This window comes from Burkholderia sp. IMCC1007, from assembly GCF_027257875.1.
GTDB lineage: Bacteria > Pseudomonadota > Gammaproteobacteria > Burkholderiales > Burkholderiaceae > Burkholderia.
Genome location: NZ_JAPVQY010000041.1, coordinates 1 through 57,671, shown reverse-complemented (window position 1 = coordinate 57,671; position 57,671 = coordinate 1). Strand labels below are relative to the sequence as shown.

Genomic DNA, 57,671 nt, shown 5'->3' with positions numbered 1-57,671 from the left:
TAGTGGCCGATCTTCACGTCGGACGCATTGCGTGGATGACATGGGGTATTCAGAGCGGCGAACTCGATGGGGCATTTTTCGTAGGAAAAAAATTGCCCGCTGACACACGGGGTATAGAGTTAAGCAGAATGACATTCTGCGTAGTTGCGCCAGCACTCTGGCGCAACCGAATCGAAGGCGCCAGCTGGAGCGACGCCGCACTCATGCCTTGGATTCGGGCATCCAAACCTAGCGCGAACCATGACATGGTCATGGAGATACTTCAACGGGTTGCCATCAAACCTGTCGAAATCGTTGAGGCGGACCATGAATTCATTATTCGGACACTCGTCAGCGCCGGTGTCGGCATAGGTCTACTACGCGAAGAACTGGCGCTTCAGGCTCAAGAAAAAAGCGAAGTTATAGTGATGAGCGAGAAGGCTGAATCTTCGCTTTGGTTTATTTATCACGGAAATCGGGAGAGTGATCCCGCGATACAGGCGGCGGTCGAGTCATTAAGACAGACTTGGAATCTGTAGGCATCGGGCAACCGGCGACAAGACATAGGACCTGACAGTAGCTCGGATGCACGATTCGCGGCTGCTATGGCACGAAACACTTGCAGCAACATATTTTGAGCGGTATTGTCGAGCCGTTCTGTAGTGCAGCGCGGGAGAGATCGTTAGACGATGTGACGACGCCGACGGAGCAACCGCCCCGGAAACTCTCAGGCAAAAGGACCGCGCCGCTGGAGCATCTGGAGAGCGGCGTGATGTGCGCCCACCGAAGGGGATCCCCTCTGTACGACTGACGTCAGGCTCGTAGACAGACGGGGAGAAACTCTCAGGTACATGGACAGATGGGGCATCCTCGCCGATTTCGATGCGAAGTCGACATCGGTGGTGCCCAACTACTCTGGATCATGTCATGTCACGAATCGCGATCATAGGCGCCGGAATTACCGGCGTCACGACTGCTTACGCCCTTGCACAGCGCGGTCACCAAGTTACCGTCTTTGAGCGTCATCGTTATGCGGCGATGGAGACCTCGTTTGCCAACGGCGGTCAGTTGTCCGCTAGCAATGCAGAAGTCTGGAACAGTGCGGCTACGGTAATGAAGGCGCTGCGCTGGATGCTCACGCGCGACGCACCGCTGCTGCTTAATCCCATACCCACGTGGCACAAGTACTCATGGATGGGCGAGTTCCTACGGCAGATCCCCCGCTATCGGGAGAACACCTTAGAAACCGTACGGCTCGCGATCGCCGCGCGAAACCATCTGTTTTCTATAGCCGACAGAGAGGGCATAGACTTCGACTTGGAACAGCGCGGAATTTTGCACATCTACAAGACGCAGAAGGAATTTGAGTCGGCGTGCAAAGTGAATGAATTGCTGTGCGAAGGAGGCCTCGACCGGGTTCCGGTGGCGGGGGGCGACCTGCGTACGATTGAACCAACATTGCACGGCGATTTTTACGGCGGGTTCTTCACGCGATCAGATTCGACTGGCGACATCCACAAATTCACACGTGGATTAGCTCAGACTTGCGTGCGCCACGGCGTCAAATTTCACTACGATGCCGCAATTACTTCCATCGAGCAGCGGACTGCCGGTACGTTTTCATTGCATGCCAATCTTGCAGATAATCAAGAGCGCTTTTCCGTTGAGCGAATCGTCGTATGCGCAGGAGTCAGTAGCCGCAAGTTCGCAACGATGCTCGGCGATCATTTGAACGTGTACCCCGTCAAGGGCTATTCGATTACTGTGTATCTTGATGACGAAGTAAGTAGACGGAGCGCGCCGTGGGTGAGTTTGCTCGACGATAAGGCGAAGATAGTGACTAGTCGGCTCGGCGCGGCTCGATTTCGCGTAGCGGGTACAGCGGAGATCAACGGATTCAATCGAGACATCCGCTCAGATCGAATTGTGCCGCTGGTAGATTGGACGCGGCGACATTTTCCCGATGTTTCGACGTCAAGGGTCGTTCCGTGGGCCGGATTAAGACCCATGCTGCCTAACATGTTGCCAAAGGTGGGCCGAGGGAAGCGACGCGGTGTTTTCTATAATACGGGGCATGGTCATTTAGGGTGGACCTTGTCCGCAGCCACTGCGCAAACGCTCGTGGAGGCGGTCGAAATGGAGGAGTCGCTCGAGCAGCGACACCGAGCTGGCCGAACCGATCCAACATCTTCCCCGTGATGAGGGGCTAGCTTTCGCGAGCGATCTTGGGGATGCGGACAAAATCTTGGACTACTTTGGAGGTAGTCCATGTATTCATACCAAGAACGCATTCGGGCGGTCGTGTTGTACCTGAAACTCAGGAAGCGCAGCAACGCGACCATTCGTAAGCGGTCCATTGGCCACGCCCTTTCCCTGTGACGGGAATTAGGCTGCCGTGTCGCCGTTACGCTGACCCAGCTTCCATGGCAACAGCGCCTCGTAATCGTCGGCGCTTCGCGCGTAAGGCAGCGCTTTAAGCGATTCGGTCAGATAGCGGTAGGCGTCGACGCCGTTGGCCTTGCACGTCTCGATGCGAGAATAGAGATTGGCGCTCGCTCTCGCCCCGGGCGTCGTATCCGCGAACGGCCACGCGTGGCGCCCCACCAAACGCTCGCGCTCATTCTGCCCATATCGGGCAGGAAGTTGAAGTCCATTATCGCTGACATCTCTTGTATGGTCACCGCCTCAAAGTTCGAGACGTCGAGCAGCGTATCGGCGGCCGCGTCGTGCGTATCGAAGCCGGCCCTGGTGTCGATGGCGGTCTAAAACCGCATAAATCCGGCGACATCAAGTTGCAGCGACATTGACGAACGTGTACTTGCGCGGCTTAAAGCACGATTGAGATCGTTCGCTCGAAGCAATTCGGTATCAGGAATGGGAATTGACGCGGTGCGCGTCGTAGGGAGCGCGCAGGGCGATTGAAGGCGAGCACCGCCGTCTTCGCGTGGTTACGCGAGTGCCGATCCGGGGCTGCAGCCCACGATCGTTCTGCCGTAGTCGAATAGGTGCCGAATTGCGGCGGCGTGAGGGCGGTAACCGCGCTGCTCGTCGACGAGATGCGCGCGCGGCGGTCGAACGCGGTGATTGGCCGTCCGCGCGCTGGCTTGCGGACTGAGCCCGCCGAGGGCGCACATGTCGCGCTTTACGCCGGCGACGAATCGGCCTCGCGCAGCGTGATGCCCGTCCAGGTGCCGCTTGCAGCGAGCTCGCCAATCAGCTCGACGATCGTTTCCCGCACCACAAGCGCCGCGGAATTGATGGGGGACGTGTTGGACCAGCACAGGCTCGCGGGTCGGCGGATCTCCGGCTCGACAATCCGACGCATCTTCGGCCGGTTGGACGGCTCGCGCGACGCCAGCGCAGACGCGGGCAGGATTGTGCACGCAAGGCCCGACTGCGCGAGCAAGATCATTGTCGGCAGCGAGTCAACATCGGCGATGATGTTGAGCGGCACATCTTCGCGTGCGAACGTGCGTTCGAGCAGCAAACGCAGCCCGTTCTGCACACCCGGCGCGACGAGCGGCACGCCGGCGAGCGACGCGAGTGTGCAGGTGCGCGCCCGCGACGGCACCGTGTCGCCCGGCTCGCCAAGCAGATGCAGCACTTCGTCAAACAGCGGCAGCGCGGTGATTCCGGTCGTATTGGATTCGCGGAACAGGATCGCGAGGTCGAGCCGCCCGTTCGCCAGCAATTCGTTGATGAAGCCGCTCATGCTTTCGAGGTACTGCAGTCGGATGCCCGGATAACGGGAGCTGATCCGCTCGAACAGTGGCACGGCGAGGATCGACGTCATCGTGGTGGGAAAACCCACCGCGACCGTACCGGACTCGCTGCCCACACCTTCCCGCACTTCCTGTCGTAGTTGCTCCATCTGCCGGAGCACAAGCCGCGCATGGCGATAGAGCGCCTGCCCTGCGGCGGTCGGCCTCACGCCCTGCGGGCTGCGCACGAGCAGCGTGACGCCGACGTCGCCCTCGAGCTTCGCGATCTGCTGGCTCAGCGACGGCTGCGCGACGAACAGCTTTTCCGCCGCCTTCCCGAGGCTCCCGTATTCCACGATGCTGACGAAGTAACGGAGCTGGCGGATGTCCATGGTGGTTCGGTCGGCGAGAAAGCCATAGGATACCCCTATGGCCGGCACATTCAAACGGTATTTCCGCCGCGCGAGCGCGTCACCTAAAGTCACTCCATACCCATTCAAGACAGCCGGCGTGCCCGGCGATGGAGGTGACAGTGAACGCTCCCCGCTCGCATGCCGGCGACAATGCCACGCAGGTCGCGGCCGACCTGATCAGCGCCGAACGCGCAATCGCCTTCGCGGCCACGCTCGATCATCCGGTCGTGCCCGCCACCGGCGATGCGTTGCTGCCGGCCTGGCACTGGCTGTATTTCTGGTCGATCGCGCAGCAGGCCGAGCTCGGCCCCGACGGCCATCCGCGCAAGGGCGGATTCCTCCCTGATCTCGGGCTGCCGCGGCGCATGTGGGCCGGCGGCCGGCTCGCGTTCGAGGCGCCGCTGACGATTGGCTCGACCGCGACGCGCACGTCGCGCGTGCTGTCGGTCGAACGCAAGGAGGGCCGCACCGGCACGCTCGGTTTCGTCACCGTCGAGCACGTGATCGAATCCGCGGGCGAAGTCGCGATCCGCGAGGAACACGACATCGTCTATCGCGGCGCGGCCGCGCCCGGTGCCGCTGCCCCTCCGCCGAAGGCCGCGCCCGACCATGCGCAATGGCAGCGAGACATCACGCCGGACGAAGTGATGCTGTTCCGCTATTCCGCGCTGACCTTCAACGGCCACCGCATTCACTACGACCGCACCTACGTGCGCGACGTCGAAGGCTATCCGGACCTCGTCGTGCACGGCCCGCTGATCTCGACGCTGCTGCTCGACCTCGTCACGCGCTCGCTCCCCGATGCGACCGTCGCCGGATACGCCTATCGCGCGGTACGGCCGACCTTCCTCGGCAACACGTTCGGTGTGTGTGGCCGCCTCGCCGACGACGGCAAGACCATCGATCTCTGGGCCATGGATCACGACGGCTGGCTGACCATGTCCGCGAGCGCGACCCTCGCCTGACTCATTTCGAGCATTCCCCGATACGAAACATGAATCCTACCGACGCGTACCAAGACATTCGCGAAGCCGTTCGCGACCTGTGCGGCGAATTTTCCGCCGAGTATTTCCGCAAGATCGACGAGGAACGCGGCTATCCCGAAGCGTTCGTCGACGCGCTGACGAAAGCCGGCTGGCTCGCCGCGCTGATTCCGCAGGAATACGGCGGCTCGGGCCTCGGCCTGACCGAGGCGTCGGTGATCATGGAGGAAATCAATCGCGCGGGCGGCAACTCCGGCGCGTGTCACGGCCAGATGTACAACATGGGCACGCTGCTGCGCCACGGTTCGGCCGAGCAGAAGCAGCGCTATCTGCCGAGGATCGCAAGCGGCGAGCTGCGCCTGCAGTCGATGGGCGTGACCGAACCGACCACCGGCACCGACACGACCAAAATCAAGACGACGGCGGTACGCAAGGGCGATCGCTACGTGATCAACGGCCAGAAGGTGTGGATCTCGCGCGTGCAGCACTCCGACCTGATGATCCTGCTCGCGCGCACCACGCCGCTGTCGGATGTGCAGAAGAAGTCCGAAGGGATGTCGATCTTCATCGTCGACCTGCATCACGCGATCGGCAACGGGATGACGGTGCGCCCGATCCCGAACATGGTGAATCACGAGACCAACGAGCTGTTCTTCGACAACCTCGAGATCCCCGCGGAGAACCTGATCGGCGAGGAAGGCCGGGGCTTCAAGTACATCCTCGACGGACTGAACGCCGAGCGCACGCTGATCGCGGCCGAATGCATCGGCGACGGCTACTGGTTCGTCGACAAGGTGTCGCAGTACGTGAAGGATCGCGTCGTGTTCGGCCGCCCGATCGGCCAGAACCAGGGCGTGCAGTTTCCGATCGCCCGCTCGTTCGTCAACGTCGAGGCCGCGAGCCTGATGCGCTTCGAGGCCGCGCGCCGGTTCGACGCGCACGAGCCGTGCGGCGCGCAGGCGAACATGGCGAAGCTGCTCGCGGCCGACGCGTCGTGGGAAGCCGCGAACGCGTGCCTGCAGTTCCACGGCGGCTTCGGCTTCGCGTGCGAATACGACGTCGAGCGCAAGTTCCGCGAAACGCGTCTGTACCAGGTAGCGCCGATCTCGACGAACCTGATCCTGTCGTATGTCGCCGAGCACATCCTCGGCCTGCCACGTTCGTTCTGACGGGAGTGACGAACATGCGCCCACTGGAAGGCATCAAGGTCGTCACGTTCGAGCATGCGATCGCCGCGCCGTTCTGCACGCGCCAGCTCGCTGACCTCGGCGCGCGCGTGATCAAGGTCGAACGGCCGGGCGTCGGCGACTTCGCGCGTGGCTACGACGAACGCGTGTCGGGGCTCGCGTCGCACTTCGTGTGGACCAACCGCTCGAAGGAAAGCATCACGCTCGACGTCAAGCAGCCCGCGGCGCTCGACGTCGCGCACGCGCTGCTCGCCGATGCCGACGTGTTCGTGCAGAACCTCGCGCCCGGCGCGACGCAACGCCTCGGGCTCGACTACGACACGCTGCACGATCGGTATCCGCGGCTGATCGTCTGCGACATTTCCGGCTACGGACTCGACGGGCCGTTTCGCGACAAGAAGGCGTACGACCTGCTGATCCAGAGTGAATCCGGATTCCTCAGCATTACCGGCTCCGACGGCGAGCCGGCCAAGGCCGGCTGCTCGATTGCCGATATCGCGGCAGGCATGTATGCGTATACGAACATCCTCGCCGCGCTGATCGAGCGCGGCCGCACCGGACGCGGCCGGCACATCGACGTGTCGATGCTCGAAAGCATGGTCGAGTGGATGAGCTATCCGCTCTACTACGCGATCGACGGACAGTCACCGCCGCGGCAAGCCGGCGCATCGCACGCGACGATCTTTCCGTACGGCCCGTTCAAGGCCGGCGATGAGAAGACCGTGATGCTGGGCCTGCAGAACGAGCGCGAATGGAAGCGCTTCTGCGAGACCGTGATCCGCCTGCCCGAACTGGCGGCCGACGAGCGCTTCGGTTCGAACAGCCGCCGCGTCGCGAATCGCAACGAGCTCGCGGCCGTCATCGTCGGCGCGTTCTCGACATTGACGGCCGACGACGTGATCGACCGGCTCGAGCAAGCCGGCATCGCGAACGCGCGGATGAACGACATGCACGGCGTCTGGACGCATGAACAGCTTGCCGCCCGGCATCGCTGGACGCGGGTCGACACGCCTGCCGGCGAGATCCCCGCCCTGCTGCCACCCGGCATCACGCCGGGCGACGATCCGCGCATGGATCCGGTGCCGGCGCTCGGTCAGCATACCGATGCCGTGCTGCGCGAGCTCGGCTATACCGGTGAACAGATTCACACGTTGCACGCATCCGGCGCGGTCTGACCGGTTCTTTCCGCGCTGAACGAAGCGCGCCCCTCATCGACATATCGAAGCGTCTCCGCGTCCGTTCACGGACGCGAGAGCGCCACAAGACTGGAGACATAATGGCGAACACCGTCAATGCCGCCGGCCGGCTCGACCGGCTGCCGATTTCAAGGTTCCACTGGAAGATACTCGGCCTGATCGCCGGTGGCGCGTTCCTCGACGCGTTCGATATCTATCTCGCCAAAGGCTCGGTCGCGGCGATGGTCAAGGATGGCTTCACCGACCTGCGGCATGGCGCGATGTTCGTGTCGTCGACGTTCGTCGGGATGATGATCGGGGCGTTCGTCGCGGGTTATGTCGGTGACCGCCTCGGGCGACGGTATTCGTATCAGCTCAACCTGGCGGTGTTCGGGCTCGCATCGGTCGCGGCGTGTTTCGCGCCGAATATCGAGTGGCTGATCGTGCTGCGGTTCACCATGGGGATCGGGCTCGGGGCGGAGCTAGTTGTCGCGGCCGGGACGCTCGCCGAGTTCGTGCCGCCCGAGACGCGCGGGAAGTGGGTGTCGTTGCTTGCGATCATCACCAACAGCGGGCTCTTCGCCGCGCTGGCTGCCGGGTAGTGGATCATTCCTTATCTCGGCTGGCGCTATATGTTCGCGCTGGCTGGCGTTGGCGCGCTCGCCGTGTGGTTCATGCGCAAACGGATGCCAGAATCGCCGCGATGGCTCGAATCGGTCGGGCGGCTCGACGAAGCTGAAGAGACGCTTGCCGCGATCGAGCAAGAAGTGAGCAAGCAGGTCGGCACGCTGCCGCCCGTACGACGCACCGTCGATCTGCACGTCGGGAAGGTGCCGCTGGGCGTGCTGTTTTCGAAGGGAATGCGGGGACGAACCGTGGTCGCGGCGCTGACGGCGATCGGTGTCAACGTCGGGCTCTATGGCTTCATTGCGTGGCTGCCGACGTTTTTCGTCACGCAGGGGTTGTCGGTCGTCAAATCGCTCGGGTTCGTGTTCCTGATGTCGATCGGCTCGCCGGTCGGCGGGTTAATCGGCTATCTGATCGCGGATCGGACGTGCGAAGGGAATTGTGATTGCGTCGATTCTCAGCATCGCGCTCGGCTGGCTGTACGTGTCGTTACGAGACACGACGGCGATCATCCTGGTCGGATTCTGTCTCGTCAGTGCCATCTATACGATCACGACGCTCGGGCTGTTCGGCTACATTCCCGAACTGTTCCCGACCGAAGTGCGGCTGCGCGGCACCGGTGTTGCGGGCATGTGCGGACGAATGTCGTCGATTGGGACGCCTGCGCTGGCATTGGCGCTTTACCAGGCGTTCGGGGTATCGGGCGTGATCGCGATGGTCAGCGCTGTGCTCGGCGTGCTGTGTGTCGCGATTGGGCTACTGCGCGTCGAAACCCGCCGGCAGGCACTGGAAGAAGTCGCACCAGGAACGAGCGATGCGGACGGCGCAGCGGTCAGCTCAGGGGTTACGCAAACCTGATTGCCAACATACGAGCAAATAGAACTACGCGGTCGGGAGCCGGCAATATGCCGATAGGCGACGGGCCAACGAAAGGCGCCGGCCCCGACTCACGCTCGGAGCCGGCTTTTTCCTCGAGGTCGCCGGTCACATGTTCGGGTAATTCGGCCCGCCGCCGCCTTCGGGCGTGACCCACACGATGTTCTGCGTCGGGTCCTTGATGTCACACGTCTTGCAGTGCACGCAGTTCTGCGCGTTGATCACCAGCCGGTCGCTGCCGTCGTCGTTCTTCACGAACTCGTACACCGCCGCCGGGCAGAAGCGTCCCTCCGGCCCCGCGTACGTGCGCAGGTTCACGTTTACCGGCACGTTCGCGTCCTTCAGCGTCAGGTGCGCCGGCTGGTTCTCCTCGTGGTTCGTGTTCGAGATGAACACCGACGACAGCCGGTCGAACGTCAGCTTGCCGTCCGGCTTCGGATACTCGATCGGCGTGCATTGCGACGCCGGCTTCAGCATCTGGTGGTCCGCATGCTTGTGGTGCAGCGTCCACGGCACGTTGCCGCCCATCACCTTCTGCTCGAGCCCGACCATCAGCGTGCCGAGGTACAGCCCCTTGGCCATCCACTGCTTGAAGTTGCGCGCGCGGTACAGCTCCGTATGCAGCCACGATTGCTTGAAGGCGTCCGGATACGCGTTGAGCTCGTCGCTCTGGCGGCCGGCCTGCAGCGCGTCGAACGCGGCGTCGGCCGCCAGCATGCCGGTCTTGATCGCCGCGTGGCTGCCCTTGATCCGCGACGCGTTCAGGAAACCCGCGTCGTCGCCGATCAGCGCCCCGCCCGGGAACACCGTCTTCGGCAGCGACAGCAGGCCGCCGGCCGTGATCGCCCGCGCGCCGTACGACACGCGCTTGCCGCCTTCGAGGAACGCGCGGATCGACGGATGCGTCTTGTAGCGCTGGAATTCCTCGAACGGCGACAGGTACGGGTTCGTGTAGCCGAGGCCCACCACGAAGCCGACCACGACCTGGTTGTTGTCCATGTGATACAGGAACGAGCCGCCGTAGGTATCCGACTTCAGCGGCCAGCCGGCCGTGTGGATCACCAGGCCCGGCTTGTGCTTCGCAGGATCGATTTCCCACAGCTCCTTGATGCCGATCCCGTAGGCTTGCGGATCGGCGTTAGCGTCGAGCTTGAACTTCGAGATCAGCTGGCGGCCGAGGTGGCCGCGGCAGCCTTCGGCGAACAACGTGTACTTCGCGTGCAGCTCCATGCCGAGCTGGAAGTTCTCGGTCGGCTCGCCGTCCTTGCCCACGCCCATGTTGCCGGTGGCGACGCCCTTCACCGAGCCGTCGTCGTTGTAGAGAACCTCGGCTGCGGGGAAGCCCGGGAAGATCTCGACGCCGAGCGCTTCGGCCTGTGCCCCGAGCCAGCGCGTGACGTTGCCCAGCGAAATCACGTAGTTGCCGTGGTTCTTGAAGTTGTCGGGCAGCGCCCAGTTGGGCGTCGTGACCGCGCTCTTCTCGGACAGGAACAGGAAGCGGTCTTCCGTCACCTCGACGTTCAAGGGTGCGCCCTGTTCCTTCCAGTCGGGGAACAGTTCGGTGATCGCGCGCGGGTCCATCACCGCGCCCGACAGGATGTGCGCGCCGATCTCGGAACCTTTCTCGAGCACGCACACGCCGATCTCGGTGCCTTTCTCGGCGGCCAGCTGCTTGAGCCGGATCGCGGCCGACAGCCCGGCAGGGCCGCCGCCGACGATCACGACGTCGTACTCCATCGATTCGCGAGGGCCGTATTGCGCGAGTAAATCGCTCCAATTCATTCGCCAGCTGCCCCATCCGAGGCGGGGATGACCTCAGCCGCCAGGCCCGCGATCCGTGTCGCTCGCAACAGCACGGGCCGATCGACCATCTTCCCGTCGACCGTCACCACACCGCCATTTGAATTGCGCATCGAATCGAGCACCCGGCGCGCCCAGCAAACCTCGTCCGCACTCGGCCAATAGCACTTATGCACGAACCCGATCTGCTTCGGATGAATGCACAGTTTCCCGCCGAATCCCAGTTGCTTCCCGTTGAATGCATCACGCTCGATCCGTTCCCCGTCGTGAATATCCGGCGTCACCCCGTCGACCGGCGACTCGATCCCGGCCACCCGCGAAATCAGTGCGAGCTGAGACCGAAAGTGATTGAGCGGAACACCATCGTCGGACATGCCCACGTCCGCGATGAAATCGAGTGTGCCGAACATCAATCGCTCGACGTACGGCGCCTTTGCGACGTCGAGCGCATTCCACATGCCATTCGCGCTTTCGATCAACGGATAGACCGGCACACGCCGGCGCGCAAGCGCAACGGCCGCGCACACGTCATCGGCACGCTCAGCCTTCGGCAGCACGATACCGGCCACACCCTTCAATGCGCCGAGCGTGGCATCGGCATCGAACCATGGCGTGTTCCGCGCGTTGATCCGCACGAGCACCGGATGCTCGGGCGAAACCCATTGCGCTATCGTCTCACGCGCTGCGACTTTCGCCTCCGGCTCGACGGCATCTTCGAGATCGATGATGACCACATCGGCGCCACTTGCGAGGGCCTTATCGAACCGCTCGGGCTTGCTCCCCGGCACAAACAGATACGACTGGGCCGGCATCGAGCGTCCAACACCTGCGCGCACTGCAGCATCAGACGGCATCGACCACCTCCGGAACCAGTTTGAACAGATCGCCGACGAGGCCATAGTCGGCCACGCTGAAGATCGGTGCTTCGGGATCCTTGTTGATCGCAACGATCACCTTCGAATCCTTCATGCCGGCCAGATGCTGGATCGCGCCCGAGATACCGACCGCGATATACAGCTGCGGCGCGACGATCTTGCCGGTCTGGCCGACCTGGTAGTCGTTCGGCACGTAACCGGCGTCGACCGCCGCGCGCGATGCGCCGAGCGCAGCAGACAGCTTGTCCGCCAGCGGCTCCAGCACCTTCGTGTAGTTCTCGCCGCTACCCAGACCGCGGCCGCCCGACACGATGATGCTCGCGCTGGTCAGCTCCGGACGGTCAAGCTTCGTCACTTCACGGCTGACGAACTGCGACTTGCCTGCGTCGGCCGCCGCTTCGATCTTCTCGACCGACGCGCTGCCGCCTTCCGCCGCAACCGGATCGAAGCCTGTTGCGCGCACCGTGATGACCTTGATCGGATCGCTCGACTGCACCGTCGCGATCGCGTTGCCCGCGTAGATCGGGCGCTCGAACGTATCGGCCGAATCGACCGCCGTGATGTCCGAGATCTGCGCGACGTCCAGCTTCGCGGCGATGCGCGGCGCGACGTTCTTGCCGTAGGCCGTTGCCGGCGCGAGGATGTGCGAGTAGTCCTTCGCGATGTTCAGCGCGGTCGCCTCGACGTTTTCCGCGAGGCCCGCTTCGTGCTGCGGCGCGTCGGCCAGCAGCACCTTCGACACACCGGCGATCTTCGCCGCTGCGTCCGCAGCCGCTTGCGCGTTGTGGCCCGCGACCAGCACGTGAATGTCACCGCCGATCCTCGCCGCCGCTGCCACCGTGTTCAGCGTCGCGGCCTTGATCGACGCGTTGTCGTGTTCTGCAATCACCAGAATCGTCATTTCTTTCCGCTCCCTCTTACAGCACCTTGGCTTCGGTCTTCAGCTTCTCGACCAGCGTCTTCACGTCCGGCACCTTCACGCCGGCCGCACGCTTCGGCGGCTCGGCCACCTTCAGCGTCTTCAGACGCGGCGCGACGTCGACGCCCAGGTCTTCCGGCTTCACCGTTTCCAGCGGCTTCTTCTTCGCCTTCATGATGCTCGGCAGCGTGACGTAACGCGGCTCGTTCAGGCGCAGGTCGGTCGTGACCACCGCCGGCAGCGTCAGCGACAGCGTTTCCGCGCCGCCGTCGACTTCGCGTGCGACCGTTGCCTTGCCGTCGACGATCGTCACCTTCGACGCGAACGTCGCCTGCGGGAAATCGGCCAGCGCGGCCAGCATCTGGCCCGTCTGGTTCGAATCGTCGTCGATTGCCTGCTTGCCGAGGATCACCAGTTGCGGCTGTTCCTTGTCGACCAGCGCCTTCAGGATCTTCGCGACGGCCAGCGGCTCGACGCTGTCGTTCGACTCGACGAGGATCGCGCGATCCGCGCCGATCGCCAGCGCCGTGCGCAGCGTTTCCTGCGCTTGCGTGACGCCCACCGACACCGCGATCACTTCCGTCGCCACGCCCGCTTCCTTCAGGCGCACCGCTTCTTCCACCGCGATTTCGTCGAACGGGTTCATCGACATCTTCACGTTCGCGATGTCGACGCCCGTGTTGTCCGACTTCACGCGAACCTTCACGTTGTAATCGACCACTCTTTTTACTGCTACCACGATCTTCACGCGCTGTTCCTCCATCGGGTCGTTGGCATCATCCGGTTTCGCAGGCCATTACACGCGGAAACCCGTCCGGCGACAACTATCCATTGAATCTGCCGGTCATAGCCCGAACCTATTGCGCCGCGCGTTTTCCGGCGCCGAAAGCGACACGGCCCGGACGGTCCGAGCCTTGTCGTCGATCAGCGGTTCGCTGTCAGCGTGCCGGTAATCGCCAAAAATTGCGCAATATCGTCAGGCACATGGCAGTGGAGCGGCGATATCCGTACCGCGCCGCCGAGCTCGAACGATTTCAGCATCCGCCCCGAATACAGGCTCGAGGGAACGCGCTCCTGGGGCGCTGCTCCGAGCAACGGAAACTGCGCGCATCGCTTCTGCGGCTCCAGATTGCTCCTTGGGGGATTGCTGATGCCTCTCCAGACAGGACGGTCTGGCAGCATTCTCTGTATCTGTTGGATCAGACTTTCCGCCAGTTCTCCGAGCCGCTTCGATCGGGCCGATTGACTTCGAACACCTCGATATCGTCCTCTCGCAATGCGCGGGCCAGTCCCGCTCGATAAGTGCCCGTCCCTTCGACGCCAGCGCGGCACACTGACCCTGCCTCGTTTTCACGTACAGCATGTCATGCAGCAGCGCGTAGGGTTTCGTATTCGACGGGAGTGCAGTAGTCGATCGACGTGTGCATGCGCTGTCGATTGTAATAGCCTTCGATCCAGTCGACGATGTCCAGGCGAGCCTGAGCGCGGGTCTCGTAGCGCGTTTGGTAAATGCGCTCGACCTTCAGGGTTTTAAAGAAGCTCTCCATCGGCGCGTTGTCCCACGCGTTTGCACGCCGGCTCATTGAGACCATCATGCCGAACTCGGCGGCCAGATCGCGATACGCCCAACTGGCATATTGACTGCCCCTATCCGAATGCAGCAGTAATCCGGGCCCGGGTTTGCGTTGCCAGTACGCACTGCGTAATGCTTGGCAGACCAGATCCGCGTTGATTCGCTCCGACATCGACCAGCCGACGATACGCCGGCTTGCCAGATCGAGGATCGCCGCGAGAAACAGCCAGCCTTCGTCAGTGGCGATGAACGTGATGTCACTCACCCACGCTTGGTTCAGCTGCCAGCCATCGAAGCGCCGATCCAACAGATTCGGCGCCACCGGCAGATGATGCGTCGAATCCGTGGTGACTCGATACGGGCGCTTGTAGACCGGGCGCAGCCCCTGACGTTGCAGGCTGCGTCGCACGCGCTCAGCGCTCGCCGGCCGGCCCTGAGCACGCAATTGTCGCACGATGCGAGGACGGCCATAGCTGCCGCGACTGGCCCGGTAGATGGCCGCCACTTCGGCATCCAGCGCCTGGTTGGCCTGCGCCCTGACGCTGGGCGGGCGAGCCCGCCACTGGCAATACCCGCTGCGCGAGACGGCCAACACCCGGCACAGCCGGCTCACGCTGTACTGGTCGCGGTGTGCGTCGATCCAGGCGTACCTCACCGCGCCCCCTTCGCGAAGTACGCCGTTGCCTTTCGGAGGATTTCGATGTCGAGCTTCGCGCTGGCCAACTCCTTGCGCAACCTGCTGACCTCGGCCTCCAGATCGCTGACCGGGCGACGACTGGAGCTCGGCGTGCTGGGTAACGGCCCCGTCGCCGCTTCAGCATTGCCTTTGCGCTGGTCTCGGCACCAGTTGCCCAGTGTCGCCACCGGTACACCCAGCCTGCGAGCGGCCTCATGCTGACCGACGCTCTCCGACAAGCGCACCGCCTCCAGTTTGAATTCCTGCGTGTATTGCCTTCTCGGCACCACGTTCTCTGCCATCCTGTTCTCCATACAGTCAAAAAGTTATCAAACTTCTTGCTGTACGTGGAATCGAGACAGGGTCACACCTCACCGAACGAATTTGCCCAGATGAGCAGGTCGAGATAGCCCGCCACATTGGTAGATACCGAAAGCGTTCCGAGGACCTTTCCTCCCACTGATCACGGCACCGGCATGCGCATCTATTCCAGCCGATCAGGCAGCAACCGCCTTTGAGGAATGCACCGTGAATGTCGGCACGGCGCTCGAAACGAATACGGACGCGGCGGAAGTGACGCAGCCCGGCATGCGTGCGTTCAATGACCCAGCGATATTTGAAGGCCGCTGCCGTGTTCGGTGCGGCGCTTGACGATCACCGGCTCGATACCGCGCCTGCGCAACGCGCTTCGATGGCGCTCGGAGTCGTAACCGCGATCGGCGTAGACCACGCGTGGTCGCTGCAGCGGATAGCAGCGCAAGCCACGAATCGGCGGAATCGCGTCGATCAACGGCAGCAATTGCGTGACGTCGTGGACGTTGGCGCCAGTCAGGATCGCGGCGAGCGACGTGCCGTTGGCTTCGGTGACGATGTGGTGCTTGGAACCGGGTCGCGCGCGATCGGTCGGGTTGGACCCAGTTTTTGGCCCGCCCCAGCGGCGCGGATCGACGATGAATCGACAGCGGCTCACCAGCAGCCGATCTGGTCTGCTGCGCGCAGCTTCGCGAGCAGCAGTTCGTGCAAGCAGTCCCACACGCCGGCGGCCTGCCAGTCGCGTAGCCGTCGCCAACATGTCACGCCCGAGCCGCATCCCATCTCGACAGGCAGGTCGCGCCATCGCAGTCCCGTCTTGAGAACGAACAGGATGCCAGTCTACGCAGCGCGATTCGACACTGGCAGGCGGCCCGGGTTCTTCTCGCGCCGCGGCTTGGGTTGCGGCAGCAGCGGGGCGACCAGTGTCCACAATTCATCGTCGACGATCGGCTTGGCCAACTCCTCGGCCTCGGTTGTTTCGATGCGTCAGGTTAACTGCTCGCCGCGAAAGCTAACAGCCCCATGGGACAGCCCCCATGGGGCCATTTAGAAACCGTCTCGTAGCTTCAAGGAATCGTCGTGCGAACCTGCTTGCCGCGAACCTCGCCACGCAGACCTTGCAGTTTCATCAGCCGCGCGACCGTACAGCGTGCCACTGAAATACCTTCCCGATTCATCCGCTTCCAGACCTTCGGTACGTCGTAGACCTGCATTTTGAACTGCCAGACGCATTCGATCTGCGGTTGCAGAATCTCATCGCGTTTGGCGCAGGTGCAGCGTTTGGAAGAATCGCGAAGCTGCGCAGCATGGCGTCGGTAGCCCGACCGGGCAATCCGCAAAACCTTGCAGATCGGCTCGACCCAGAAGGGGGGCGCGACGCTGATGCTGATCGACGAAGGCTTTCAGGACTTGAAGCGGCGAGCCAACCTTACCATCGCAGTTCGTACAAACATGAGGCGTTTCTCTCTCAGACTGCCGCGTGTCCGAAAAGCCACGGCTCTTCGGAGCAGCGCCTTGCTTCATAATCAAGTATGGCGTCACGCGACTTAAGGGTAACCGCTATATCGTCAAGGCCCTCAAGCAACCTCCTCTTACGATCCGCATCAACTTCGAATCGATAGAGCGAACCCGACGAAGTCGTGAGCTGTTGCGAAGGTAGGCTTACGTGGAAAGAGTAGTCATCGGCATTGGCAATTTCTTCGAACAGCTTCGCGACGTCCTCGCTCGCGAGCTGAACAGGTAGTATCCCGTTCTTGAAACAGTTTACGTAGAATATGTCGGCAAAGCTTGGAGCGACAATCACGCGAATGCCGAAGTCGTAAAGAGCCCACACTGCGTGCTCTCGGCTCGATCCGCATCCAAAGTTCTCTCGCGTCAGGAGCGCCGTAGCATCATGAAAGCGGACCTGATTGAGCACAAACTGAGGATTGGGATTTCGCTGGGAAATGTCCATTCCCGGCTCGCCCGGATCAAGATACCGCCACTCGTCGAAGAGGTTCACGCCAAATCCGGACCGGCTTATTGATTTCATGAACTGCTTCGGAATGATGGCGTCCGTATCGACGTTCGCACGGTCCAAAGGAGCGACGCGTCCATTGAACTCGATAAACTTTTCCATTAGAGTCCCCGCCTGCTAATGTCGATGAAACGACCCGCAACTGCCGCAGCAGCGGCCATTGCCGGTGATACAAGATGACTACGCCCGCCTCTTCCCTGACGACCCTCGAAGTTGCGATTCGAGGTTGAGGCGCACCGTTCGCCAGGCTGCAGTCTGTCGTCGTTCATGCCTAAACACATGGAGCAACCGGGCTCGCGCCACTCAAATCCGGCCGCCCGAAAGACTTCGTCCAGTCCTTCGGCTTCAGCTTGTGCCTTCACCAACCCGGAGCCTGGAACAGCCAGCGCTTGCAGTACTCCAGGCGCGACTTTTTTACCTCGAAGAACCTCCGCTGCTGCCCGGAAATCTTCGATGCGCCCGTTCGTGCAGGATCCGATGAACACCTTTTGAGGAACAATCGAAGTGATCGGGGTCCCCGACTCGAGACCCATATATTTGAGCGCGTTACTGGCGGCCGCGCGTCGCACAGGGTCGACGATTGAATCCAGTTCCGGTACGTGCCCGTCTACAGGTGAAACCATCTCCGGTGAGGTTCCCCAAGTCACCATCGGCTTAACGGACGACGCATCGAATGTCTCGATTCGATCAAATTCAGCGTCCTGGTCGCTGTGAAGTTTTCTCCATTTCGCCACGGCTTGGTCCCAGCTTGCGCCCCGAGGTGCGTATGGGCGATCCCGCAGATACTCGATGGTCGTGTCGTCTACGGCCACCAACCCGACTCGTGCACCACCTTCAATGGCCATGTTGCACAATGTCATCCGACCTTCCATGCTAAATGACCTAATCGTTTCGCCAGCGAACTCAATTGCGTATCCGGTACCTCCAGCCGTCCCAATCACTCTGATGATGTGGAGGATGAGGTCCTTGGCAGTGACTCCCTCTCGCAGCTTCCCATTGACCTCAACGAGCATCCTTTTCATACGTTTTGCGAGAAGACACTGGGTAGCAAGCACGTGCTCGACTTCCGATGTGCCGACCCCAAATGCAAGCGAGGCGAACGCCCCATGCGTGCTAGTATGGGAGTCGCCTGCTACGACCACCATGCCCGGGAGTGTCGCGCCCTGTTCAGGCCCCACTACATGAATAATTCCTTGCCGGTGGTCTTGCAGCCCATAATGGGTGACACCGAAATCATTAGCGTTCTTCTCTAACTGGCGCACCTGCGCCCTCGAAAGCGGGTCGCGAATATCCTTGCTGCGGTCCGTCGTGGGGACGTTGTGGTCCGCCGTCGCGAGAACCGTATCAGGACGCCAAACGGCTCTCTTGGCAATGCGCAAGCCTTCGAAGGCTTGGGGGCTGGTCACTTCATAAACGAGATGACGGTCGACATATAGCAGTGCCATGTCGTTACCTTGCATTGCAACGACATGGCTATTCCAGATTTTCTCGAAAAGAGTAAGTCCACTCATTTTGCAGCCTCAGTGTTGTTGCATTCGGGATCAATCGAACCCCTACTCGTCGGAACGATGCGTGTTTGCTTCCGGCCTGCGTCAAGCCACTCAGGCTTCGCATAGACCCGGTCATAGGGCCCGGCCTTCATGACCTGCCCCGGTACGCCATGTCCAACCAACGACGGAATCTCAAGTGCCAGCTGAATCAACTCCGAGACATTGACTCCCGTGTTGAACCCCATGGCATTGAACATATGGACCATGTCCTCAGTGCACACATTCCCGCTAGCCCCTGGGGCGAAAGGACAGCCCCCAAGCCCAGCGAGAGATGCATCGAATCGGGTGATGCCCGCCTCCAGCGCCGCGAGACAGTTTGCGAGACCCATTCCCCGTGTATTGTGAAAATGCGCGGTCACCGTGAGTTCATGGAAACGCGAGAGCACGAGGTCACAAATGTGTCTGACCTGTTGAGGATTCGCCATTCCGGTGGTATCGCACAGCGTCAACCGTTTGATGCCCGACGAAGCAATACGCTCAATGTTCCTCAGCAAGTCGCTATCACCTATTTGCCCGTCAAACGGACAGCCGAAAGCAGTCGATAACGAAGCATTCACAGCCACCTCGGTACCGGCTAGCCTAGTCATCTCGGCGAACTGCTCAAGCGATTGCTCGCGCGTCATTCGCAAGTTCGCCCGGTTATGCGTCTCGCTAGCGGACATGACAACGTTGATTTCATCAAGGCTGCTTCTCAACGCGCGTTCGCAACCGCGAATATTTGGCACGAGCGCCGTGTACTCGACACCCGGAATGCGTTCGATGGATGCAAGTACCTCTTCAGCGTCTGCTAGAGCAGGTATAGCCTTCGGCGAGCTGAACGAGGTGACCTCAATCTTGGCGAGGCCCGTGCGGCTGAGCCGGTCGATCAAGCTCACCTTCTGGTTTGTCGGGACGAACACCGATTCCATCTGAAAGCCGTCTCGAACGCAGACGTCGTGAACATGCAACTTCCTTCCGTTAGATGTAGCCATCTCATGTCTCAAACAATACCTTTTTCGCGCAACTGGGCGATATCGCCACTTGCAAAGCCCAGTGATCCCAAAACCTCATCGGTATGCTGTCCGAGCTTGGGACCGAGCCATTTGGTACCTCCAGGCGTGGCACTGAGCTTCGGCACAACTCCGGGGAGATGCACCGGTACTCCGTCAGGCAGCACATGCTGCTCAATCATCGAACGCGCGTTGTATTGAGGGTCCTGCAAGATGTCTGCCGCGGTGTAGATTCGGCCACTGGGGACCTCGGCTTTTTCCAGAATATCCAAGGCCTCTTCGAGCATACGCTCGCGAGTCCACGCGGAGATTGCTGCATCGAGCATCTCGTTGTTCTTCACTCGACCATCGTTTTGAGCAAGAGCCGGGTCCTCACTCAAGTCGAGGCGACCAATTGCGCTCATGAGGCGACGGAATATTGCATCGCCGTTGCCAGCGATGATTATGTAATTTCCATCACCACAGAGATACGTATTCGAGGGAGAGATGCCCGGAAGACTCGCCCCGGTGCGCTCTCGAACATGACCTTGAACTGAAAACTCCGGAATCAAACTCTCCATAATCGCGAAGACGGACTCGTACAGCGCGACGTCAATAAATTGCCCAGTACCTCCGTTGACGTTCAGGTGGTGCATTGCAAGCAGCGCTCCGATTGCCCCGTACAACGAAGCAAGCGTATCTCCGAGGCTCACACCCACGCGAACCGGCGGTCTGTCGGGGAACCCAGACGTGTGCCGAAGTCCACCCATACACTCGGCGATTGCCGCAAATCCCGGCCGCTGCGCCAGAGGCCCGGTCTGCCCATAGCCGGAAATCCGGACCATTATCAGCTTTGGATTCAATTCAGAAAGCTGTTCCCAACCGATGCCCCACCTCTCGAGAGTACCCGGCCGAAAATTCTCGATGACAATATCAACTTCCTGTGCCAAACGCTTGATAACGTCGCGCCCCTCGGCTGTCTTGAGATCCAATGTAAGCGATTTCTTATTCCGGCTTTGTGTGTACCACCAAAGCGACGTTCCCTCGTGGAGCTTTCGCCATTTGCGCAAAGGATCACCGATACCCGGCGGCTCCACCTTGATGACCTCCGCTCCAAATTGGGCAAGTAAAGTGCAGGCATACGGGCCCGCTATCAATGACCCCAGTTCCAGCACCTTCACGCCGGCCAATGGTGAGCCCTGTTGTCGGAATTCGTTACTCACGTCTACTCCTGTCGCTCAGTTCGCAATCCAAGACCGCAGCTTTCCGCGCGAATTCCCTATCAGCGTGACCACGAAGTAGTCAAATCGCTATACCGGTCGCCGTTCTGCCAGCGGTTCAAGACGCTTCGTCCGTGCAGAGATTAAAAAAGATGGTTGATACCAACCTGCACACCGGTTTGGTTTGTGTTACCGGGCGAAACCAGATCGTAAGTGTTCACAGTGAAGCCTCGTCCACCGTTATTTCGCAGCACGCTCCCAAAGACATAGAGGGTTGTGCGCTTCGAGAGGTTGTAGAGCGCTCCGATGGTGAACCATGTCGGATGGCCAGAATCGTCCCGTGTCTGGTAGTGATTTACCTCTCCCACCACGCTGAAGTCTGGGAAGAATTGCTGGGATAGTCCTCCTCCATATACATTGCCGGGAGGCGAATAATGCAAGTCCCCGCTCACGTTTGTGTACCAAGCGTAAGCGGTGGTCAGGGCACGCTTGTAGCGAGCGGCCAAACTCACCCGACGGTCGACCAATCCCGATTGGTCCAATGATGGAGCAGTCGTAACCGTACCCTTGCTTTGTTCGTAGACAACTCGCGCTCCGAAGCCGCCAGCCTCGTATGCAAGCAAGCCACTTATGAACTGTCCGGCGCGGAAATTTCCAGCCACCTGCTGACCGAAGCCGTACATGAGCGCGCCACTGACGCCCGCATAAGGTGCGGATATGTACTTGACGGCGTTGTTCTGATTCAGGCTACCAAGGGGAATGTAGTTGGTAGACATGGTTGAAAACTGCGCAAGATACGTCGGGTCATAAAGAACCGACTGCTCAAAGAGGAGACTACGCTGTCTGCCGAACGTCAGCGTGCCGAACTTGCTGTCCAGTCCGACATATGCATAGCGGTCGAACGGTACGCCGGAGAATACATACTGACCATTCGCGATGTTAAAACCGCTTTCGAGCTTGAAGATGGCTTTATACCCCCCACCAAGGTCCTCCGCTCCTGTTAAACCGAATCTTGTCGGAGATGCGTTGCCAGATTGGAGTCCAAATACTGACTTACCGTTTGCATCAGCATTAGTAAGGTACTGGGCTCCGATATCGAGGTCGCCGTAAATTGCGATGGACGACTGCGCGAATGCCGCATTGGAACACAACAACAACATCGCAGCTGCCGCTAACTCCGACATCCTGTGCGCAAGTTTGCTCCCACTGATTATTTCCATATCCCATCCTCCAATATTTTTTTGATGCGGAATTTAAATTTCCATTATTCCGCTTACTTGTCGTCAAACCTCAAAACTGTGAAATTTCTTCACAAAATTATATTGCCAGCCTCACTTAAATACTTACAATCGATTTATATAAATAGAAAGTTATTTGTTGACGCGCCACACACGACTTAGCGCCAAATTCGGTGGAGCTAGCACTCTTCAAGATCGGACCATGTCTGTCAGCCTTTTATCGACCGGACGTAATCCAGCACCTCCGCTTTCGAAATGACGTCACCGTATTTGCTGTTGATATCAAAGAGATTTGCTTCGTGCGGGCCTTCATGACGGTCGCCGACGCATTCTCGTGGAACCACGACGTTGAATCCATGCTGGACGCCGTCCACGGCTGACGCGCGGACGCATCCACTGGTCGAGCATCCAATCAGGATGACGGTGTCCACGCCGGAAGAGGTCAACGTGCTGGCCAAACTGGTGCCAAAAAACGCACTCGCGTACTGTTTCTGAATAACCAACTCCGAGTCGAGCGGCTCGACCCCTTCACATACCAAGCTGAAGCGTTCGTCGACAAGGCACTTCAAGACAGGCGACTTTTTCACCCAAGCGCCACCGTCAACGAAGTGCTGAGCATGGTACTTAACCGTCGTGTGGATAACTAGCAAGCCCGCCTCTCTGGCTGCCTGCAATAACTCGACGCTCTCCGCGACTGCCGGCCCAACCCCAGAAGCGAACAGGGGTGCGTCGGGCAGCGTGTATGCCTGGCAGAAGTCGATGACAATGAGAGCGGACTTCTTCCCAAACCCCGACCTGCCACCCCAGACTCCCGCATAATTTGCTTCTGCGCTTTGATTGCTCATTGCATACCTCGTTTAATCATAGATATTCAGCGACGAACTGACTCGCACCAGTCACGATGGCCATCGCACGGTCAGTCCACCATCGACCACGATGCTTTGCCCCGTCACATACAAAGTGCCCCCGCTTGTGAGGGAACAAATCATTGACGCGACGTCTTTTTGCCGGCCTGCTCGCTTTTGGGCGATGCCTTTTCCGGATTCGCGCAACCCCGACTCCACGAAAGAGTTGAACGAGTCATCAATCTGCGACGCCTCGGACCCAGAATCACCGTGTTGCAACTGATGCCGCACAGAGCCAGTTCCATGGCAACCGCCCAGCAAAATCTGGGGACGCCAGAGACGTCGACATCATTCATCTCCCCGCTTCTCGCCGGTCTGCTCAACGAGAGTAGATGCCACGGGTACCCCGCATTGGCCACTGTGAAATCCAAGTGCCCGAACTCGCTTGGAGCCTTGCTCGAGAGCCTTTCGAATTGGTCGAGATCCCTCACGTCCACTGGATGCATCACAGACAGACCGCCTGCCAGTTTGACGACCCGTCCCGTTTCGCTCGGATCATGCAGATCCCCAGGGAAATACCCTGCAACAACCGCAATGTCCCGCTTCGCGTACTCGACAGCCACTGCCTGACCTATGCCGCTCGCGGCTCCTGTCACCAGCGCTACCTGCATTGTCGTCGTGTCAATTTAGGTACCCTTTGCCGCAGACTAAGTGCGGCTCCTACCTTTCGACGACGGGGAATCAAAGGTAATGCTGGCGATACCAATCGTTAACCTCGTCGCCTGTCGCGAGCCAGACGTCCGATTTTGAGGTGATGTATTGAAAAGCTCGGCGCAGGTGCTTGGCACGGAACGGCTGGCCTACGAGGAAGGTGTGCAGGCAGATAGGCATGACGCGCGCGTTCGTGGCACCTTCCTCGTAGAGTACATCGAACTGGTCGATTATCATGTCGCCGAATTGCTCGCCGGACACGCCGATATTCATAATCGCCGGAATGTCGTTTAGTTCAACCGTGTACGGGACGGAAATGAGGCTGCCCGTACGTGTGTTAAATTTGAAGGGCTGATCATCTGCCGTAAAATCGCAAAGGTATTCAACGCCAAGCTCGGCAAGGATGTGCGGCGTCGAGAAAGTTTGCGTCAAGAACGGGCCCAACCAACCCTTCGTTTTACGGCCAAGTGCCGATTCCATTCGAGTAAGCACGGTGCTGATGATTTCACGCTCGCGGTCCTCGTCGATTCCGGAGAGGAAATTTGCCGGCGCATTGTTAATTCCGTGTCCAATCCACGCCCACTTGCGCTTCTCGCCCTCCTCGATGATTTGCGGGTACTCTGTGATGATGTCTGAGTTCAGGCAGACGGTTCCGCGCATTCCGACTTCGTCCATGATGTCCATCATCCGCCAGAGACCGACACGGTTGCCGTAATCACGCCAACCATAATTGAGAGCATCAGGGGTGAATTTGGCTGTCCCCGGAACGAGCGCGGTACCTGCAATTGCCTCGGGAAAGTGCTCGATATTGACATAGGGCACGATTGCGACGCGCGCGCCATTAGGCATATTCAGGGGCTTACGCCCGACAATCGGGTCGTATTTGTAATGAGGCGTTTGGGTAAACTTTTCCATTTCATTCTCCAACTCTTCAATGTACGCAAATGTGCGATGTCTATGCCGTTGCAGGTCAAGTTACAAAAATCCGCTAAGCGCCAAATGGCCATGTAATAAACAGTCCGTTAAAACTGACTATCGGAAATTACGAGGCAATCTCTGTTTTCGACTGCGGTATGCGGCGAAGCATGTAGTAAGCGACACTGGACACTACGGCCGTGGCGGGCGATGAGAAGCTCGCTACCGTTTGGTCGGCCACTTGCATGAGGATGAGGCCAGCAGCAGCTCCTACCGACCAGGCAACAATTCCATGCGCACCGGGCGACGAAGCGGTTTCCGCCAGTCCATCAGCTGTAGTGGCGCCCTCAGTCATGATGTAAGTAACAGCAATGGCTACCCAAGCCACCACAAACACACCCTGATATGCCAGGGCCTTGAGGATGTAGCTGAACAGGCTCGACAACATAAGGAGGTAGACAATCAATCCAACCACGCAAGCCCAGAGCCACTTAGGCGCCTTCAGGCCGAGCGAGAGGTTGAAGAACGACGCCATGTTGATGGACGCCAAGAAGTAGTTTGCGGTGTTGATCCGGGTCTGCGTGGCCCACAGAAAAATCAACCCGGGGATGCCCATTGTCTTGAGCAATGCCAAAACCACCGACACCTCTGTCACACCTCCAATCATCTGCACTGTGTTCACGAGAAAGATTCCAACCAATCCGTTCACGACATAAGCAACTAAATAGAACGGCGAACCGAACGTGAAATGTTGAAGAAACGACACTTCTTTCTTTTTGCCAAACCGCGCGTAATCGAACGTGAACATCATGAGAATCCACAGTCCCATGTAGGCGATGTAACAGTGCCACCATCCCCCAGCGCCAGCATTTGCGGCCGGCTGCACGTGCAGCCACGCGTCCGTATAACCATTCTGGTAGACTGCTAGTCCGACTGCTGCAATTAGTCCAAGGCCATAAACTGGCAGCAGGATGCCGTTAAGCTTGTCGAGCCAATGCTGGATGCTCCCGAAGACCAGAGGGACGCTATAGAGCACCACAATCGCACATGCGACGGGGTACGAGATTGTCCCGAACATAGAGTTCAGTGATACCGCGATAACAGAACCCTCGAACACCGCGTAGTAGATAGCCGTTGCGAAGAAGATCAAAGTTGCGAGAGCAGCACCACTACGCCCGAAAACTCGAAACGAGAATTGCGATACTGACAGCCCCGTCCTGGTTGCATAGGCTACTATCACCGAGTTGACCAAAGCGAAGGTCACAACAGATGCGAGCATTCCTATGACCGTGCTCGCGGTACCGAATTGCGTTGCGAGAATTGCTGCAACCACGATATAAAAGACAGCGCTACAAACTGCCCACCAAGCCATGGTCAGGTTGAGTTTCGGCATCTTCTCCCCGTCCGACACAGGCAACATCGAAAAGCCGAAGCTTTCTGCCGAGTCCGATTTCCCATTCATTCCAGCCATTGTCTTCTCCTTGAGTCTGGAGCGGGCCTCAAACGCTTTCTGAGGCTTCGTCTTCGTTATGCAGTCTGTTTAGCACGTGGGCCATTTGCACAGAGCAGGCGCGGCATAATCTTTTCGCCGAAGTCCCGCACACCCGCGAGGAAGTCCGGGAAAGTCCAGAGCATTCCCGCGATGCCCGTCGTTTCGGCAATCTCGTCAATCTGCTTCGCTACGTTCTCGTATGAACCCGCGATGACCGGAATGCTCATGTAGGCCATGTTGCCTTCAAATGCTGTCTGCTTAAGCGCATCGCGCAAGTTATCGCTCGTGCCCCCGCGGTTCGAATCCATGTTCGCGCTGTTAATCATGTTTCCGATTGCTCCCACGTCGGCCTTGTCGATGATGGTTTGGGTCAGATCAAACGCCTCTTCGTCTGTATCCGCCGCAATCAGCGTGAAGCAAGCGAGCGTGCCAACCTTTCGGTTATGTTTTGCCGCCTCAGCCTGCATGGCGCCAGTCATAGTCTTCAGCCGGTTGGGCGGGGCAAAGACAAAGTTGTAGTCACCGTATTGAGCGGTGAACTGAATTCCCTTTGGTGACTGTCCAGCGCAGACGACTTTGATGTCGTGCTTTGGCTTCGGAAGGCAACTGCAATCCGTCAGCGAGAAATTGTCAGACTTGTAGTTAACGTTTTCATTCGCCCACAGGGAGCGCACCACTTCCACATACTCGGCGGCATAGTCGTATCGCCCGGCGTGGTAGTTCTCCGACGGCCACAGACCCATTTGCTCATATTCGGGACGATTCCAGCCTGTCACGATGTTCAGCCCACAACGACCGTTACTGATGTCATCGAGCGTCGCAATCATTCGAGCTGCCACTGCGGGATGCAAGCTCGGGATTCCGCTGCTGGCAAACATTCGAATCTTCTTGGTGGACGCCGCGAGTGCTGCGCTAAGCGTGAACGACTCAAGACACTCGTCCCAGTAACCCGTTGTACCGCCGAAGCCGCGGAACTTAATCATCGAAATGAGGAAGTCCAGGCCGTAACGCTCCGCCTCCTGCGCGATGGCGACATTGTGTTCGAAGGTCGGTGTGTATACGGGACTTCCCTCAGAGAGAATGTAACCGTTGCTTCCATTGGGAAGAAAGATACCGAATTCCATGTCTACTCCTGTATGCGTCGTTTGTTTTGCCGAATCGGCGTTATCTGAAAATTCAGGGGCATACGGTCAAGTTTCGCCGCGCCACGGGATATGCCAAATGAAATCTCGCTGCCTGCAAGGTATTGCGCGAAGATTCCTATCAATTTGGACATCTAAATGAAATATCTTTGAAACCGATGTCCACGTCTCATAATCCTGCAGTCAAAAATTCTTAGCCATTCCTGTTTGAGCAAAGCAGCTTTCTCGTGCATGAAGCTGGACGTGAACCGACACCGCTAACGCGCCCGCACAACGCCCCCATCAGCCCAAATCAGAGGCGTCGTAGAGTCCCCCATCTCCACTTCCTTCACGCGGCCAACAAATATCTGGTGGGATCCGTAAACGAGAGATGACTCGACCTCGCAAATCATCGACGAATGGGCATCACTCAAGACCGGAATGCCCGCGGCCTCCTTCCAGTCTCCGTGAAGGAACCGCTCTTCGCCTTTTAGCGCGCCACTAAAGATAGACACAAGCCGCTCATGTCTCTGTGCGAGGAAGTTGACAGAAAACAATCTACTGGAAGAAATAACGGGGTGAAGACTCGCGGACCGGTTGACGGATATCAACAAGCTGGCCGGCGACATGGAAACAGAGATTACAGCGGTCGCAATCATTCCGGCTCTACCATCCTCGGAGCCAGAAGCGAGAATTGCGATGGGCAACGCCTGACGTCGCATCGCGACTTTGAACTGGGCCGTTGTAGCATCGTGTTCGATGCTACGAGGTGCCTCAGTCGGAACCATCGCCGGCAAGTCTGTTGCCGGTTCTGGTGCGCTTATTATTGTGACCATGTTCGCTCCTCCAAATTCTGTGCGGATTCAAATACCAATTCCACACTGGAATTTTGGCAGAGTACGAGTCACATGGTGTTACTCATTGAGCAATGCAGGATTGCTCTTTCTTAGCGAACCTAATTTCTTTTGCATCGGCAGATAGCGTCACGTTGCGCGAAGCAGCAAGGTAAGAAACGAGACTTCTTGCCGACGCCGGAAGTTGGTCTACAGGTCTGTGAATCATCAGCAAACTGCGGAGGGCCCACGGTTCGTCTATCTTTCGCGCTTCGACATTCTGGGAAGCAGGACCCTGCAGAGCAAGCTGTGGAAGAATGGACAAACCCAAGCCGGCAGCCACCATTCGGCGGGCACTCTCGAAGCTAGAGGAATGAGCTATGACATTGAGCTGCCGTCCTCGCTCCTCTGCGGCGTGCTGAAAAATCTTGTGCAAAGCACTACCTTTTTGCATCGATATAAAGGGATATTCCAGCAGTGAGTCGAAACGTAAGGTGCTCTCTCGCGCAAGCGGATGAGCTTCGGGCAACGCAACCATCAGTTCGTCTTGGTGCCATTGGCTGCAGCACAGACTCGACGGAACAGTGGTTGCCGAGACGAAGCCAATGTCCGTTCGTCCCATCTGAACTGAATGCACAATCTCGACTGACGTAACCTCCTCCACCTCGATATCTACGGTGGGATTTTCGGTCTTGAACGCAGCGAGGCGTTCGGGCAGCAGTAACGATGCGGCTGACATGTGAGCCTGGATTCGTACTCGACCAAGCGTTCCCGAGCGCATTGCGTCAAGTTCGGAAGCGATTTGCTCAAAGATGGCAAAGGCGTCGCCGAGGCGAGAGAATAGTGCCTCTCCTGCACTCGTAGGCGTCACTCCGCGGTCATGCCGATTCAACAAGGTGATGCCGCTTCTGCATTCCAAATCGGATATCCGTCGGCTGACGGCCGACAAAGCGATATTTTCTCGCTCTGCTGCAGCGGCAAGACTTCGCTCTTCAATCGCCGCTGCATAGACTCGCAACGTTACGAAGTCGAGTCCCAGAGTTCTCCAGGAACGTGAACGGTTGGTATTCACCCTATACTCCTTGCCGAAACGGTCGGTAACCTAAGGGCTTGCGATTACAAGGTGCGACCCATCTCTTCGGCTTCGAATATAACTGCAGCTAAGGAGCGAGGGGCAACGCAGTCCCCCACACTCCGAACATCACTCACGATGCCCCTAAGCTCAGCACTGAGTGAGGTCTGTGGCTTCCGTGCTATCGAAACCAGGACTGTGTCCACGTTGGTCTCTAGCCTGGAAGGACCTCCCCAGTTAGAAACAATCCACACTGAAGTGCCGTCAATCTTGTCGAGGTTCTGCTGTGGTGTGATGCGAACGCCATGCGTGGTCAAACGAGGCAGCACAATCGAATATTCAAGCCGGCGCTGCGTGTCAGCGCCTACGACGTTTTGAGGGCTGATAATTTCAACATCGACGCCCGCCGTTGACAGAACTTCGGCGACACCGAACGGTAGATACTCGCCCGTTTCGTCCAAGATGATGACCTTCTTACCAAGTGAGCGAGCATCCGCCAGAGTCGCTCGCGCACCTGTCTCCATGTCTAAGACGTTGGCCTGGTCAATCCCAGGGATGGTTTCGCGATCTGGCCTGAACGGACTTCTTGCATACTTGTCATAGGTCGAGCCCGTGGCGAGCACAACACAGTCCGGAGCCATGGTCCGGATTAAGTCGAGCGTTGCGGTTTCGCCGAGGCGCACTACTACGCCAGCTGCATCCATTGCTCGCGCGAGATTGTTGATTGCGACTTGCCACTCATCCCTTGACGGGAATCGCTTGAGCAAATCCAACCGACCTCCGAGGTTCTCGCTCCTCTCTATGAGAGTGACCGAGTGGCCGCGGCGTGCGGCCAGCTGGGCGGTATGCATGCCGCCCATTCCACCGCCGACTACCAGAATCCGCCTGGGTGTTGCCACCGGACTAAGATTCGACTCGTTCCACTTCCACTCCCGACCCGCCTGGGGATTCATCAGACACACGGCGGGACGGTTCTCGAAAATGCGCGCGATGCACTCGTTGGCGCCGACGCACTCCTTGATTTCGCTGATGCGTCCTTCAAGCGTCTTCCTCACCAGCATTGGCTCGGCCATTTGAGCACGCGTCAACGCAACCATGTCGGCCGCGTCGCTCTGTAGCGCTTCCTCGGCGAGCTGGAGGCTCTTGATGCGCCCGACGATGAAGACCTTCCCGCGATTGCCGATGACGCGCTTTGCAATGCGTCCAAAAGGCAAGAGATACCCCTGTGGAACAGACATTGGTGCGACGGTCATATGTAGCGTATGGTAGCCGCCCGCACTGATGTTGAAAAAATCGAAGAGGCCGGAGGAAGCCAGAATCTCAAGTTGCTCTTCACTTTGCTCCGGAGTGATGCCGGCGGAGCCCAGGTACTCGTCGAACGAAATGCGTACACCAACCGCGATGTGCGCTCCAACGTTTTTTCGAATTTCCTCTCCGATGTCGAGAAGCAACTGACATCGCTTTGCGACAGAGCCACCGTAGCGATCTGTTCGCTTGTTGTAGGCCGGGCTCAAAAACTGACCAAGGAGATAGCTGTGAGCAGCGTGGAGCTCAACGCCATCGCAACCAGAGGTTTTCACGTTCAGTGCGGAGCGACCAAAACCTTGCACAACCTGGCCAATCTCGTAGTCGCCCATGACCAGCGGTACTTCATTGTGTGTGATTGACCGCACAGCTGAAGCTGCCCACAGGGGATGCCACTCATCCGTTATGGTGGTTCCACGGTCATGCACCCCAGTGCCGAAAAGCTGCACGAACTGCTTGGCTCCGTGCTCGTGGACTGCCCCCGCCAGCTTCTCGTACTGCGGGATGCATCTTTCGTCGTACGCCGAACATCCCTCATGAAATGAGCCCTTTGCGACGGGATACGCACCCTGTTGCTCGCATATGAACAATGCACAGCCACCTCGCGCCCGTTCGCGGTAATACTCAACGTGGCGGTCGCCGAGGATATTGTCGCGCCCGTAGAGGAGGGTCTGAGCTGTCATCATGATGCGATTCTTAACCTCGACGGGACCGATTTGGAGCGGAGACAGGACTCGGTCCAGAGGCCCACGTGCCGATGGCGCGTTTGCGGAAATCATGTTCAACCCCTTTCGTCACACTCACAGCTCATCAATAGTAGCCACGTAATCCTTCAACGACTCACGTAAAGCGACAATCTTCGGCACGGGGTAGTGGATGGTGCATCGAAGCCTGCCAGGCATACCACGAGCCCGCTCTTTCAGGCCCTGTCCCTTCGGGGTTAGCCGAATCAACGTCACCCGTTCGTCTTCGACACCGCGCTCGCGCGTCACTAGTCCGCCTTTCTCCATTCGGCGAACCAGCGGACTTAGCGTGCCCGAGTCCAGAAACAAAGCGTCTTCGAGCGTCTTCATCGGTACCGTGCCCCTTTGCCACAAGACAAGCAGTACGAGATATTGCGGGTACGTGATGCCCATAGGCTTCAGTTGCGGGGTGTACGTACGAATCGTCTTGTTCGCTGCGGCATATAAAGCGAAGCAGATTTGATTCTCCAGAAACAGTTCGATATCAGACTCATCCGAGGTCGTATTTGGGGAACAAGCGGAGCTCATCACTCATCCTTATATTGCACACAACTAAGTTGATCACAACTCTTTTTGAGGAAGAGTAGCTATCGACTCGATAAATGTCAAAATCGTCAAAAACAGTGTTTACCCTCATCGCCAGCGGATTTCGAGTAGCTAGGGTTTACCCCACAAAATTACTGCCCCAATTTCTCGGCTTCCTCTGCGATATCGCGAGCCCATGCCGTCATCCAGCATTGCGCAGCGCCCAACTGCGAGCATGATGGAATGCCGACGGATGTCAGTTGCGGTGTCCAGCACTCCAGGCTGGTTTCGGTCGCAATACCCTTCGCGCCTCCTGCCAGTTCGCGTCCACATAGCGTCGCAGCAGGTTACGCACGAAGACGACACGGTGCCCTCGAGGCTTGGCTCATCCCTATTCGGTCAGGAAATCCGCATGTTCGCGTAGCACATCCTTGACCTCGCCTAGAGAGCGTCAAGCAGCACGGCCGGCGGCCAACATAATTGGCACCCCCCCACTCGCCCCCCCAAAGCCCGGATAGCCCATCCGCTTGCTGTCGATCAACTGCTGGTTGAAGTTGTGTCCGGGGGCTACAGGGTCAACTCCAATTTAGCCTTCGTTCAGCAGTAAGTCGTACCTCCTGTCAACGTCTGACGTAATTTCCCCAGTAGGGAGTATCTATCCGACGCTGACACCTCCAAAGAAGTCCAAGATTTTGTCCGCATCCCCGGTGGGTCAATTCCGCGTGGACATCAACGCAAAGGACGTAAAGAGCGTTCGGTGCCACTGTGGCCGGATAGAACTCGAGAGCCGCGTCGCTCAAATCGAGAGATGCGCATTGTCATGGAGGATCGGTGTCGCATCCAACCAGCCATGGTTGGCACAGAGCTCTCGAATAAGCAAAACGGTCAGTCGGGAAACTGCCAACGCCGCGGAAGACGAGGGGAGCTGTTTGGAAGCGCAGATCGCCACTACCCGTGCTAATGCAGGTGAAACGACAGGTACAGCCGTCAACAGGCCCGCCTCTAGCTCACGTTTAAGCGGCATCACGGGCAGTAAGGTCTGGCCGAGTCCAGCCAGCAATGTAGTGCGCAAAATGCTGATCGAGCTGATGTCTGCGATGACGTTGGGAGGAGCATAGCCGCTCTGACGTGCTGCGGCTTCGATGATTGGTCGTACGCCATGAGGGTCAGCCGGCAGGATCAAAGGCAACGACAACGCTTTTTTCAACGAGATGGATGCTGGCGACCTGCGGCGGTTGGGTTCCGCAGGCGCAATGAGGCAGAGTCGTTCGGTGAGGATCGGTTTATAAGCGAATTCTGAGAGCTGGCCATCATCGAACAGAATCGCCAGATTGATCTGTCCGATTCTTAGCTGCCGAATCAGATTTCCAGTCAACTCTTCTGTTAATTCGAGTTCGACCTTCGGGAACTGCCGACGTACCGCTTGCAGCAGTGGCAGTGCCAACGCGTTGGAAACACTGTGCGGAACCCCGAACACCACCTTGCCACTGAGCTCGGCTGATGAGCTATGCACACTGGTTCGAGCGTCTTCGGTCTGTCGCAGGATGGAAATTGCATGCGCCAGGAAAATTCTACCTGGCTCGGTCAGCTCTACGCCGCGGTGCGACCGATGGAGCAAACGGGCGCCCAATTCGCTTTCCAATTGTGCAAGCTGATGACTCAGCGCGGATTGCGCGATAAAGACTTTTTCCGCAGCTTTCGAAAAAGTACCGTGCTCGGCGATGGCGACGAAATACCGTAGTTGGCGAAGTTCCATGTTGTGTTCGATGCCGAGAGTGCGGCTTCACATCACACCTCGCTATCTGTTTTCAAGATGGTGTTAGCTGAAAATTGTATTCGCCAGATGGCTGTGGAACGGCTTTAATGACCCTACCGAGCCGCCAACGAATACTCACGGTTACCCACCGAGACACTTCAGCTCACCAGGCGCCCGTTCGTGGCGGGGGCACTTCTGACCGGAAGTGAACCGATGTGCTGACAGAGGAAAGAGGAGATTCGCCTCTTTCCTCTGAGTCAGTTTTCATTCTGTTGGCTCGCGCTCATTTGACAGTTAGTTGGGCGCTGAGCATCTCAGTTTGAGTTTGAGTGAATGACCGCCGTCTAAAACGAGTTGTTCAATCCCATCGGGAGAAGCGGTCGTTAGACACGCACAGGAAGGCGGTCCTCAAGCCTCCAGAACTGCTGGCGTGGAGCACGATTCACTTTGGACAAGACCGGTCAGAACGCCAGCGGCGGCGACTCTACGGATATCGTCAGTTGGCTTAGCTGAACAGGCAAGCGGGGCGGTATATAGGGGCCACCACGCATGCGTCAGGGGCAGAGCGACTCGTCACTACACGCGCTCGCACCCCACCGTTCATCGGCTGCTCCAAACGTGCGCGTGTTTGTACCAAGGGCTATGAAATGGCAGTCTCAGCTTGACGGTCACCAAGCGCTCATCACGCGTGCTCGACGCAGCCCTACGCCATGGCCCGCTTGCGCAAGACGGTTTCACTTGTCGCCCGCTCCATCAGCTGCTTGCCGACAAGCTGGATGTACCGCGGTGTCCACCAGGCCGAGAATGCCGTCTTCGGATAGTTCATCAGGCGCGACACCATTGAGGCAAAGCTTTCCACCCTGAGTTCGAGGTAAAGCAGATAAAGCGAATTGCCCGACGAGTCCCGCGAGATCGCCATCGCCTCACGGTAGTACCCGACTTCGCGAGCCCTGGCGACCAGCCCATCCTTGTGGCTGCGAAGCATCTCATCGATCAGCGCTCGCATGTCCATATCCGATGCCGCATCCAGCGGGATCGCTGCAAAGACCGGCACTGCGGGTCCGCGCCCCTCGAAAGGCAGATGCTCATCTTCCCAATGAAACAGCAGTTCGGCGGGTGCGATCCGCTCCAGCAGCAGGCGATCCTGGTCGGAAAGCCGCAGCACCGACTCGACGGCCGAAGCGATGCCGGTGGTCTCCTCGGCCAGGATATAGGTGATCGCCAGTTGGCGATCCGGAGCGTTCGAAGGTACCAGGCTGATCGATGCTTCCAGTTCAGCCGTGGCAAGGGTGGAGGCTGCCGGCTTTCGTGCCAACCTGCTGCCGATCGACTCAAGCCGACGCGCCTCCGCGTCGTTGAAGAGGCCAGCGCCAAGGACAACTTGTTCTCTGTTCATGCGTTTCCGCCTTTTGTGGATTTGTTCGATCTCATGCGCGTCGGCGCATGCCCAATGCCTGCCTGAGTTCCACGCCGGGATCAGCGAGCAGACCGCCATCCAGCTGACGCTGCTCCTGGATCGCCCGACGCAGCAACGGCATCGATCGTCCATCGTTGACCGTGATAGCGCCAGTGATGCGCCCGTCGTCAAGGAATACACCAATGCTGCTACCCTCGCCCGTCGCCTGACGCAGAACAAGGGGCGCGGCGGGATCGGGATGTCCAGCAATCTGGATGTTCACGTCGTCCTGATCGGACCACATCCATGGAACGCCGGGCGGTTCCGCCGTGATCCCAAGCATCGCCGCAGCAGCCAGTTCGCCATGCTCTTCGGCCGGCTCCCAAGACTCCAGACGGACCCCGCGCGAGACTCCATGCGCATTCGGCAGGCGCCGGCGTGCCACGTCTCCCGCCGCAAAGATGTGCGCATCCGACGTGCGCCAGCGCTCGTCCACGACAACACCATCGTCGACCTCTAGGCCGGCGGCCACGGCCAGTCCACAGTTGGGTGTGGCCCCGATGCCGATAACCAGCACATCGGCCGGTATGCACTCCCCCGTGTCGAGCCGCAGAGCCTCAACCCGACTGATTCCCTCCACCGCGAGTGGGGCGACCCCAAAGCGGAACGCAATTCCCCGGGTCTGCAACATCAATGCGACCGATTGCGCCATCATCGCCGGAAGGCAGCGATTCATGAGGAACTCGCCTTTGGTCACCACCAACACCTCGCATCCGATGGCGCGAGCGGTCGCCGCCACCTCCAGACCGATGAAGCCTCCGCCGACAATCACGGTCCGCGGTCGAGTTGCAAGGGCGGTCCTGAGCGCCTCAGCATCCGCCGTCTGGCGCAGGTAAAAGACTTGCGCCAGATGCCCTCCTGGGATATCTAGGCGGATGGGCGAGGCGCCTGTTGCCAGCAAGAGCGTGCCGTATTGAATGCGGCCGGCGGTGGTCTGCAACCATCGTTCCTCGCGGCAGATGCGAATGACTTCGTGGCCGCGCCGGAACTCCACACCGATCGATTTGAATTCCTCGTCCGAGCAGATCCGCGGGATAGCCTCTCCGCCCGGCCTCAGTGCGGCCTTCGACAGCGCCGGCCGTTCGTAGGGGACGCAGTTCTCGTTGCCCAGGAGCACGACCTTCCCTGGGCCCGCATTGCGCGCCAGGAAGCGCGCGGCCGCAACGCCCGCTGGACCAGCACCGACCACGGCATACTCATAGGACGACTCCGGATCGCCCTGCCCCTCGCGGCCTGTTCCCCCGTTCATGCGGACACCTCCTCCAGCCATCCCTCCAGCCATTCGACGGCGTGGTCTTCGACGTGTGTCTTGGACCACATGTCATGGCATTCGACATCGCCGATACGCGAGGCGCCAAGTTCGGTGAGCAGTCGGTCGAGCTTCTTTGCGCCGAAGCAAAAGGTGTGCGTGTGGCGCTTGTTGTCTCCCAGCCCGAACACCCCATAACGCAAGCCACGCAGCGACGGACGCTGCAAGCTCAATTTCTCATAGAAGGGACGTGCACTCTCGGGCAATTCGCCTTCGCCATGACTCGACGTGACGACCAGGACGGCAGCGTCTTGCGCGAGGACCAATGGGTCGGCTGTCTTCATAAGATGAACGGACACGCGGTGCCCGGCGGCTGAAACTTCGGACTTCAATTCGTCCGCAACCATCTCGGCCGTTCCGCCGTGGCTCCCGACCAGGATGATCATTTCCATGACTCGGTCCTCCTTACAAGCCAAGATCACCGGGCGCAGCGGCCGGCGGCCCCGGCAGGACACCCTCCTGCCGAAGTTCCTCAGCAAGGGATTGCCAGCGGTTCCATGAAACGTCCACGGCAGGGTGAACAGTTCCGCACTGTGGGCACGTGCGCAACGCTTGGCTGCCGTTGAATGCCTCACAGGATTCGAGGTACCCCTCCTGGCAGAACTTCTCATGGGCACTCCAGACGTGCCGATGAACTTCACCGGAGCACTTTTCGCAGTACCACGCGACACCTTCGAGCCGTGGAAACTGGGCCTTGGCCCGGATGACAACCGACTCGGTCGCCGGAAGGTAGCGATGGGGCGTGCCGGCCGGCACGTAGACGGTGTCGCCGGGACCCATCGGGTAGCTCTTGATGGACTGCGACTGGAAAAGCAGCGTTCCACTGCCGGAGAGCAAGGTGAACACGACATCTCCGTCGCAAATCAGATAAAAGGGCTGGGGATCCGCGTTGCGGCTCAAATGCGTCTGCGGATCGACATCGCTTGGAAAGATCGGATACTCCGCGTAGGAATTGAGGCGCATGGCCTCCTTGAAGACATGAAAGGTTTTCTTCTGGGGCATGATGGTCTCCCTTAGGACGTGAGTTCCCGCATCGCCAGCTCTGCGCGCGCGGCAAGCTCGGCGTTCACCATGTAGCGCGACCAACCCCAGCTCTCCAAGGGGAAAGGGTCGTTCTGATGGCCGCATGCGTGGCACTTGCGCAGCTCTGGGTCCTCGTTGACCCGCAATGCCCATGTTCCCGAGCCAGCCACAGTCGGCACGAGCTCGCGCCCGGACGCACTGGTGAACTTACTGGTGACAGAATCGAACTTGTGCGCGAACCCCAGCGCATTGCACTTCGCGCATCGGAAGCCCAGCGATTCGGTTTGCGCACCCTGCGGCTTCTGCCGCTGGTAGTAATAGAAGACCAGGTAGTCGTCTTCGGATCCCGAATCTATACCGGAAACATCGTGCCCTCCCTGTTGCACGAACATCTGGCCGGCGCGAAGAAAGCCGAGGCTGGAGCCCAGGCAAAGCAGCACCTCGTCGACAGAGTTCTGGTGCTCGAAGCGCCCTGATGGCCTGTGGTCGCCACGCTGGATAGCGGTGAGTGTCACGATTGCGCCCGGATGCGCGAACGGAAAAATTGGCGCCAGTGAGCAGTTCTCCCGGATCAACTCCTCGTAGATGTTGGCTTTGCGCGGGTAGAAATCCGGAGCGGGGGCCGGAATGGTCAGCGCTGTTGAACTGGTGTCCATAGGTGTCTCCTAGTCAGGTGCTCTCAAGATGGTCTTGCGCCGCACGAAGCTGCTAGTCGCGCGAATTCGTCCGGGTTTAGCACACGATGCTGGGCAATGGCCGCGGCCTTGGCGCGCAACAGCAAATCCCTCTTGGCTGCTCCATCCATCTCTAGCCGCATCGCATCCAGCATGAAATCGATGTTGGCGAGTCCGCTGCCCTTGCCGACGACGAGCTCCACCGCGTGCCCTCCAATCAATTCGGGGCAGAAGGGGAAGAGCCACTGCATCGGCTCGGCGTCACCCAGAAGGCGCGTGTACTCCGTGCTCACAGTGCCCGATTCGATCTGCGAATAGCTCCTTCCCACCACCGGCTTGTTCGGAGCCGCCGAGACACGCGAGCACCTTTGGACGAGTTGCGCCAGCGGATGGATGCGGGAAAGATCGAGCGTGTGCTCCAGGCCGTAAAGCAGCGCACCGGCGAGAGCGACTTCCTCCAGCGGGGCGTTTCCCAGCCTCTCTCCCAGGCCAAGAGCCGACGTGTGGACGATGTCGGCACCTGCATCGATGCCGGCCAGGGCATTGGCGGCACCTAAGCCGAAGTCATTGTGAGGGTGAAGCTCGACTTCCAGTGCAGTCAAGGAGCGTACAGTGCTGACGAGATGTCGCGCGCCCTCGGGACTGAGCGCTCCGAAAGTGTCCATCAGGGCGACAGCGTCATACGGCCCGCTCGACGCGGCCTTCACAATCTGTTCCAGGACGGCAAGGTCCATACGGGAACTGTCGGCGATGAGCAGGGTAGTCTTGAGGCGGCCGCGCTTGGCGGTTTCGGCCGCTCGCAGGGCCTTTGCGATGGCATCGTCCACGCTCCACCGGAAGACCTTGCAGTACTGCTCGTTGGCCAGAATGATGATTCCCACGCCATCAGCCCCGGTTTCAACGGCCTTCTCCACATCCTCCGGGGTCGAACGTGCGATGGTCCAGATCTCAGAGCTGAGCTTCATGTCGACCAGTTCACGTATCGTGTCGCGATCCTCGTCAGATACGGCCACCATACCGGCCTCGATCCGATCGACACCCAGCGCGTCTAGCGCTTGGGCGATTTCGATCTTTTCCTGCCTGGTAAACACCACGCCAGCTTGCTGCTCGCCGTCACGCAATGTCACGTCGTGAATTCGCAGCCTCTTCCTGGGTTCTCCTTTTTTGTCCAAGGCGGCAAAGTTGTGCCAACTCACGAACCACTTCTCACCATATTCCATGCCACGCATCGCTGTCCTACCTCCAAAATCCGTTTGATCGTCGATGGACGACCTCGCCACTTGCGGCGGGGTCTTCATCGCCTGGCTCCATGACGGGTCTGCCGTTTCAGTAGCCTTTTCCGCAAAGCCAGCCCCCGTCGATCACGATCGTTTGCCCCTGGATGTAGCTGGCAGCTTCACTGCAGAGGAAAAGGACAGAGCCGGCGATTTCCTCGGGCTGAGCCCAGCGTCCCAGGGCGGTGTTGGTCTCGATCAGCGAGGCCATCCCGGGCTGCTCGAAATAGTGCTTCGTCAGTGGGGTCTCGACGATGCCGGGAGCGATGGCGTTGCAGCGGATGCCCGTGTGGCCCAATTCCCATGCAATGGCTCGAGTGAGCCCCATCAATCCGGCCTTGCTCGTCACATAAGCGGCCCGATTCCGGAACGCGGACAAGCCGGCGATCGACGCGATGTTGACGATGCTGCCTTCGCCCTGTGCGGCCATCATGCGCGCTGCACTTTGCGCGCACAGAAACGGGCCGACGATGTTGACGTCCAGAGTCCGCTTCAATCGCGCCACATCGTGATCGAGGAACGGTTCCTCGTATCGAACGGCGGCGTTGTTGACGAGGATGTCCACTCGGCCGAAGGTTTCGGCAATCTGTTCGAATACGGTACGCACGCCATCGGTGTCGGTGATGTTGACGCCGACGCCGATGTGCTCGTCCCCGAGTTCGGCCGCCAGCTTGGTCGCGGCGGAACCATCGAGATCGAGAAGCGCGATCCGCGCGCCGGCTTTGGCCAGCGCGTTACAAATCTCCCGGCCAAGACCGCCCGCCGCGCCTGTGACAACCGCGACATGCCCGGCGAGATTCACGGAAGAATCGGTCATCGCCCCTCTCCTGCCCCACCCGTGGGGGAGCGCCCCTCCCGCATGTAGGCCAACGGGTTCCCACCGACATTGAGGTCGATACGGTAGATGGACGAACTCGCCGCAATGAACAACGTGCGCCAATCGGCACCACCCCAGTTCAGGTTGCCGACCTCTTCGGGGACCTCGATGAGACCGATGCGGTTGCCGTTTTGATCAAAAACCCAGACGCCCCCGGGGCCCGTGACGTAGACGTTGCCGTGCTCATCCAGCTTCATGCCGTCGACCACGCCTTGGCCGATCACGCCCTCGCCGATCCCATCGGCGAACACCGAGCCATTGGACAGACTGAAGTCAGACCCGACGTCAAACACCCGGATGTGCGCCCGATAAGTGTCGTTCACGAACAGGCGGCGCTCGTCGGGCGACAGGCACAGCCCGTTGGGCCCTTCGAAATCGTCGACCAGCAACTGGACCGGAGCGCCAGGAGTGCGCACGCAGTAGACTCCGCGAAATGCGAGCTGAGTGGGCCGCTCGAGGCCGACTGCCGGGATCGTGCGTCCCCAATCGGGGTCGGTGAAGATGATCGCCCCCGCGTTACTGACAATGACGTCGTTCGGGCTGTTGAGCTCCTTGCCCTGAAAATGCGAGGCGACCACAGTAATCTCCCCGTCGGGAGCTTCACGGATCACCCGGCTCGTGACGTGTTCGCACACGATCAGGCCGCCGTTCGCGTCCCGCGTCATCCCGTTTCCGTGATTGTTCGGGTTCCTGATAATGCTCACGCCCTCCTCGGGATGCCACCTTCGACGCTGGTCTCCGACGACGTCGCTGAAATGCAGCGACCCGTCGGCCATCCAGATCGGACCTTCGGTGAATGCGAAGCCGGTTGCGACACGTTCGAGCTGGGACGAGGGCCCCAACAGCTCGGAGAAGCTGCTGTTGTAGAAGACAGTCATGATTGCCCCTCTTCCGCGGAGGTCTCGTGTGCAGTCCGCGCGACCGCGTCTTCCTCGCTTCTTCGCTTTGCCGCGAACGCGAGATAGTCCAATTCGACCTCATGTCCCAATCCCGCAATCGGCTTTTCAGGATCGTCCTGCCAGATCAGCGACTCCTGTGCGATGTGCGGCGGGTGGTCCTGGATGGCAAAGAGCGCCCAATCGGCGGGGACGCCATCCTTGACGCCGACATTGATGCTGTGCTGCGCCCAGCTTGGAGCCCCCATCACGAGGTCACCTTCCTCCCAGACCACTCGCTCGCCGTCGATGTCGGCGATGGCCGATCCCATCATCTGGTAGAAGAGCGCCGCCGGTGTATGGCGATGCCCCCAGCGGACCGGCGGCTGCAGCGGCGCGGTCGCGGTGCCGCCGAGGATGGTGACGAAGAAACTCGCCGAAGTTCCGGCGCGGCGCTCCGTCGCCGGGTTGTAGAGCAGCACCAAGTCACGTTGATCGGTTCGCGGTGCGAATGCCAGTTGATCCTTGACGGCGCTCCACCGCCAGAGGTGCGCGCGCGACGGGACAACTTCGATATCGGACAGATACTCCGCGCTCTGCAACCGGGCGCCGCCGGGCAACTCGACGTCGAACGAGCCGTCCTTCAGGTTGCGGGGCCGTGGCTGCGCCAGTCGGCGCACGGGCGGATCGTATTCGGCGTAGTGGGCGCCGAGCTTCTCCAGCAGCGGGGCATTGGAAAAGCTCAGCCAGACGAAGAGGTCATCGCCGACATTGCGATGCTGGTAACGCTGCATCGCCGGAATGTTGCAGGTGTCCCATCTGGCAAGGGGCAACTCCTCGCCATTCACAGTCGCAGAGCCGCAGCCGCGGAGACAGAATTCGACGCGATTGGAATTCCTCCAGATCGGCGCGGTGACCTCTCCCGGCCTGAGCACATGGAGGACGGCGTCGAAACCAGGCGAAATGCCATTGCCTTCGCCGGTGTGGCAGGGATGGACGATCGCGCTCGCGCGGATGCCGTTGGCCTGCTTGGCAAGCGCGGCGAGCCGCTGGATCTCGCTCTCGATTGCGTCACGCGAAACGATCACCGGCGGCCAGGGACGAAGCGGCGCCAGGGCTTGGTCGGACTGGTCCACGAAGATTGCTTCCCGCGTGGCCAGGGGTTCGGCACTCGACATTCAGAGTCTCCTTGATGTTCTCGATGGGTGGACGACTGAAGCGCGCGGCCATAGGCCCGCGACAGCATCTGCTCCTCACATGTGCATGCCAGCACGATCGTCAGGATGTAGTCCGCGCGCATCTCTGATCGGATGCGTCAGTGGCAAATTTTCCGCTTTTGAGCGCCGTGGCTCGTTGATCCTGGCGGACATTTCGTTGGCATCCCAGGACATGGCCTGAGGTCCAGAAGAATCCCGAGCCGATGCGGTCTCGGAAAGGGTGCCGCACCTGGTGCCTGGCTCGGAGGTGATCGGCGATGGCGTGCGCGCGTGCGCGGGCGCCCCGGGCTGCTTCGCAATGGTGAAGAGGAGGTGGCCGCGCTGATCGTCACGGCGGCCGAGGTTTCAACGCCGCTTCAGCCTCTCGGCTCTGAGCGCACTCGCGTTGCGCTGGAAGGTCCTTGAGAACCACCGGGAAAACGCGCTCGTCTCGGAGAATCCCAGCAGCTGAGCGATCTGTGTGATCGGCCTACCCGATTGCATCACGTACCGCATCGCCAGCTTGCGGCGTGTGTCGTCGGTCAGTTGCGAGAAGGTCACGCCCCTGGCGCTCAACTGCCGGTGCAGCGTTCGAGTCTGAACACCCAGCCGCAGCGCCACTCGCTCCATGCTGCAATGGCCCGTGGGAAGCATCGCCTTGATGAGTTCGATCACCTTGGCTTCCAGCGGCTGCCGCAGCCACGCCTCACGTGCCTGCAGCTGTTGCCGGGCCTCGCTGCGGAGGGCGGGATCGGCGTCCGGCAGTACGTGCTCGAGGTCAGCGGGCCGGAGCACGATCACATTCGTGTCCTGCCCAAGGAGGACCGGACATCCGAAATATCGCCGATACAGATGTGCCCGCTGCTGCATGGAGTGCGCAAACCCCACTCGCATAGGCTGCCAGGTGTCGCCCAGCAGTTGCTTCATCACCTGGAACAGCCCGCCAACGATAAGGTCATCGCTCTGAGGCGAACTCGACGAGGGCAGCACAGCCAGCCGTGCCGTCACGGCAACTTCCGCCCCGGTTTCCTGGAGGTCGAGTACGACGTTCTCGGATTTCAGGCGCATGTTCGAGATGATGGCGAGCAGCGCGTGACGCACGTCCGGCTCGTCGCGTGCCAGTAAGCCGCCCGCTCCATAGTGGGAAAGCCGGCGCGTCTTGGCCAGACGCAGTGCGAAGTCGGGCCACCCCGTAGCCTCTGCCGCGTCATCCAGCAACTTCGCAAGCCCATCCAGCGGGATGCGGATTCCCGAGTCAGTCAGCGCCGCGCGCGCGATATGCGCGCCACGCAGCAACGGAAGCGGGTTGACGCCGACGCTCTGCACCAACTCGGAAAACCCGACGAGGGCATGAGCACTGGCCGTAGGCTTGTTCATGCTTCCGATTGTCGACCGCTTGTCCGGCAGGGTCAACTCACTCGGCATGCAGCCCGGCACGCTTTCTGGGCTGGGCCTTGCAGAGGGCTGACTCAGCATGGCCTCCCGCTCGAACCGCGAGGTCATGCTCGAGGTCATGTTGTTAACGCCCCGCTGACTCTGAAACTAGGGCCGCCGCTGTCGTGACGGGTGCCACCTCACCCGAAACCTTCGAGAACAGCTTGCGGCAGAGTTCCTCGTAACGGACCTTTGCGTCCCGGATGCTTTGCTGCTTCACGTGGCCGAAGCCCCGGATCTGGGCCGGAACCTGAGCGAACTGCACCAGCGCATCCTGATTCACGTCTTCCAACCGCGGAAGCAGTGCGATGATCTGTTCCCGGTATTCCTCGATGAGTGCGCGTTCCTGCCGTCGTTCCAAGGTGCGCCCGAAAGGATCCAAGGCCGTTCCCCGTAGGAAGCGAAGTTTGGAAAGCGCACGGAAGGCCCACAGCATCCACGGTCCGAACTGGCGTTTCCTTGGTTCGGCGCCGGTGCGGTGCAGCACCGGGGGCGCTAGGTGGAACGTGAGGCGGAGCTTGCCCTCGAACTGCTCGCTGAGTTGTCGCAAGAATTCCGGGCGCGTGTAGAGACGCGCCACCTCGTATTCGTCCTTATACGCCATCAGCTTGTGCAGGTTGACGGCCACGGCGCGCGAGAGACGCTCAGAACCCCAGGCCTTGCTTTCGGCAATCCTTACGCGCTGCACAAACTCCCGGTAGGAGGCAGCGTACCGGGCATCCTGATACTCCTCGAGGTCCCGCGTGAATGTGGCGATCAATGTCTCCAGCGATTTGGGCGCGACGAACTGGATCGATTGCGCTGGGGTCACAGCGCGCTGCAGCCCGGGCAGATCCAGCGCGGCGCGCCGGCCCCAGGCGAAGGCCGCCTGGTTCGCTCTTACGGCGACACCGTTGATCTCAATCGCTTTCAGAAGCGCATGTGCCGAAAGAGGCACCAGTCCCTTCTGAAACGCATAGCCCAGCATGAACAGGTTGGTGGCGATCGCATCCCCACAAAGGCGGGTGGCCAGCGTCGTGGCATCGAGGAACTCGGTGCTGCCTCCTGCAGCTTCTCTGATCAGTGCGCGCACCCGACCGGCAGGGTAGGCCCAGTCTGGATCCTGCGCGAAGTGGCCCGTCGGTTGCTCGAAAGTGTTGATGACCGCGTAGGTGCGGCCCTGCCGCATTTTGGAGATCGCGTCCGATGCCCCGGCGGTAAGCATGTCGCACCCCAGCACCACGTCGGCTTCGCCTGTCGGTATACGTTGGGCGCGCAGACGCTCGGCAGTTGTCGCCAATCGCACATGTGAAGTCACCGATCCGTTCTTCTGCGACATGCCGGTCATGTCGAGCACCGACACGCCTTTGCCTTCCAGGTGTGCTGCCATTCCGATCAGTGCGCCGAGAGTGATGACACCCGTGCCGCCGATGCCGGTGATGAGGATGTTGTGGGTTCCACTGGATTCGCGAAGAACGGGTTCGGGTAGTGGCCCCTCCGCAACGGTTGGTATCGCCCCAACCTGTTTGCGGGGCGTTACGCCGTCCACCGTGACGAAGCTGGGACAGAAGCCGCGGATGCAGGATTCGTCCGCGTTGCAAGACGACTGGTCCACCTGCCGCTTCAATCCGTAATCCGTGAGATGCGGAAGAATGGAAGTGCAGTTGGATTTCGCGCCGCAATCCCCACACCCCTCGCAAACGCGCTCGTTAATTACGACCCGCCGCTTAGCCGCCGGGAACTCGCCTTTCTTGCGTCGGCGGCGCTTCTCCGCTGCGCAGACCTGGTCATACAGGAGCACCGAAACGCCCTTGTACTCGCGCAGATCGCGCTGCACGGCCTCCATGTCATCGCGCTTGTGGATGGTGATTCGAAGGCCAGGGCGGCCCACGGGCAGCGCGCTGGTGTCTGCCCAGCGGCTCACGTCTTCGGCGACCAGAGCGATGCGCTGGACGCCTTCCGCGGCCAGCTGGTGCGCGATACGTGGAAGGCTGATCGGACCATCCACGGGTTGCCCGCCCGTCATGGCGACCGCATCGTTGTAGAGGATCTTGTAGGTGATGTTCACACCCCCGGCGACGGCGGCCCGGATGGCGAGCGAACCCGAGTGATAGTAGGTGCCGTCGCCCAGATTCGCGAAAACATGTTCACGCTTGGAGAACCAGGCCTGCCCCAACCAGGTAGCCCCTTCTCCGCCCATCTGGGTGGTCGTCCTGTTGTGTTCCGGATAGATGGCGGTGGCCATGACGTGGCACCCGATGCCGGCCAACGCCAAACTGCCCTCCGGAACCTTGGTGGACGTGTTGTGCGGGCAACCGGAGCAGTACCAGGCTGGGCGCGGCGGCGTGCCGACCGCCTTCTTGAGAATCTCGTCCTTTTCGTCAAGGATGCGCAGCCGATCACGAATCTGCTCGCTTTCGTGAAAACGGGTCAAGCGCGCCGCGACCACCCGCGCGATCTGCGCCACGGAGAAGTCGGTGGTGGCCGGCAACAGCCAGTTGCCGCGCGGGTGCCCACCCCATTCGCCGCGCTCGTCGAACTTTCCGATGATGCGCGGGCGGACATCCTCGCGCCAGTTGTACAGGTGCTCTTTCAGTTGGTATTCGACAATCTGGCGCTTCTCCTCGATGACGAGGATTTCCTCCAGTCCGTCGGCGAACTCTCGCACCGAGTCCGGCTCCAGCGGCCAAGGCATGGCCACCTTGAACAGGCGGATCCCGATCCGTCCCGCCATTTCTTCGTCGAGCCCGAGTTCTTCCAGCGCCTCCAGCACGTCCCGATAGGATTTGCCGGAAGCCACGATGCCCAGCTTGGGTCGCGCCGAATCGATCGTGATGCGGTTCAGGCGATTCGCGCGGGCATAGGCGATCGCAGCATAGATCTTGTGGTCCTGCATGAGCGCTTCCTGCTTGCGTGCCTGCACGCCCAGCGTGTCGGTCGACAAGCGAGCGTGGAAACCGTCCGCAGGCAGCGCCACGTCCTCGGGAATCCGGATCTCGATGTCGCTGTCTGCCGCAATGGAGGACGAGGACTCCACGGTGTCGGCCAGCGCCTTGAAGCCGACCGGCAGCCCGGCGAAGCGCGACATGGCGAAACCGTGCAGCCCCAACTCCAGATACTCGTCAACGCTCTGGGGATAAAGCACTGGAATCATCGATGCCGCAAACAGGTGGTCGCTCTGATTCGGCAGAGTGGATGAATAGGCGCCGTGGTCATCTCCGGCTACCAGCAGCACGCCGCCACGGGGCGAGGTACCGGCGTGGGCCATGTGCTTGAACACGTCGCCGCAGCGGTCCACGCCCGGCCCCTTGCCGTACCACATGGCGAAGACGCCGTCATAGTCGCTCTCGCCGGTCAGATGCACTTGCTGCGTGCCCCAAACGGCAGTTGCGGCGATTTCCTCGTTCACGCCAGGCAGGAACTTGACCGAATGCTCCTTCAGAATCTTCTCGGCCTTCCAAAGCGCTTCGTCGAGCCCGCCGAGTGGCGAGCCCCGGTAGCCGGAAACATAGCCTGCAGTGCGCAGGCCGCTGGCTGCGTCGCGGCGCCGTTGCACGAGCAGCAGGCGCACGAGCGCCTGAATGCCGCTCAAATAGATCCGGCCGGACGTGGCGGTGTACTTATCGTCAAGAGAAACGTCGATCATGGGGCGATTCCGGTAGGCGCCTGTAACAAAAAAACGGCACGCCCAGGATGGTGGGCGTGTCGCGTTGACGGGTGCGCCCGGGTGGAGCGCACGCCGCATGGAAATGCTCATGGAGCGGGAGACGAACAGGTCGCGGAGCTACCTCCGCATAATCCTGGTACGACTAGGCAACAGACATCATCAGTTGGCCCGCCTGCGGGACAGTGATTTCGCCTCGATTGAATATACAGCTATTGCCCGAGGAACTCGCGGCTAATGCCTAACCAATGCATGACTGGGTCACTGCCGGCAAGAATGCAGAAGACGTGAAGAGTAACTCGGCCGTGTCGCGTCGCGACCAGCCGGGTCGTCACGGTCGTCATCGTGGTGCGAAGTCTTTCGGTCATGCTCGTCTCCTTTGCTTGTCTCTGAGGCTCGGCACATCTTGTCTTCCGCCTTTTTTATGCACGCGAACAGATGCGTCCTTCGGGTATATGGTCCACATTAAAGAGCCGGAGATCGTTGACCCTAGCGGACATTCGATTATCTTTTGAAGACAGGCGCCGCGCACTGCCGCACTAGGTCACGAGCGAGTCGCCACTCTCCGTACAAACCCCTCCTTGCCGACATAACGCAGCCCTCGTACGCTTCAAACTAGACGTCTAATTATAACTGGTAGGAATGCTATAAATTATGCAGACAGCTATGCGTACGTTCCTCAACGCACTTTCTTGAGCCCACTGCCGTGCGGGTGGCCCACGAACAGACTTGAGTCTCCAAAAAGCTGCACGAAGGAGAAGTCGATGATTAGCACTACGATGAGGTCGCTACGTTCGATGGTTGAGCGGTGGCTCTCCCCCGAATCTGCGAAGCAGGTTCACGTAACACAATTCACAAAAAAGCGTTCCTTAAAGCGCTGCTACGTGTGTGTCGAAACATTCAAGTCAACGGGTGCTGTGACAATGTTTTTTTTTCGACATCAAGACGGTACTTGGCAAGTGTTTCCGCCGGGTCGAGATAGTCCCATGATGCAAGTTGAACATTGACTAAAACTACTACAAAACGGCACGTCATCACGTAATCAACGTATAGGCAAGAACAATTCCGCGTGTTCGCTCTTAGCAGCGGCAGGACTCATATCACCTTCAGGCAAAAAATGAAATTGGAGACAAAATGAATCGCCCGTTTACGAAAAATGCGGTACTTCTTGCACTATCTGGTATTGCCAACGTAAGCATCGCTAGCGTAGGGATCTATCCAACAGGATACGGGACGCAAGCGCAAGGCATGGGCGGCGCTGGGATTGCAGTAGGGGAGTCTGCGCTCGCACCCGCTGGAAATCCGGCCGGGATTGCATTCTCAGGAGACAGGCTTGACGTTGGGACCGGATTGTTTATCACGAACGATGGAGCGCAGCAAGACGGTAAGTCGTATCCGGCCAAAACAGGTATTGCTCCCCTACCGGAGTTTGGATACGTCAAAGCGCTCAGTCCGAGTTTCGTCGTGGGCGTTGCTTCTTGGGCTGCCGGAGCAGCGGTCAACTATGGATATCCGTACGGAGAGATTCCAGGAAATTCGAAAACGTACTCGCAAGCCATTTTTGCACACGTTGCACCTACGATTGCTTACCGTTTCGGCGCGAATGGAGATAACGCGATTGCCATATCAGCGGTGGGAGCAATGTCTACAATTAGCGTTGGCGGAATTGAGGCTCAAACGGGATTGCCAAATCAAGGTAGAGATTGGAAGCCTGGCTATGGCATCAAGGTCGGATGGCTGAGTCGCCTCACACCCCAGGTTTCCGTGGGTGCGTTCTACGCCTCAAAGATTTATTACCAGCCGTGGTCGAAATATAGCCACATATTTGCCGACGGCGGCAGGTTCCAGGAGCCGGAGCAATATGGCGCGGGCATCGCACTCCGGCCGACGCAGAAATTGCTTCTCGCATTCGACTGGATTCGATTCAATTTCCGAAATACCCGTGGATTGGGAAACCCGCTGAACTTCTCAGCGGCACCGGGTGCAATCAACGGTTCAGGGACTGGATTCGCTAATATCAATGCCTATCGATTCGGCGTGCAATACGCCATGACCGACCGACTCACCCTGCGGGCGGGTTTTGAGATGGCTAACCAATTACTTACGTCGGACAATACGGCACTCACTTTTATCATTCCCGCGACCGTTAACCGGACGTACACCATCGGTGCGACCTATCACTTCGCAAACAAATCTGATTTATCCCTCGCGTACGGGGTGTCTCCTCGAGTTCAAGTTAACGGAACTGGCATGAGCGCAGGCACAAACCCCTATATGCGGGTCAATTTCATTTCCGTGGGTTACTCGAGAAAGTTCTGATTATTCCGGATCGAGACATATCGAAAAGAGTAAGGCCACATTGCGTATAAGTGGCTTTCGCCACCGCTCCCTGGCAGCAAGCGATTCGCGATACATCGCCTGATGTTTTGCTCGGCAATTTTCCACGGCGAGCATCTAACCAACGCCGCATTGACACTGCCGTGTCGATATAAGCCATTCTACGCACGGGTGGGCCACGACGACGCGCTATTTTTATGCTGAACTCAGCATACAGCAGACGTTTTTTTGGTTGGCGATCGCAGCTGCGGGCGTGTGAATGAGGCCGATCGCGGTCGGTCTGCGATTGGTAATTAAAAAAGTTTGTGCTAAGGATGGTGTTCAAAACTCAGACAACATGGAATGTTCAGGACTGAGGTTGCCTGGCACAATGAGCGCATGAAACAGACCGACCTGAACCTTGACCTGACGAACCGGCGCACGCGCAAGCGTGCGTTCCTGGATGAGATGGAGCGCGTGGTGCCATGGAACGAATTCGTGGCGGTGATAGAACCGCACGCGCCGACCAAGGCGACGGGTCGCCGGCCATTTCCGATTGAAGCAATGTTGCGCATCCACTTCCTGCAACAATGGTTTGGTCTGAGCGATGTCGCGATGGAAGAGGCGCTGTACGACGTACCGCTGTATCGCGAATTTGCCGGGCTGGGTGGCATGAGCCGATTGCCAGATCGGGTCAGTATCCTGCGCTTTCGGCATCTGCTGGAACAACACCGGTTGGCCGAGCAATTTCTGGTGACCGTCAACGCCCAGCTCAGTGCGAATGGCTACATGCTCAAGGAAGGGACGGCGGTTGATGCCACACTGATTGCCGCGCCGAGTTCGACCAAGAATAAGGGCGGTGAGCGCGATCCCGAAATGCATCAGACCAAGAAGGGAAATGAATGGCACTTTGGCATGAAGTGTCATATCGGCGTGGACGCCGACTCGGGTCTCGTGCACACGGTCGTGGGGACGGCTGCCAATGTCAACGATGTGACGCAAGCGCGTGCGCTCGTGCATGGTGACGAACGCGAGGTGTTTGGTGATGCGGGTTACCAGGGCGTGCAAAAGCGCGAGGAAATGCAAGACGTCAAGGCCAACTGGCACATCGCCATGCGTCCGGGCAAACGTCGTGCTTTGAACAAGGACACGCCGCTGGGCCAACTGCTTGACGAATTCGAAAGGCTGAAGGCGCGTATTCGTGCCAAGGTCGAGCATCCGTTTCGCGTTATCAAGCGCCAGTTTGGCCATCTCAAGGTGCGTTATCGTGGATTGGCGAAGAACACGCAGCAACTGCACACGCTGTTCGCCTTGAGCAATCTGTGGATGGTACGCCACCGAATTCTGCAGGAGTTCGTAGCATGAGTGTGACCGGATTCGGTTCAGACGAGCCGGAGCACAGACCGCTGGACTACTTCTATGCTGAATAGAACGCGGAATTCGCACGTTTCATCCCATTGATTTCACTTGGCGATACTTGCGTTGTCAGGTCAGCGTCGCCGAGCGTGTTTTGAACACCATCCCTAACTCGCTCCGCAGACGTTCGCGTCTATTGGCATTTAATGATCGCCGCGGTATGCCGCAAGGCTTCGAGCGCGTGAGTTGGGCAACGCAGCGCGATGATTGGACCAGAGGATCAACCGCCTCGCATTGAGGTCACTGCGACCTGCCGCAGCCATCCTAAAGATCAGACCCGGCTCGAGCAGGTCGCCAGTCGCATCAGCATGGAAATGGGCGTCTCCAGCGTCAGTCGATCGGCAAAGGAAGACGAGCCGGTGCCGGAATGACTTAGCCCCGATAGGCTTGCCGCCATTGCCGACGGTGACCAAAATTGCTCACATCTTTCGGGGGCCCGCGGGAATGAAGGCCAGGACCAGATTAATCTTGAACGGATGGCGCGGCCTGGTGCTCGGCCTCGTCGTATCAGAAGTCGCGGCGCTGATCATCGAGCTTGCTCTTCGTCCTGCCGGGGGCAGCACGTTCATCAAAGCCCTCGCGGGTAGCTCGCCTGTACCTTGGTCGTTGATGCGATGTGGGCGGTTCAGGAGTGAAGCATGCCTATCGCCACGCGGTGAGATCGGGCCGCGTCACGCTCATGTCAGTCAATCAGCTCGTGACCAGCATTGCCTCGGATTGTCCCAGACGCTGACTCGTCATTTTGCATGTTCAGCTCCATCCAGCATTGCTCGATCTGTGAAAATGTGGTCATAGGATTCTGAACTGAAAGAGCCGCCGCATCATGAGCGAAGTGCGTCCAGCAATCACAGTTTACCGCCGCGTCCTGGCCCGGCTACAGTCCGTTGCCCTGTGGGGCCCGGGCCTGCTCGTCATGCTGGCCGACACCGACGCAGGCAATGTGGTGACGGCCGCGCAGAGCGGTTCCCAGTGGGGCTATCGGCTCTTACCGTTGTTGCTGTTCTTGATCCCGTTGCTTTACATGGTGCAGGAACTGACCGTGCGGCTCGGAATTTATACCGGCCGCGGCCACGGCGAGCTCATTCGCGACAAGTTCGGCGTCGGCTGGGCCTGCCTGTCGGTCATCAGTCTGATCGTTGCCACGATCGGTTCCATGGTCACCGAGTTCACGGGCGTGGCGGGTATCGGCGAGATGTATGGTTTGTCGCGCAGTTTGGTGCTACCGATTGCGGCAGCCATGCTGCTTTGCGTGGTGGTGACCGGTTCTTACCGTCGGGTGGAACGAATGGCTCTCGCCATCGGCTTCTTTGAGCTGGCGTTCTTCTTCGTCGTCTGGGCCGCGCATCCCGATCTGACGACCATCGTCTATCATGCCGTCCACCTACCGTTGAGCAATCACCACTTCCTTTACCTGGCAGCCGCATTGATCGGCGCTGTGTTCAATCCGTGGATGATCTTTTATCAGCAGTCGGCGGTGGCGGATAAGAAACTGTTGCCGCGACAACACCGGGCCGCGCGATGGGACACCGCGATCGGGGCAGTGTTGACGCAACTGTTGACCGCCGCCGTGCTAATCGCTGCCGCCGCCACCCTGGGCTCGAAGGGGACCCAAGCTCAACTCAATACGGTCGCGGACATCAGCAAGGCGCTGACTCCGTTCCTAGGCGGCCAGGCTGGTCGACTGATTTTCAGTATCGGCGTGTTGGGTGCCGCGTCGGTGGCTGCGATCGTTTCCTCGCTGGCAATGGCTTGGGGAATCGGCGAGGTAGCCGGTTACCGTCGCTCGCTCGAGTTCAGGCCGCTACAGGCACCCTGGTTCTACGGCATCTATGCCGCATGTGTAGCGGGAAGCGCCACCCTGGTCTGGTTCGTCCCCAACCTAGTGTGGCTCAACGTAGGCACTCAGGTTCTCAATGCGTTCATGCTGCCGCTGGCGATTGGTTTTCTGGTCGCGCTGGCCGCCAGAACCCTACCGGAAAGCCAACGGTTGCGGGGTGGCTATCTATGGCTACTAATCGCGGCCTCAGTCGCTACCTGCGCACTCGGCATTTGGGGAGGATTCTCCGGCTTGCTGTAACGATTTTGTGAACAGCTAATCGAAGTAGTCCACAGCTACTTGAAGTGAGGGCCGAGAGACATGATCATGTTTTAGGATACCTCCTCGGGGCGGAACATGAGCACATCTTTCCGGGCGCAGCCCAAGAGAATAACGAGCGCAGAACTTGGATGGTGATAGCGCTGTGCAGTGCGATGATGGTCGCCGAGATTATCGGCGGCAGTCTTTTCGGCCCGCTGGCCCTCGTCGTCGGTGGCCTGCACATGTCGACGCAGTCACCTTCGACTGGAAAGACTATAAACAGGCTGCCGCCACCAAGACCATGATCCACGCGGTCGACGAGTTCATCCGTCGCTTCCTGCTGTAGGTGCTGCCCGACGGCTTCCAGCGCATTCGCAGTTACGGCTGGCTCGCCAATCGCCATCGGGCAGCCAAACTCGCCATCTGTCGCAGGATGCTTGGCGTCGCTCGCCCCGCCGCCGAACCTTCTGGCGTACGAGTTGTGGTAATCCGCCGATGAGCGCAGGCGTCGCGCCGTTCGACATGCCCGCCAAGCGCCGCGGTGCGACATAGCGCGATCGCGCTCATCGCGCGCCGCTACGCACGGCTGAGCCCGTCGGCATGGGTCTGCCAGCACTTAGGACGCAGCGGCGGCCAGCCGCCACGTGACGCCATGCAGCACGCGCATTGCGCCTTGGTACTGTCCTCTGAAAGGCAGGACCTTTCGCCTTCTATGCGACTTTCTCGCTACAGGGTTTTCTCGACTAACGAGAAAGCTCGACAATGCAATGTCACTCGGCCCACCACTCCTAAGACCTCTAATTTCCCGGTGCGAGGTGATAGTCCACCGCAAGAGCGGGTTTATACCAAGAAGTTTCCGATAGGCGATCCCGGTGCACGCACCATATAATTAGATATGTAATTAAATCTAATCTTGAACACAGCGAAGTACGCTATCGGAGTTAGCATGTCAGCTTCCCTTTCCCCGGAGATTGAACCGCGAAGCTCGCGACTTCCCGTGGTGGTCTGCTTCATCATTCTCGTTCTCGAGGGTTACGACCTCGCGATGTTCGGAACCATCGCCCCCTCACTACTGGATTACGTCAGTTGGCAGATGACAGCATCGGAGATCGGAGTTATTGGTTCCGCGTCTGGGATCGGCCTCGTCATTGGTGCGTTCTCCGCCGCGTTCCTGGTCGACAGGTTTGGCCGAAAGTCAGTTCTGCTTACGTCGACTGCGATCTTCTCAGGTGGCATGCTCGTTTCATCGATGGCGCCAACACCCCTGATTATGGGCCTCGGTAGAGTTCTTACCGGTCTCGGAGCCGGCACTGTGATGCCAGCCGCGGTCGCGATGCTCATAGAGTTCTCCCCAACCGAGCACCGTCAGCGGACGGCAAGTAACAGCTTCATCGGCGTCGGTTTTGGGGGGATCGCTGCGGGCTTGTTGTCAGCGTGGCTGCTTCCGATCTCAAATTTCCGGGCGATGTTCGCGATCGGCACTGTCGCTCTACTAATCGTCCCGGTGTTAATCAAGATTTTTCCGGAGTCGCCAGCCTTCTTGATGAGCATCGGGGACGAAGTCCGAGCCCGGGAGATCGCTTCGCGCTACGGTATTACGGACCTCGAAATCCGCGACGTGCAAAAGGGACAACATAATAGTGCGTGCGATCGCCTCCGACAGATCTTTTCAGGTAAAAGGTTGGTAGTCACAGTTCTGTTCTGGCTGGTGATGATACTTGTCCAGACCACCGCGACGCTCTCAGGGTATTGGATCCCCGTACTCATGCGTTCCGGAGGCTATAGCTTCGGATCCGCATTGCTGATGGTCACCGTCCTGTACACTGGCTTCATTCTCGGTACGCTAGTGACTGCCCGTATCGCCGACTGCGTCGGCAGTCGCAAAGTGATCGTCTCAGGTTTGCTCATCGCGGCAGCGTCATACATCCTCCTCAGCTTCCGGCTTGACATTTGGGCAGGCTTCCTGCTCGTAGCCTTGATTGGGATGGGCGGGCCGGCCATGCAAACACTCACAAATACTTTTGTTGCCTCGTATTACCCGGCGTCACTTCGGGGGACCGGCATTGGGATGGCTGTTGGCGTCGGCCGCGTAGGCGCCATTCTCGGACCGCTCTATGGAGGGGCTATCGCGGCAGGACTCCCCGTCACGGCACAGTTCTACGCATTTGGGATTCCAGCTGCGGCCGCCGCATTGGTCATGTCGATGGCACCGCTGTCCACTCGTCACCACTCCGCGAATACCAGGACACAATCGACTTAGAAAGCGCTTTCATGACGACTGCTGAGTGCGCCGAAGGGTATTCCAGCAGATCAGGCAGCAACCTGGTTTGAGGAAGGCGACGTGAATCTTGGCAAGGCGCTCGCAACCAATGCGGAGCGCTCTAAAGAACCAAAATCTCGGAGACCGATTAATGAAAAAGTCGCTCATTGCTTTTGCGCTGATCGGCACTTTAGAAGCATCGGCGTTTGCCCAAAGTAGCATCACTCTCTACGGCATCGTTGACACTGGGCTGTCTTACGTAAACAACGACAGTGGCAACCAACTGTGGGCAATGCAAGGCAACATCTTGCGGGGTAGCCGCTGGGGTCTACTGGGAGCGGAGGATCTGGGCGGTGGCACCAAGGCCATCTTCCGATTGGAAAACGGCTTCAACCCGATCAACGGCAAACTGGGACAGGGCGGCCGCGAGTTCGGCCGTACCGCTTATGTTGGCCTGACGAATGAGTCGCTCGGTACGCTCACTCTCGGTCGCCAATACGACTCTTTCATTGTTGCAGTTCAACCTACAACGTTTAACGGCCAGTGGGGTGCTCTGTTCGCGCACCCGAGCGATATTGATAACACAGATAACAGCTTTCGCACCAACAATGTTGTGAAATACGCGTCGCCGTCTTTTGCTGGCGTGAGTGCCGAACTCATGTACGCGTTCGGCGGCGTGGCGGGTCAATTTGGCAGCGAAAGCACAGTAGCAACCGGTCTGAGATACACGCGCGGTCCATTTTATCTTGGCGCAGGGTACTTCTATGCCAAGAATCCTGCTGAACAATTTGGCGATGGTAACTTTGTTGCCAGTCACCCTGCCACGCCCGGCGTCACGACGAACGGCGCGTGGGGCTATGTTGGCCACCCGTCCAACATGCAGACATTTGGTCTTGGCGGCACTTACACAATTGGGCCCGGAATGATCGGACTCGCCTATACGCACGTGAAATTTAATGATGCGAATGGCATCGACGGAAACAGCGTGGCGTTCACCAATGCTGAAATCTGGGGAAGCTATACCTTCACGCCGGTCGTGACGCTAGGCCTCGGTTACACCTACACTTGTGGTAAGGTCGATGTCGCAGGTACCATGAACCGCGCCGGGTTTGTCGGAGACCGCCGAGTTTGGCGCTACGCCGCGCGAGCGGATAGCGCCAGATTCCGTTTGTAAGCTTGCTCCGCCTCCGCCGGCGACACGTACCCGAGCGGGCCGAGCAACCGATGGTGGTTGTACCAGTGTACCCATTCCAGCGTGGCGAGTTCGACATCCTGGAGCGTACGCCATGAACGCCGGTGCACAACTTCGGCCTTGTACAGTCCGTTGATTGTCTCGGCCAGCGCATTATCGTACGAATCGCCAACGCTGCCGGCGGACGGTTGCACGCCAGCATCCACCAAACGTTCGGTGTACCGAATGCTGAGATATTGCGACCCGTGATCGGAATGATGAATGAGGCCGGGCGGCGGCTGGCGATCGTGTAACGCCTGGTTCAGCGCGTCCAGCACGAAGTCAGTCTTCATCGATGCCGACACGCGCCAACCGACGATACGGCGCGCAAACACATCAGTGACGAAGGCCACGTAGACAAAGCCCGACCATGTCCAGCAATAGGTAAAATCCGCAACCCACAGCGCGTTGGGCTGATCGGCACGGAACTGACGTTTGACCCGGTCCAGCGGGCACGGCACCGCATCGTCGCGCTGCGTCGTCTTGATCCGGCGCCCGCGCCGCACACCTTCGAGGCCCATCGCCTTCATCAGGCGCGCAACCGTGCAGCGCGCGACCTTCACACCATCACGCAGCAACTGGCGCCAGACCTTGCGCACACCATACACGCCAAAGTTCTCGTCCCAGACCGCACGGATGAGGGCCTTCAGTTCAGCATCGCGACGCGCTCGCTCTGGCCATTGCTCCGGATCGCTGCGCCGCCCGGCGTGCCGGTAATACGTCGACGGCGCGATCGGCAGCAGGCGGCAGATCGGCTCGACACCGTAGACGTCGCGATGCTCGTCGATAAACGCGATCATGGTTTCGATCGGCGGTCGAGCTCCGCCTGCGCGAAATACGCGGAGGCCTTGCGCAGGATCTCGTTGGCCGTGCGCAATTCACGATTCTCGCGCTCCAGTTCCTTGAGCCGTGAGAGCTCGGAAGTCGTCGTGCCCGGTCGCTGGCCACGGTCGCGCTCAGCCTGGATGACCCAGTTTCGCAGCGTCTCGCGCGACATCCCCATCTTCGAAGCGATCGAGCGGATCGCCGCCCCCTGCGTTTCGTACTCGTGCTGATGCTCAAACACCATCCGCACCGCCCGCTCCCGCACCTCATCTGAATATCGCGTCCCGGTGGGCTTCCTTACCTTGCTTTCGTTTTCCATACTTCAAATCTCCAATTACAGCCAAGATCCGAAGTCTCCTACATTCCCGGAGCGGTTCA

General features: G+C 59.4%; 45 protein-coding genes, 9 pseudogenes, 1 riboswitch and 1 other annotated feature (1 of these 56 running past the window's edge). Of the genes and pseudogenes, 14 read left to right on the top strand and 40 right to left on the bottom strand.

Going from position 1 to position 57,671, the window contains the following annotated elements:
• Both O1Q03_RS28010 and O1Q03_RS28005 read left to right on the top strand, forming a co-directional pair.
• Window positions 1–518, top strand: the 3' portion of a protein-coding gene (locus O1Q03_RS28010; RefSeq protein WP_124522436.1) for a LysR family transcriptional regulator. 361 nt of this gene lie to the left of the window's left edge; 518 of the gene's 879 nt are visible here — the last part of the coding sequence; its start codon lies off the left edge, out of view; it ends in the stop codon at window positions 516–518.
• Window positions 519–639: 121 nt separating this feature from the next.
• Window positions 640–732: riboswitch (glycine riboswitch) on the top strand.
• Window positions 733–906: 174 nt separating this feature from the next.
• Complete coding sequence (locus O1Q03_RS28005; RefSeq protein ID WP_269507287.1) at window positions 907–2,178, top strand: D-amino acid dehydrogenase; 1,272 nt, start codon at window positions 907–909, stop codon at window positions 2,176–2,178.
• A gap of 186 nt (window positions 2,179–2,364) precedes the next feature.
• Here O1Q03_RS28005 and O1Q03_RS28000 read toward each other — a convergent pair.
• Both O1Q03_RS28000 and O1Q03_RS27995 read right to left on the bottom strand, forming a co-directional pair.
• Window positions 2,365–2,595 (bottom strand): annotated as a pseudogene (locus O1Q03_RS28000) (transposase domain-containing protein); the annotation flags it as partial.
• Between the two features lie 526 nt (window positions 2,596–3,121).
• On the bottom strand, window positions 3,122–4,072 hold the full coding sequence (locus O1Q03_RS27995; protein WP_269507294.1) for a LysR substrate-binding domain-containing protein: 951 nt from the start codon (window positions 4,070–4,072) through the stop codon (window positions 3,122–3,124).
• A gap of 128 nt (window positions 4,073–4,200) precedes the next feature.
• Between O1Q03_RS27995 and O1Q03_RS27990 the strand changes: the two genes are divergently transcribed.
• From O1Q03_RS27990 to O1Q03_RS27975, 4 genes and pseudogenes are all read left to right on the top strand, one after another.
• Window positions 4,201–5,058, top strand: a complete 858-nt coding sequence (locus tag O1Q03_RS27990; RefSeq protein WP_185641343.1) for an FAS1-like dehydratase domain-containing protein — start codon at window positions 4,201–4,203, stop codon at window positions 5,056–5,058.
• A gap of 29 nt (window positions 5,059–5,087) precedes the next feature.
• Window positions 5,088–6,245, top strand: a complete 1,158-nt coding sequence (locus tag O1Q03_RS27985) for an acyl-CoA dehydrogenase family protein (RefSeq protein ID WP_269507286.1) — start codon at window positions 5,088–5,090, stop codon at window positions 6,243–6,245.
• Between the two features lie 14 nt (window positions 6,246–6,259).
• Window positions 6,260–7,438 carry a CaiB/BaiF CoA transferase family protein gene (locus tag O1Q03_RS27980; RefSeq protein WP_269507285.1) on the top strand — a complete coding sequence of 393 codons (1,179 nt, stop codon included), beginning with the start codon at window positions 6,260–6,262 and terminating at the stop codon, window positions 7,436–7,438.
• 101 nt (window positions 7,439–7,539) lie between these two features.
• Window positions 7,540–8,923, top strand: a pseudogene (locus tag O1Q03_RS27975) (MFS transporter).
• A gap of 126 nt (window positions 8,924–9,049) precedes the next feature.
• Here the strand turns inward: O1Q03_RS27975 and O1Q03_RS27970 are convergent.
• From O1Q03_RS27970 to O1Q03_RS27805, 36 genes and pseudogenes are all read right to left on the bottom strand, one after another.
• Window positions 9,050–10,723, bottom strand: a complete 1,674-nt coding sequence (locus O1Q03_RS27970) for an electron transfer flavoprotein-ubiquinone oxidoreductase (RefSeq protein WP_269507284.1) — start codon at window positions 10,721–10,723, stop codon at window positions 9,050–9,052.
• Complete coding sequence (locus O1Q03_RS27965; protein ID WP_269507283.1) at window positions 10,720–11,595, bottom strand: HpcH/HpaI aldolase/citrate lyase family protein; 876 nt, start codon at window positions 11,593–11,595, stop codon at window positions 10,720–10,722. The genes O1Q03_RS27970 and O1Q03_RS27965 overlap by 4 nt, the downstream gene beginning before the upstream one ends.
• Window positions 11,585–12,517, bottom strand: a complete 933-nt coding sequence (locus O1Q03_RS27960; protein ID WP_269507282.1) for an electron transfer flavoprotein subunit alpha/FixB family protein — start codon at window positions 12,515–12,517, stop codon at window positions 11,585–11,587. Before O1Q03_RS27960 ends, O1Q03_RS27965 begins: the two co-directional genes overlap by 11 nt.
• A 16-nt stretch (window positions 12,518–12,533) precedes the next feature.
• Entirely contained in the window at window positions 12,534–13,283 is a 750-nt protein-coding gene (locus tag O1Q03_RS27955; RefSeq protein WP_269507280.1) for an electron transfer flavoprotein subunit beta/FixA family protein, read from the bottom strand.
• Between the two features lie 176 nt (window positions 13,284–13,459).
• Window positions 13,460–13,717, bottom strand: a complete 258-nt coding sequence (locus O1Q03_RS40300; RefSeq protein ID WP_442865864.1) for a hypothetical protein — start codon at window positions 13,715–13,717, stop codon at window positions 13,460–13,462.
• Window positions 13,599–13,884 (bottom strand): annotated as a pseudogene (locus O1Q03_RS40295) (IS110 family transposase); the annotation flags it as partial. The gene O1Q03_RS40300 and the pseudogene O1Q03_RS40295, both read right to left, overlap by 119 nt.
• A gap of 15 nt (window positions 13,885–13,899) precedes the next feature.
• A protein-coding gene (locus O1Q03_RS27945) for an IS3 family transposase (RefSeq protein ID WP_269507279.1) occupies window positions 13,900–15,098 on the bottom strand; the annotation gives its coding sequence in 2 pieces (ribosomal slippage) (window positions 13,900–14,798 and window positions 14,798–15,098; 1,200 coding nt in all).
• A gap of 172 nt (window positions 15,099–15,270) precedes the next feature.
• Window positions 15,271–16,056 (bottom strand): annotated as a pseudogene (locus tag O1Q03_RS27940) (IS5 family transposase); the annotation flags it as partial.
• Window positions 16,057–16,169: 113 nt separating this feature from the next.
• A pseudogene (locus tag O1Q03_RS27935) lies at window positions 16,170–16,530 on the bottom strand (IS3 family transposase); the annotation flags it as partial.
• A 34-nt stretch (window positions 16,531–16,564) separates the two neighbouring features.
• On the bottom strand, window positions 16,565–17,215 hold the full coding sequence (gene leuD, locus O1Q03_RS27930; protein WP_124524250.1) for a 3-isopropylmalate dehydratase small subunit: 651 nt from the start codon (window positions 17,213–17,215) through the stop codon (window positions 16,565–16,567).
• Window positions 17,215–18,624, bottom strand: a complete 1,410-nt coding sequence (gene leuC / locus O1Q03_RS27925) for a 3-isopropylmalate dehydratase large subunit (protein WP_124524249.1) — start codon at window positions 18,622–18,624, stop codon at window positions 17,215–17,217. The genes leuD and leuC overlap by 1 nt, the downstream gene beginning before the upstream one ends.
• Window positions 18,621–19,634 (bottom strand): hydroxymethylglutaryl-CoA lyase, encoded by a 1,014-nt coding sequence (locus tag O1Q03_RS27920; RefSeq protein ID WP_269507278.1) that lies wholly within the window; start codon window positions 19,632–19,634, stop codon window positions 18,621–18,623. The genes leuC and O1Q03_RS27920 overlap by 4 nt, the downstream gene beginning before the upstream one ends.
• 8 nt (window positions 19,635–19,642) lie before the next feature.
• Window positions 19,643–20,854, bottom strand: a complete 1,212-nt coding sequence (locus O1Q03_RS27915) for a CaiB/BaiF CoA transferase family protein (protein WP_269507277.1) — start codon at window positions 20,852–20,854, stop codon at window positions 19,643–19,645.
• 140 nt (window positions 20,855–20,994) lie between these two features.
• Window positions 20,995–22,071 (bottom strand): porin, encoded by a 1,077-nt coding sequence (locus tag O1Q03_RS27910; protein WP_269507276.1) that lies wholly within the window; start codon window positions 22,069–22,071, stop codon window positions 20,995–20,997.
• Window positions 22,072–22,298: 227 nt separating this feature from the next.
• Window positions 22,299–22,934 carry an isochorismatase family protein gene (locus O1Q03_RS27905; protein ID WP_124524245.1) on the bottom strand — a complete coding sequence of 212 codons (636 nt, stop codon included), beginning with the start codon at window positions 22,932–22,934 and terminating at the stop codon, window positions 22,299–22,301.
• Between the two features lie 51 nt (window positions 22,935–22,985).
• A complete protein-coding gene (locus tag O1Q03_RS27900) occupies window positions 22,986–23,153 on the bottom strand; it encodes an SDR family oxidoreductase (protein ID WP_260427909.1) in 168 nt (55 codons plus the stop codon).
• The gene (locus tag O1Q03_RS27895; protein WP_269507275.1) at window positions 23,075–23,605 is read right to left on the bottom strand and encodes an SDR family NAD(P)-dependent oxidoreductase; all 531 of its coding nucleotides are present in this window, start codon (window positions 23,603–23,605) and stop codon (window positions 23,075–23,077) included. Before O1Q03_RS27895 ends, O1Q03_RS27900 begins: the two co-directional genes overlap by 79 nt.
• Before the next feature lie 70 nt (window positions 23,606–23,675).
• A complete protein-coding gene (locus O1Q03_RS27890) occupies window positions 23,676–24,560 on the bottom strand; it encodes a polysaccharide deacetylase family protein (RefSeq protein WP_124524244.1) in 885 nt (294 codons plus the stop codon).
• A 127-nt stretch (window positions 24,561–24,687) separates the two neighbouring features.
• Window positions 24,688–26,031 carry a purine-cytosine permease family protein gene (locus tag O1Q03_RS27885; protein ID WP_269507273.1) on the bottom strand — a complete coding sequence of 448 codons (1,344 nt, stop codon included), beginning with the start codon at window positions 26,029–26,031 and terminating at the stop codon, window positions 24,688–24,690.
• Window positions 26,032–26,087: 56 nt separating this feature from the next.
• The gene (locus tag O1Q03_RS27880; RefSeq protein WP_269507272.1) at window positions 26,088–27,176 is read right to left on the bottom strand and encodes an LLM class flavin-dependent oxidoreductase; all 1,089 of its coding nucleotides are present in this window, start codon (window positions 27,174–27,176) and stop codon (window positions 26,088–26,090) included.
• Window positions 27,177–27,451: 275 nt separating this feature from the next.
• A complete protein-coding gene (locus O1Q03_RS40290; protein ID WP_409364210.1) occupies window positions 27,452–27,895 on the bottom strand; it encodes a flavin reductase family protein in 444 nt (147 codons plus the stop codon).
• A 196-nt stretch (window positions 27,896–28,091) separates the two neighbouring features.
• Window positions 28,092–29,078 carry a LysR family transcriptional regulator gene (locus O1Q03_RS27875; RefSeq protein ID WP_269507271.1) on the bottom strand — a complete coding sequence of 329 codons (987 nt, stop codon included), beginning with the start codon at window positions 29,076–29,078 and terminating at the stop codon, window positions 28,092–28,094.
• Between the two features lie 44 nt (window positions 29,079–29,122).
• Complete coding sequence (locus tag O1Q03_RS27870; protein ID WP_260427911.1) at window positions 29,123–31,162, bottom strand: oxidoreductase; 2,040 nt, start codon at window positions 31,160–31,162, stop codon at window positions 29,123–29,125.
• A 21-nt stretch (window positions 31,163–31,183) separates the two neighbouring features.
• Window positions 31,184–31,654 carry a MarR family winged helix-turn-helix transcriptional regulator gene (locus O1Q03_RS27865; RefSeq protein WP_269507269.1) on the bottom strand — a complete coding sequence of 157 codons (471 nt, stop codon included), beginning with the start codon at window positions 31,652–31,654 and terminating at the stop codon, window positions 31,184–31,186.
• Between the two features lie 793 nt (window positions 31,655–32,447).
• Window positions 32,448–33,407 carry a LysR family transcriptional regulator gene (locus O1Q03_RS27860; protein WP_269507268.1) on the bottom strand — a complete coding sequence of 320 codons (960 nt, stop codon included), beginning with the start codon at window positions 33,405–33,407 and terminating at the stop codon, window positions 32,448–32,450.
• A 703-nt stretch (window positions 33,408–34,110) separates the two neighbouring features.
• Window positions 34,111–34,803: a hypothetical protein gene (locus tag O1Q03_RS27855; protein ID WP_269507267.1), complete on the bottom strand. Its 693-nt coding sequence runs from the start codon at window positions 34,801–34,803 to the stop codon at window positions 34,111–34,113.
• Between the two features lie 31 nt (window positions 34,804–34,834).
• The gene (locus O1Q03_RS27850; RefSeq protein ID WP_269507266.1) at window positions 34,835–36,112 is read right to left on the bottom strand and encodes an NAD(P)/FAD-dependent oxidoreductase; all 1,278 of its coding nucleotides are present in this window, start codon (window positions 36,110–36,112) and stop codon (window positions 34,835–34,837) included.
• Window positions 36,109–36,564 carry a flavodoxin domain-containing protein gene (locus O1Q03_RS27845; RefSeq protein ID WP_269507265.1) on the bottom strand — a complete coding sequence of 152 codons (456 nt, stop codon included), beginning with the start codon at window positions 36,562–36,564 and terminating at the stop codon, window positions 36,109–36,111. Before O1Q03_RS27845 ends, O1Q03_RS27850 begins: the two co-directional genes overlap by 4 nt.
• A gap of 13 nt (window positions 36,565–36,577) precedes the next feature.
• A complete protein-coding gene (locus O1Q03_RS27840) occupies window positions 36,578–37,174 on the bottom strand; it encodes a cupin domain-containing protein (protein ID WP_269507264.1) in 597 nt (198 codons plus the stop codon).
• A gap of 11 nt (window positions 37,175–37,185) precedes the next feature.
• Complete coding sequence (locus O1Q03_RS27835) at window positions 37,186–37,851, bottom strand: hypothetical protein (protein ID WP_269507263.1); 666 nt, start codon at window positions 37,849–37,851, stop codon at window positions 37,186–37,188.
• Between the two features lie 23 nt (window positions 37,852–37,874).
• Window positions 37,875–39,167 carry a LeuA family protein gene (locus tag O1Q03_RS27830; RefSeq protein WP_269507262.1) on the bottom strand — a complete coding sequence of 431 codons (1,293 nt, stop codon included), beginning with the start codon at window positions 39,165–39,167 and terminating at the stop codon, window positions 37,875–37,877.
• Window positions 39,168–39,195: 28 nt separating this feature from the next.
• Window positions 39,196–39,960: an SDR family NAD(P)-dependent oxidoreductase gene (locus O1Q03_RS27825; protein ID WP_269507261.1), complete on the bottom strand. Its 765-nt coding sequence runs from the start codon at window positions 39,958–39,960 to the stop codon at window positions 39,196–39,198.
• Window positions 39,957–40,898: an SMP-30/gluconolactonase/LRE family protein gene (locus tag O1Q03_RS27820; RefSeq protein WP_269507260.1), complete on the bottom strand. Its 942-nt coding sequence runs from the start codon at window positions 40,896–40,898 to the stop codon at window positions 39,957–39,959. The genes O1Q03_RS27825 and O1Q03_RS27820 overlap by 4 nt, the downstream gene beginning before the upstream one ends.
• Window positions 40,895–42,073, bottom strand: a complete 1,179-nt coding sequence (locus O1Q03_RS27815) for a hypothetical protein (protein WP_269507259.1) — start codon at window positions 42,071–42,073, stop codon at window positions 40,895–40,897. Before O1Q03_RS27815 ends, O1Q03_RS27820 begins: the two co-directional genes overlap by 4 nt.
• Before the next feature lie 384 nt (window positions 42,074–42,457).
• Window positions 42,458–43,468, bottom strand: coding sequence for an AraC family transcriptional regulator (locus O1Q03_RS27810; protein WP_269507258.1), 1,011 nt, complete (start codon window positions 43,466–43,468; stop codon window positions 42,458–42,460).
• A gap of 142 nt (window positions 43,469–43,610) precedes the next feature.
• The gene (locus O1Q03_RS27805) at window positions 43,611–47,150 is read right to left on the bottom strand and encodes an indolepyruvate ferredoxin oxidoreductase family protein (RefSeq protein ID WP_269507257.1); all 3,540 of its coding nucleotides are present in this window, start codon (window positions 47,148–47,150) and stop codon (window positions 43,611–43,613) included.
• Window positions 47,151–48,302: 1,152 nt separating this feature from the next.
• Between O1Q03_RS27805 and O1Q03_RS27800 the strand changes: the two genes are divergently transcribed.
• The 7 genes and pseudogenes from O1Q03_RS27800 to O1Q03_RS27775 all read left to right on the top strand — a co-directional run bounded on the left by O1Q03_RS27800 (window position 48,303) and on the right by O1Q03_RS27775 (window position 55,237).
• A complete protein-coding gene (locus O1Q03_RS27800; protein ID WP_269507256.1) occupies window positions 48,303–49,487 on the top strand; it encodes an OmpP1/FadL family transporter in 1,185 nt (394 codons plus the stop codon).
• A gap of 396 nt (window positions 49,488–49,883) precedes the next feature.
• On the top strand, window positions 49,884–50,849 hold the full coding sequence (locus O1Q03_RS27795) for an IS5 family transposase (RefSeq protein WP_269507255.1): 966 nt from the start codon (window positions 49,884–49,886) through the stop codon (window positions 50,847–50,849).
• A 269-nt stretch (window positions 50,850–51,118) separates the two neighbouring features.
• A pseudogene (locus O1Q03_RS40015) lies at window positions 51,119–51,271 on the top strand (MgtC/SapB family protein); the annotation flags it as partial.
• A 452-nt stretch (window positions 51,272–51,723) separates the two neighbouring features.
• Window positions 51,724–52,977, top strand: a complete 1,254-nt coding sequence (locus O1Q03_RS27790; protein ID WP_269507253.1) for an NRAMP family divalent metal transporter — start codon at window positions 51,724–51,726, stop codon at window positions 52,975–52,977.
• A gap of 44 nt (window positions 52,978–53,021) precedes the next feature.
• A pseudogene (locus O1Q03_RS27785) lies at window positions 53,022–53,234 on the top strand (hypothetical protein); the annotation flags it as partial.
• Window positions 53,231–53,440 (top strand): annotated as a pseudogene (locus O1Q03_RS40285) (transposase); the annotation flags it as partial. The pseudogenes O1Q03_RS27785 and O1Q03_RS40285, both read left to right, overlap by 4 nt.
• Before the next feature lie 483 nt (window positions 53,441–53,923).
• On the top strand, window positions 53,924–55,237 hold the full coding sequence (locus O1Q03_RS27775) for an MFS transporter (protein WP_269507252.1): 1,314 nt from the start codon (window positions 53,924–53,926) through the stop codon (window positions 55,235–55,237).
• A 9-nt stretch (window positions 55,238–55,246) separates the two neighbouring features.
• On the opposite strand, the pseudogene O1Q03_RS27770 reads toward O1Q03_RS27775, so the two are convergent.
• A pseudogene (locus O1Q03_RS27770) lies at window positions 55,247–55,363 on the bottom strand (IS5/IS1182 family transposase); the annotation flags it as partial.
• Between the two features lie 25 nt (window positions 55,364–55,388).
• On the opposite strand from O1Q03_RS27770, the gene O1Q03_RS27765 reads away from it, so the two are divergent.
• Window positions 55,389–56,411, top strand: coding sequence for a porin (locus O1Q03_RS27765; RefSeq protein WP_269507251.1), 1,023 nt, complete (start codon window positions 55,389–55,391; stop codon window positions 56,409–56,411).
• Here the strand turns inward: O1Q03_RS27765 and O1Q03_RS27760 are convergent.
• Window positions 56,372–57,612, bottom strand: a protein-coding gene (locus O1Q03_RS27760) for an IS3 family transposase (protein ID WP_442865862.1) whose coding sequence is annotated in 2 segments (ribosomal slippage) — window positions 56,372–57,306 and window positions 57,306–57,612 — 1,242 coding nt in all. Because the reading frame shifts where the segments join, the coding sequence is not laid out codon by codon here. The two genes, O1Q03_RS27765 and O1Q03_RS27760, sit on opposite strands and share 40 nt — an antisense overlap.
• Window positions 57,194–57,310, bottom strand: a sequence feature (AL1L pseudoknot). It overlaps the preceding gene by 117 nt.
• Window positions 57,613–57,671: the final 59 nt, after the last annotated feature.

Excerpts from the sequence above, each read along its gene's own strand:
- O1Q03_RS27965 (WP_269507283.1), bottom strand. The coding sequence starts at position 11,595 with ATGCCGTCTGATGCTGCAGTGCGCGCAGGTGTTGGACGCTCGATGCCG.
- O1Q03_RS27835 (WP_269507263.1), bottom strand. The coding sequence starts at position 37,851 with ATGGACACCAGTTCAACAGCGCTGACCATTCCGGCCCCCGCTCCGGAT.
- O1Q03_RS27800 (WP_269507256.1), top strand. The coding sequence starts at position 48,303 with ATGAATCGCCCGTTTACGAAAAATGCGGTACTTCTTGCACTATCTGGT.
- O1Q03_RS27765 (WP_269507251.1), top strand. The coding sequence starts at position 55,389 with ATGAAAAAGTCGCTCATTGCTTTTGCGCTGATCGGCACTTTAGAAGCA.
- O1Q03_RS27810 (WP_269507258.1), bottom strand. The coding sequence starts at position 43,468 with ATGAACAAGCCTACGGCCAGTGCTCATGCCCTCGTCGGGTTTTCCGAG.
- O1Q03_RS27790 (WP_269507253.1), top strand. The coding sequence starts at position 51,724 with ATGAGCGAAGTGCGTCCAGCAATCACAGTTTACCGCCGCGTCCTGGCC.
- O1Q03_RS27980 (WP_269507285.1), top strand. The coding sequence starts at position 6,260 with ATGCGCCCACTGGAAGGCATCAAGGTCGTCACGTTCGAGCATGCGATC.
- O1Q03_RS27840 (WP_269507264.1), bottom strand. The coding sequence starts at position 37,174 with ATGCCCCAGAAGAAAACCTTTCATGTCTTCAAGGAGGCCATGCGCCTC.
- O1Q03_RS27910 (WP_269507276.1), bottom strand. The coding sequence starts at position 22,071 with ATGGAAATAATCAGTGGGAGCAAACTTGCGCACAGGATGTCGGAGTTA.
- O1Q03_RS27820 (WP_269507260.1), bottom strand. The coding sequence starts at position 40,898 with ATGACTGTCTTCTACAACAGCAGCTTCTCCGAGCTGTTGGGGCCCTCG.
- O1Q03_RS27830 (WP_269507262.1), bottom strand. The coding sequence starts at position 39,167 with ATGAAGACCCCGCCGCAAGTGGCGAGGTCGTCCATCGACGATCAAACG.
- O1Q03_RS27990 (WP_185641343.1), top strand. The coding sequence starts at position 4,201 with ATGGAGGTGACAGTGAACGCTCCCCGCTCGCATGCCGGCGACAATGCC.
- O1Q03_RS28005 (WP_269507287.1), top strand. The coding sequence starts at position 907 with ATGTCACGAATCGCGATCATAGGCGCCGGAATTACCGGCGTCACGACT.
- O1Q03_RS27855 (WP_269507267.1), bottom strand. The coding sequence starts at position 34,803 with ATGAACAGAGAACAAGTTGTCCTTGGCGCTGGCCTCTTCAACGACGCG.
- O1Q03_RS27775 (WP_269507252.1), top strand. The coding sequence starts at position 53,924 with ATGTCAGCTTCCCTTTCCCCGGAGATTGAACCGCGAAGCTCGCGACTT.
- O1Q03_RS27885 (WP_269507273.1), bottom strand. The coding sequence starts at position 26,031 with ATGGCTGGAATGAATGGGAAATCGGACTCGGCAGAAAGCTTCGGCTTT.
- O1Q03_RS27865 (WP_269507269.1), bottom strand. The coding sequence starts at position 31,654 with ATGAGCTCCGCTTGTTCCCCAAATACGACCTCGGATGAGTCTGATATC.
- O1Q03_RS27880 (WP_269507272.1), bottom strand. The coding sequence starts at position 27,176 with ATGGAATTCGGTATCTTTCTTCCCAATGGAAGCAACGGTTACATTCTC.
- leuC (WP_124524249.1), bottom strand. The coding sequence starts at position 18,624 with ATGAGTGGACTTACTCTTTTCGAGAAAATCTGGAATAGCCATGTCGTT.
- O1Q03_RS40290 (WP_409364210.1), bottom strand. The coding sequence starts at position 27,895 with ATGCGACGTCAGGCGTTGCCCATCGCAATTCTCGCTTCTGGCTCCGAG.
- O1Q03_RS27860 (WP_269507268.1), bottom strand. The coding sequence starts at position 33,407 with ATGGAACTTCGCCAACTACGGTATTTCGTCGCCATCGCCGAGCACGGT.
- O1Q03_RS27920 (WP_269507278.1), bottom strand. The coding sequence starts at position 19,634 with ATGGCTACATCTAACGGAAGGAAGTTGCATGTTCACGACGTCTGCGTT.
- O1Q03_RS27795 (WP_269507255.1), top strand. The coding sequence starts at position 49,884 with ATGAAACAGACCGACCTGAACCTTGACCTGACGAACCGGCGCACGCGC.
- leuD (WP_124524250.1), bottom strand. The coding sequence starts at position 17,215 with ATGGAAAAGTTTATCGAGTTCAATGGACGCGTCGCTCCTTTGGACCGT.
- O1Q03_RS27815 (WP_269507259.1), bottom strand. The coding sequence starts at position 42,073 with ATGTCGAGTGCCGAACCCCTGGCCACGCGGGAAGCAATCTTCGTGGAC.
- O1Q03_RS27960 (WP_269507282.1), bottom strand. The coding sequence starts at position 12,517 with ATGACGATTCTGGTGATTGCAGAACACGACAACGCGTCGATCAAGGCC.
- O1Q03_RS27905 (WP_124524245.1), bottom strand. The coding sequence starts at position 22,934 with ATGAGCAATCAAAGCGCAGAAGCAAATTATGCGGGAGTCTGGGGTGGC.
- O1Q03_RS27825 (WP_269507261.1), bottom strand. The coding sequence starts at position 39,960 with ATGACCGATTCTTCCGTGAATCTCGCCGGGCATGTCGCGGTTGTCACA.
- O1Q03_RS40300 (WP_442865864.1), bottom strand. The coding sequence starts at position 13,717 with ATGCTGCCAGACCGTCCTGTCTGGAGAGGCATCAGCAATCCCCCAAGG.
- O1Q03_RS27985 (WP_269507286.1), top strand. The coding sequence starts at position 5,088 with ATGAATCCTACCGACGCGTACCAAGACATTCGCGAAGCCGTTCGCGAC.
- O1Q03_RS27850 (WP_269507266.1), bottom strand. The coding sequence starts at position 36,112 with ATGAACGGGGGAACAGGCCGCGAGGGGCAGGGCGATCCGGAGTCGTCC.
- O1Q03_RS27995 (WP_269507294.1), bottom strand. The coding sequence starts at position 4,072 with ATGGACATCCGCCAGCTCCGTTACTTCGTCAGCATCGTGGAATACGGG.
- O1Q03_RS27870 (WP_260427911.1), bottom strand. The coding sequence starts at position 31,162 with ATGATTTCCGCAAACGCGCCATCGGCACGTGGGCCTCTGGACCGAGTC.
- O1Q03_RS27970 (WP_269507284.1), bottom strand. The coding sequence starts at position 10,723 with ATGAATTGGAGCGATTTACTCGCGCAATACGGCCCTCGCGAATCGATG.
- O1Q03_RS27890 (WP_124524244.1), bottom strand. The coding sequence starts at position 24,560 with ATGGAAAAGTTTACCCAAACGCCTCATTACAAATACGACCCGATTGTC.
- O1Q03_RS27845 (WP_269507265.1), bottom strand. The coding sequence starts at position 36,564 with ATGGAAATGATCATCCTGGTCGGGAGCCACGGCGGAACGGCCGAGATG.
- O1Q03_RS27895 (WP_269507275.1), bottom strand. The coding sequence starts at position 23,605 with ATGCAGGTAGCGCTGGTGACAGGAGCCGCGAGCGGCATAGGTCAGGCA.
- O1Q03_RS27805 (WP_269507257.1), bottom strand. The coding sequence starts at position 47,150 with ATGATCGACGTTTCTCTTGACGATAAGTACACCGCCACGTCCGGCCGG.